We start from the raw sequence: 49,338 nt of genomic DNA on the forward strand, positions 1-49,338 counted from the left end.
CTTTACCAGTTTAAAAAGCCAAAGGCAAAAATTTGCCAATCACGCAAATCTTCTATATCAGGGGAATGGACCAATATCTTGTGGCGTAGTACTAGAAGACACTTTCGGTATCGCCGAAGAGCTTAACTCGCAACGGGTATCAGAGCTACATATTTTTTGCAGTGAGGCACCAAAACAAGACAAACCATTATCACCTTTTGATGGTGACGAAGCCAAAGTCTATCAACAGCGTGGTGAACAGATGTATAACCGTATTAATCCTCGTTTAAAACGTCTGTTTAATTATTATCAACCTGATATGTTTAAAAAGCGCACGATTTTACAGTTTATAGAAAATTATCGAACTTCAATTGAAGATGCTTACGACACCGAAATTGCACGGTTACAAGAACACTATGACTACCTAAAAGATATTGATGCTGCCTATGACTCTGGTGAAGAATTTTTAAGAAAAGTAGAATATGAGATTAAAGAAGCAGAATCAGAAAAGGCAAAAAAAATTGAAAAAATAAACCAGCATATTAATCATGGTGAAGTTAAGAAATTTAAAGGTGAATTAGAAACCGAATTTGAAGAAATAACTCGATATTATAAAGAGTGGTCACAAGACTATTTTACTTATGTTCGTTGGTTATTTGGTGAGGCAAAATTTATCTCGCAATACAGCAAAATAAAACCGACTTCTTTTAATCAAAATCATTTTTGGCAGAAAGAGTTTGATTTTTCAAACGATACAAGCGCGCTCATTCATATAAAAGAAATTACCCAAATCCTGATTGATTCAACCCATGCAGAAGTGCGCCTTGACGAAGATAGCGCCCTATGGGACGAGTTATTAAGTAATCCTGCCAGTATTTTTTATGTAATAGAGCATAAAAATAACCAAGGGATTGATCTTGATGCACCAGCATTTATCGATTTAGACACCGATACACCAGTAAAATGGCGTGATATTATCAACAAATCAATGGGTTTTGCTTCTGCTTATAATACGCATCAAGCGCAAAAGACCCAAAACACGCCAACCGATAAAGAAAAAGAACTGCAAAAGGCAAAAGAGCGTGTTGAGCTAGATATTGAAAAAAAACAGCAAGAGATTAATGCCAAACAAGAGGAGTTAAACAAAAATCGACAATATAACCCACAAGAGCATAGCAGGCTACAAAAAATAAGAGACCAAAAAATTAAAGAGCTCAAGCAATTAAAAGCGTTTTTGGCATCGATTGACCGCAAACTTGCTGAAATGGCAAATGCCCCCAGTGCTGTGACCCATGTCGACAAAAATCGATACTTGCATCAACTTGCACTCAAAAAATACACCGTATTAAAAACCAATAAACAACACCAACCGATTAAACCACGTTTAAAACTGCTTGATACGCTCGCTTATTTGGGGGATTTGGGTGGGCATCCTGTTGAGTTTTCGATGCAAGTTAGGCAAGATAAAATCCGACAGGTTTATGCACTATTAACCCAATTACAAGGAAGTTTTTTCCGTGAAAATAGTTTAACCAGCCAAGAAGTGGCGTTTTTAGAAAAATTTGATGTCACCGATCCAAAATATGAAGTTGGGTCAAAAAAACCAACAACCAAAAAGCTTAAATTTACGCTTTGCTTTCCCGACGAGGCCAGTAAAGCGCTGGTTGTCAATTTTCTAAAAAATAAAGAGATACTTAACCCTTATGATTTTAAAAACTTTTTAACGGAAAAAATGGCGGATTATGTCACGTTAGTCAACCGTACTACCGTATTACAAGACAAAATTGACAAAGTCAATCAACAAAAATCTAGCAATGACGAAGCGATTAACGAATCGAACGAAAAGAAAAGAGAAGATAAAATCAAAGAGCGCGAGATAAACCGCGAAACCGAAGCGATGAATCAAAGCGAAATGGAAAAAGCAAAAATTGAGGAAAAGTTATCAACGCATAACCAAGTAAAAACAACCCGTCAAAGTGCAAAAGCTGCTAAGCTTAGCTATGGTGCCAATGCAATATCGGGCGTTATCACCCTGTTGAGTATTTACGATAACCTAAAAGAGTGGAACACCGTTAAAGAAGGCGAAAGCCAAGATAAAAAAATGCGCCAACTGGCGATTGACTTAGGCTCGTTAGCATTATTAAGTGTTGATAGCGTTGCCCTATACCGTGACATAAAATTAAAAATGCAGTTAGTTAAAGCTATGCGATCGCGGGTTGCAACGACATTAGTACCCGAAATCGAAGCGAAACTGACATTAAATACCTTGATTTCTAAAACCGTAGCCAAAGCTTTTGCTGCCATAACTATTTTTGAAGCCTTAGGCGAGTTAAAAAGTGCCTTGGGGATGTGGAATATGGAGGATAAAAGTTATTTGTTTTATAGAGTTGCAGGATCATTTGCTTTAGGTTTTGGTGCTATATTTTTATTAGCTAGTTCAGGCATTGTGATAGGATTGGGTGTTGTATTATCATTAGTGGGATTATACCTAATTGCTTTGAGTAAAAAATACGATAATTTTACCCCTATCGATCACTGGTTAAACCGTTGTTATTTTGGGGTGCAAAAAGAGTTTGCCTATTTGGGATACGGCGCTTATCACGAAGAGCAAAAGACATTTGTTGGTTTTGGGCATTCGGTGAATGATTATTTGGTTGCCTTGTCGGGCATTGAAACTTTTATCATCTTTAAAAAACCAAGTTCATTTAGTGGGATGAAGCTATATCACCGCCACCTCTATTTTTATTTAACATATCCAAACTGCGCTACTATTGCCCAAAAGCCGTTACAGGCTTCAGTTAAATTAGTTGGCAAAAATGGGCAAAGCGATGAGGATTTGATTGAATCTCGCTTTAATATCAGTTCAACAGGGGTAAATAAAGGCTCAGTAGAGGCGCATCCCCCAATCCACCTAAACGAAGATAAAGCCAAAGAAACCCTAAAAATCACAGAGTATGTGACCCTCGACAAAGGTTATTTTATGGATCATTATGAAGCAAAAACCTTTAAAAACCTCACTCAGGGCAAAGCGGTATGGAAATCTAATTTTAACGATATTGAAAAAATCGAAGTGAAAAAAACCGATCCTAATCAGTCAGATAGCCACCTAACGGCCATAACATGGGTAGCGGGCACCTTTGCTTATGATCTAGTAAATAGCTATCAAATCAATATCAGCCCTAATGCACAAGATGATGACGAAATCCCACTCATCATAAATCGCAGCAGCAACCAATTTCACGATGAATAAATAAAAGGAGAGTAATCATGCCATCAAAATACCGTCCACAAATCTTTGGTTGGTTTGGCGATCTAGATAAAGGCCCTTATAGTGTGCCTCTGCATGATCGTCGCTTAAGCTATGCCAATAATAACTATTGTGCCTTTATTCGTCAGGATTATAATGATCAGATTTTTTATGCTTGTTTGTATATTATCGGTTTTATCTTTGGAACTGGCTCTACTTTTAGTTTTCTTTGGTTAATAACGGAATATGATAATCCTACAATTAAGCCGTTTACTTTAATGATAATTATAGTTGGATTTATTGCAAGTTGTTTAGGCATGTATGTTCTAATTCCTGAACTCTATTTAAATTTGTTCTCGCGCCGTGGCAGTCCCATTATATTTAACCGTAAAACGGGTAAAGTTTATGTTAACGAAAGTTATTTTTTTAATTTTAAAGTATTACGGCACCCTGCGGTATTTTTGCAACCGAAAAAACGCCGTATAAAAGAGTATGATTGGGATGATTTGCATGGTGTTGTTATCCATAATATGTCACGTAATGCCCTAACCTCGACCGTACTAATGGTGTGCCAACCGGGAACGCATCAAGTGATTGATCATATCATGCTAGATCCTATTCGAGCTGGCGCAGGGAGCACATTTGTTTGGGGTTGGATCAATAGTTTTATGGTGTATTATAAATCTGCCAATATCGATGATGGCGAATATAAATCAGATCAAGAAGCGGCATTTAAAGCCCATAGGATTGACGGTCAAGGCTGGCCCGAATGGATGGTTGAAGCATTTAATGCCACATCGCAAGCAGAGTTAGCTGAAATTAAACAACGGTACAATATAAGCTAATAATATAAATATAATCAAAATAATGGACACCGTTAAAGAAGGCGAAAGCCAAGATAAAAAAATGCGCCAACTGGCGATTGACTTAGGCTCGTTAGCATTATTAAGTGTTGATAGCGTTGCCCTATACCGTGATATAAAATTAAAAATGCAGTTAGTCAAAGCTATGCGATCGCGTGTTGCAACGACATTAGTACCTGAAATTAAAGCCAAATTGAAATTAAATACCTTGATTTCTAAAACCGTAGCCAAAGCCTTTGCTGCCATAACTATTTTTGAAGCCTTAGGTGAGTTAAAAAGTGCCTTGGGGATGTGGAATATGGAGGATAAAAAATACTTTGTTTATAGAGTTGTAGGATCTCTATTCCTAGGTTTTGGTGCTGTCCTATTATTAGTTGGAAGTGGAATGGCTATAGGCTTTGGTGTTGTATTATCATTAGTGGGATTATACCTAATTGCATATAGCAAAAAATACGATAATTTTACCCCTATCGATCACTGGTTAAACCGTTGTTATTTTGGGGTGCAAAAAGAGTTTGCCTATTTGGGATACGGCGCTTATCACGAAGAGCAGCACTCATTTGTCGGTTTTGGGCATTCGGTGAATGATTATTTGGTTGCCTTGTCGGGCATTGAAACTTTTATCATCTTTAAAAAACCAAGTTCATTTAGTGGGATGAAGCTATATCACCGCCACCTCTATTTTTATTTAACATACCCAAACTGCGCTACTATTGCCCAAAAGCCGTTACAGGCTTCGGTTAAATTAGTTGGCAAAAATGGGCAAAGCGATGAGGATTTGATTGAATCTCGCTTTAGTATTAGTTCAACAGGGGTAAATAATGGCTCAGTAGAGGCGCATCCCCCAATCCACCTAAACGAAGATAAAGCCAAAGAAACTCTAAAAATCACAGAGTATGTGACCCTCGACAAAGGTTATTTTATGGATCATTATGAAGTGAAAACCTTTAAAAACCTCACTCATGGCAAAGCGGTATGGAAATCTAATTTTACCGATATTGAAAAAATCGAAGTGAAAGAAAGCGATCCTAACCAGTCAGATAGCCACCTAACGGCGATAACATGGATAGCGGGCACCTTTGCTTATGATCTAGTAAATAGCTATCAAATCAATATCAGCCCTAATGCACAAGATGATGACGAAATCCCACTCATCATAAATCGCAGCAGTAACCAATTTCACGATGAATAAATAAAAGGAGAGTAATCATGCCATCAAAATACCGTCCACAAATCTTTGGTTGGTTCGGCGATCTAGATAAAGGTCCACGTTTAGTGCCCCTGCATGACGATCGTTTAAGCTATGCCAATAATAACTACTGTGCCTTTATTCGTCAGGATCTCAATGATCAGATTTTTTATGCTTGCCTTTATTTTGTTGCTATTATTTGTGGGAGTGGAGCTATCATTGGATGTCTTTGGTTGTTGGTACACCATGATAGCTCTAAAATAGAATTTATTGATATAGTAGTAATTTTGGGTTTTATTATCTGTTGTCTCGCTATGTATTATGTTATTCCCCAAGTGTATCATTATCTATTTTCCCGTCGTGGCAGTCCCATTATATTTAACCGTAAAACGGGTAAAGTCTATATTAACGAAAGTTACTTTTTTAACTTTAAGTTTTTACGGCATCCGGCGGTATTTTTACAACCGAAAAAACGCCGTATAAAAGAGTATGATTGGGATGATTTGCATGGTGTTGTTATTCATAATATGTCGCGTAATGCCCTAACCTCGACCGTGTTAATGGTGTGCCAACCCGGTACCCATCAAGTGATTGATCATATCATGCTAGATCCTATTCGAGCCGGCGCTGGTAGTACATTTGTTTGGGGTTGGATCAATAGTTTTATGTTTTTTTGTGATGTTGCCAATATCGATGACGGCGAATATAAATCAGATCAAGAGGCGGCATTTAAAGCCCATAGGATTGACGGTTAAGGCTGGCCCGAATGGATGGTTGAAGCGTTTAATGCCACATCATTAGCAGAGTTAGCTGAAATTAAACAACGGTATCATGAAAAATAATAAATTAAAATAAAATAATAAAAGGCGTTTGATATCTGAAGTTTTTATACCAGCATAATTTTTCCGTTGTTATAAAAAGTTGAATGAGTCATACCATATTTACGGCAGAGCTATTTAATTGGAATGCATACTCTGTATCCTTTTAAAATAGATATGATTTGAGAGGATTTTCTATTTTGGGTTCAGTTCATTTTAGAGGGGGATTTATATTTTCAATAAATAATAAAACAAGTTAAGCATAGATGATTTCAGGTAATTGAACATCCCATGGTTTGTTATCTAGCTGTTGTACTTTTTGGCAAGCAAATGCAAGCCCAATAGGTAAAATTTGTTGAGTTTGATAATCTGCTAGTAATCGATCATAAAATCCGCCACCCATGCCCATACGATAACCTCGTTGATCAAAAGCAACCAATGGCGTAAAAATAATATCAAGTTGGCAAGAAGGAAGTACATTTAATACGTTTAATTCTGGTTCTAATATACCAAATTTATTTTTTATAAGTTGAATTTGGCTAGTATATTTTAAGAAGAGTAAATGTTTGGAGGAAAAAGGGTGAATAATAGGTAAATAGACAGATTTATTTTGTTGCCATAAATAATTAATTATAGGTTGGGTTTCGACTTCGCCATCGAATGATAAAAATATAGCGATATTTTTTGCAGCATTAATCGCTTGGTGACAGGCAATTTTTTGATATATAGCTTGTTGTGCAAGCTCACGTTCATCGGGAGATAATTGTTGTCTTTTTTGACGGATAATTTGCCTAATATTCATTAGTTTTCGCTGTGGCTGCAAGTTCGGAAGAACACTCCAAGATGTCGTTAGGGTCGTAACCCTTGAACCCAAGGTTCAAGGTGAACATCGTGTTTTAATTTTTAGGTTTCCTTACAAGTAAGGCATACACACCAACTAAAAGTCACTCCGTTCTTAAGTTAAGAATATCGGCTCAGGGGACTAACCCGCATCGCGATCATCTCAGAGATGAATACCATAATACAAAATTTAACGGATGATACAATACCATTTGTATTAAATTTACAATTTAAATAGTTAATTGTTGGGATTTAAGGCAGAATCAAGTAATTGCTGCAGCATTTTAAGCCGATTACCAAACTCATTGCTTTTTTCTTTTTCTTTGGTTAATTCATAAGAAATGTTTAGCGCGGCAGTCATAATAAGTTGATCGCTACCAACTTGTGGAGACTTTTCTCGTAAATTTGTTAAGCGCGCATCTAGATCCTTTGCAGCACAATTAAGTGCGTCGACTTCATCAACCGGACAATTAAATTTTAATGTTCGTCCAAAAATTTGAATAGTGACAGCTTGAGTTTCCATATTTAACCTATTGATTCATAAAATTATTAATTTTATCGATAATGTGCTTTTGGTCTAATCCCATCTCTTGTCTAATTTCGCTTTGCGCTCCTTGAGAAATAAACTTATCAGGGAGTCCAATATTTAAAATATCACATTTTATTTTTTTCGATAATAAATATTCACCGACACCGCTACCAGCGCCGCCTTTAATACTATTTTCTTCAATGGTGACAAGTATATTATGAGTTTGACTAATGTGCAAAAGGACTTTTTCATCTAATGGTTTAACAAAACGCATATCAATGACTGTAGCATTGATTTGCTCCGCTGCTTGTAATACTTCGGTAAGTAAAGTGCCAAAATTGAGTAAAGCGATATTCTCACCTTGTCGACATAATTTAGATTGCCCTAAAGGAATTGGGGTTAACGATGTTAATTGTGTACCAATACCTTCACCACGAGGATAGCGCACTGCCGCAGGACCATTATGTAAATAGCCTGTGTAGAGCATTTGCCGGCATTCATTTTCATCACTCGGTGTCATAATGACCATATTAGGTACGCAGCGTAGATAACTTAAGTCAAATGCACCTTGGTGAGTTTCGCCGTCGGCGCCAACGATGCCAGCACGATCGATGGCAAATAATACAGGTAGGTTTTGAATGGCAACATCATGAATAACTTGATCGTAAGCGCGTTGCAAAAAAGTTGAGTAAATGGCGACAACGGGCTTTAAGTCACTAATTGCAAACCCAGCGGCTAGGGTAACAGCATGTTGTTCGGCTATTGCAACATCAAAAAATTGGTCTGGATAACAATTGGCAAATTTTGTCATGCCCGAACCTTCACTCATTGCTGGTGTTATTGCCATTAAACGTTTATCATTTTGCGCCATTTCGCATAGCCAATCGCCAAAAACTTGCGAATATGTTGGGATTGCTTTTGTGGCGATAGGTAAGATGCCTTCATTAGGATTAAATTTTGGTACGCCGTGCCATAAAGTCGGATCTTTTTCAGCTGGCGCATAACCTTTGCCTTTTTGTGTAATCACATGGAGCAGTTGTGGGCCTTTTAGTTGGCGAACTTTTTGTAAAGTTGTCACTAGACCATCAACATCATGCCCGTCAACAGGACCTATATAATTAAAACCTAGTTCTTCAAATAAGACGGCTGGTGTGATTAATCCTTTTAAGTGTTCTTCCGTCTTTTTAATCAGTTCTTTTAATGGCGGAATATTCGCTAATACACGTTTGCCACTTTCCCGAAAAGAGGTATAGGCTCTACTTGATAAGATTTGAGTAAGATGTTGGTTTAGTGCGCCGGTATTTGCTGAAATCGACATGTCATTGTCGTTAACAATCACTAGCATATCAGGCTTAACATGACCAGCATGATTCATCGCTTCAAATGCCATACCTGCTGTTAAAGCGCCATCGCCAATGATGGCAGCCACTTTTTTACCCGATTGTTTTTTTTGTTCGCTAATTGCAATTCCAAGCGCCGCACTAATCGAGGTCGAAGAATGTCCTGTGGTTAGTACATCATATTCGCTCTCATTACGATGAGGAAATGGATGAAGTCCACCTTTTTGGCGTATAGTGAGCATTTGGTCTCGGCGACCAGTCAAAATTTTGTGAGGATAAGCTTGATGACCAACATCCCAAATAATTTTATCAAAAGGTGTTTGATAGACGTAATGTAAGGCTGTGGTTAATTCAACCACACCTAGCCCCGATGCTAAATGACCACTCGATTGACTAACACATGCTAGTAAATATTGCCTAAGCTCGCGACAAATCGCCGATAACTGTGACTGAGGAAAATGTCTTAGATCCTTGGGCGAGTTTATTTGTTTTAACAATGGGTAATTATCTAAATTCATTATGTAATGCTATATTTTAGTTAGTTGTTAACTATTGCGATTAATAATAAAACCAGCAAGATTCTGTAGTGGTTGGGTATTATAAGGTATTTGCTTTAGACTATCGATAGCTTGCTGATAAAGTTGCTCAGTGAGTTTTATTGCGTTATCTAGTCCAATTAATGCTGGGTATGTGCTTTTTTCATGGGCAAGATCTGAACCTTGTGGTTTTCCCATAATAGATTGTTCGCCAATAACATCTAAAATATCATCTTGAATTTGAAACGCCAGTCCAATTGCCTCGGCATAGTGATCGAGCATTAGGTAGTATGGTTTAGCGATTTCACTGCAAGCAAAAGCACCTAAACGAATAGACGCTTTGATTAAAGCACCAGTTTTATAACAATGGATTTTTTGCAAATGTTCAAGGTTAATTGACTGATGTGTGGCTTGTAAATCGAGCGATTGACCAAGGCACATACCAGTTACACCACTGGCATGGGCAAGCTCAGCTATCATCTTAATTTTAGCCTCGGCATCAATTAACTCACTGTTTGCCAATAATGAAAAGGCTAAACTTTGCAAAGCATCGCCGGCAAGTATGGCTTGGGCTTCACCAAATTGGATATGGCAAGTTGGTTTGCCTCGGCGTAAATCGTCATTATCCATGGCAGGTAGGTCATCATGAATCAATGAATAAGTATGAATTAATTCAATGGCGGCAGCGGCTTCATCTAATTTAGAAAGTGGGCAGTTGAACATTTGACCCGTTAAATAAACTAAAATAGGTCGAATCCGTTTGCCTCCAGCCAACAAGCTGTAACGCATTGCTTGTTGAAGTTTAGACGGCTCAATTTGCGAAATACAGGTAGTTAAAAACGAGTCAATTCGTTCTTGTAATGGTTTTAAACTATTCATTATCATCATTTGAAAATTCTGACAGTTCGGCATCACTATTTTCAGATAATAAAATCTGAATACGTTGCTCGGCTTGCTGTAACTGTTTTTGTCCTGCTTTTGCTAATTTAATTCCTTTTTCGAACTCATTAAGCGCTTCATCCAATGGTAGATCACCGTTTTCTAGTTGAGATACAATCGTTTCGAGTTGCTTAAGTGTTTCTTCGAAACTCGGTTCTTTGTTTTGTTTTTTTGCCATATTCAGTTCCTCTTTACGGTTGATGAGTATACACTTATTTCAAACAATCGTGAATCAAGGCTTTTGCTTATTTATAACACCATAAGCGATGTTAATGTGTGTTACCCTTTGATTTAGCGATTAGTTAATTTGTGGATTGACTCTCATCTGCGTTATTCGATTCTTCCATCGCTAATAAAGTAATATCTGGGTTAATCGGTTTTTTAACTTCAATACCCATTTCACGAAATCGTTCAATTTGTCCAATTACATTGCCACGACCTTTAGATAATTTATTCATGGAATTTTGATAGGTTTGTTGAGCTTTGTCTAAACAACTACCTAGGTTTTCCATATCTTCAATAAAGCCGCGCATTTTGTCATACAGTTTACTTGCTCTATCCGCAATCAACTCGGCATTACGATTCTGATATTCAAATCGCCATAAATTATGAATTGTCCGTAACGCAACTAGCAATGTGGTTGGGCTGACTATCATAATATTACTTTTCAAGGCATCATTGATTAATGCGGGGTCATTATCAATTGCGCTTAAAAATGCAGGTTCGACAGGAATAAACATTAAAATATAATCTAATGAGTTAATACCAATGAGTTTATGATAATCTTTTTGGCTAAGTTGTTTTAAATGGTTACGGACAGCCGCTAAATGTTCGGCCATCGCTTTGGCTTTAATCGTTTCATCATCACTATTAAAATGGCGCTCATAGGCAACTAAAGTTACTTTTGAATCAATAACGACATCCCCCCCTTGCGGTAAGTGAACAATGACATCGGGTTGTAATCGCTGATGACTTTCGTTTGTTAAATTGACCTGGGTTTCGTATTCATAACCTGAACGTAATCCTGAATTTTCTAGTATTTGGCTTAGAATAAATTCACCCCAGTTCCCTTGGGTTTTGTTATTGCCTTTTAGCGCATTTGTTAGGTTGGTTGCTTCTTTGCTCATTTGCTCATTGAGCTGTTGCAAGTTACGAATTTCATGCGTGAGTGTGTGGCGTTCTTTGGCTTCTTGACCAAAACTATCCTGTACTTGTTTTTTGAAACCTTCTAGCTGCTCTTTGAGCGGCGAAAGTAAAAAATCAAGACTTTGTTTATTTTGTTGCTCAATTTTTTTGCCACTTTGTTCAAAAATACGATTGGCTAGGTTTTCAAATTGGGTTGTGAGCCGTTGTTCACTTTGTTCTAGTATGTTTTGTTTTTCTTGTGTTGCACTTAATGTTTCTTCTAAACGTGTTTTGAGTTCACTAATTTTAACGTTTTGCGCTAGATTCTGCTGACGATACTGGTCTAATTCATGTTCTAACTGTTTTACTTGGATTATTAAAGTTTGATTTTCTTCCTTTTTTTGAATTAATTGCAGATCAAACAGTTGCTGTAAATTATTAATTGTCAGTTGAGATTTTATCGCTAACACCAATAAAATGACAGCGATGATACCCATCATAATGGCAATCCATGCCGTTGATCCTAAAGCATTGAACATAATTAAGCCCTTTCAAAAGTAAATGACATCACGTCATCTAAACTATCGCAGCTTAAGGCAAGCATAATTAAACGATCTAACCCTATAGCAACCCCGGCACAGTCTGGAAGACCAGCTTCCATGGCGGCGAGTAACTCAATGTCAATATTTTGTGCAGGTAAGTTTTGATTTGTGCGATCTAAATTATTTTGCTCAAAACGCATTCGTTGTTCATGTGGATTAGTCAGTTCTTTAAAACCATTCGCAAGCTCAACGCCTTTGTAATAGAACTCAAAACGGCTCGCTACCCGATGATCTTCTGGACTAATAGCTGCTAATGCGGCTTGTGATGCCGGAAAGTTAAATACGGCAATGGGCTTATCTTGACCAATATACGGTTCAATTCCAAAAGTGAACAAGCATTGTAGCAATCCGTCTTTATCATAATTGTCTGTGTTAAGCCCAATATCAAGTTGGTTTGCGGCATTGACTAAGGTTGCGCGATCGGCTTGTAAAGGGTCAATATTAAGATGGCGTTGGAATGCTTTTTGATAAGAAATCCGTTCAGCTGGTTCACAGTCTAAAACAGTTTGTAATAAGTCATCGACTTCGTTGATCATTTGCATCATATCAAATTGGATGCGATACCATTCGAGCATGGTGAATTCAGGGTTATGATAACGACTAACTTCTTCATGATTACGAAAACATTTACATATTTGATAAATAGGACCACTGCCAGCGGCTAGTAAGCGCTTCATATGATATTCAGGGCTGGTAATTAATGACATTTGTTGCCCTTGTTGTTCTTCGTGCTCCCCTGGTTTTAAGAATTTAGTGTGAAAAGAACTTAAATGCACGTCTGTTACTGCATATTGGCTTAAGGTTGGTGTTTCAACCTCTAAAATACAGCGATCAGCAAAAAATTGACGTACTTGAGAAATAATTTTTGCGCGCTTAAGTAAATTATTGATAGATGCAGAAGGTTGCCAAGTCATAAAAATATCCGTGGGTTTTGATCAGTTACTAAAAAGAAGAGAAGTAGGGCAAAAGCCCTATTCCTTATTGTTGGCGTTCATTTTGCCATAATGAGAATAAATTGTCGTATTTTTCTTGGTGCTGCCAAATATGACGATGTAAAGCAGAAAGAATAATCGGATCTTCTAAAATCGCTAACTGCTTTTCTTTACTCATTTTTTCTAAATCTATGTGTTGATACTGTGCGATAAGTTCATCACGTTTTTGTTGGTTTTTATTATTCACTTGATGGCGTGACGTCGATAATGCACAAGCGAGCGCATTATAGATAGGATCGACTAACGCCATAACAAAGCCATGTTCAATAAATGCAGCTTCTGTTTTAGCTAAATATTCACCCGTAAGCGTAACTGCTTTCGCTGGGTGAGTTTCTTCTGGGGTTAGAAATAGTCCTGCTTTTTGGGCTTTCATACCAATGCTCGAAAGTCCCGAAACTCTAATGACTAAAGGCGAAATAGTTAAAGGTATTAATATAGCTATATACCAATAAGTAAATTGTGGGTTTAGCCAGATAATTACGCCTAACCACACAATTCCTAATAACGATAGTGGCCAACAAAAATAAAAGGATTCTCCCCATGTTAACGCATCGTCACTTCGTGACGGAGACTTCCATTGAATTTTGCTACCCATCCATGCTTTAAGTACAAATTTACTATGAAAGATCATACGTATTGGAGCTAAGATCATTGACCAAATCATTTCAATAAAGATTGATAGGGTTAATTTAAATATACCGCCAACATCTTTTGCACCTGTTCTAGCTATAATAATGCCATAGCTGAAGAATTTAGGTGCAAATAGTAAAACCATCGTAGTTGAGAGTAGCTGTATGGCCAATTGCTCATCCCACCTTGGCCAAGTTGGATAAAATTGGTTAGGTTGGAAGAAATATTGAGGTTCAGAAATATTAAACACCAATAATAATAGTGTTGAGAATATTAAAAACACTAGCCACAATAATGACGAAATATAAGCCATGCCACTGGTTGCAAACATGATGCGATGGGTCAATTTAATTCCGCTTTTGAAGATCAATCTTAAATTAATTAAGTTGCCCATACACCAGCGATTATCGCGTTTTAGATCTTCAATCATATTACCGGGTAGCTCTTCATAACTCCCGTTCATATTATAGGCAATCCAAACGCCATAGCCAGCACGACGCATAAGTGTCGCTTCGACGAGGTCATGCGATAAGATATGAATTGGCCCTTTACGTTTTTGAAGTGGCGATAATATGCAATGCTCAATAAATGGTTTTAAGCGAATCATGGCATTGTGTCCCCAATATTGTGCTTCGCTTAATTGCCAAAAATGGGTGCCCGAGCAAAAGATATCACTGTAAATTTGATTAGCAAATTGTTGAATACGTCCGTAGAGCGTAGTCATTCTGACTGATTTTGGGGGAGATTGTAGAATTCCCGCTTTTGGGGTCATTTCCATCATGGCGATCATTTTTAAAATACAGTCACCAGTCATAATGCTGTCGGCATCAAGGATCATCATGTATTCGTATTGATTGCCCCAACGACGGCAAAAATCGTCAATGTTACCGCTTTTACGTTTTACTCGACGTTTGCGGTGGCGATAAAAAATATTGCAGCCATTATTTTGTTTTACTGCATTAAATTCAGCCCAAGCTTTAAGTTCGTTAACATATAGATCGGGATCGTTAGTATCACTTAAGATAAAAAAATCACAGCAAGCTGCATGACCTGTTTCAACTAAGGATTGATAAGTTGCTTGTAACCCAGCAAATACACGAGCGACATCTTCATTACAAATTGGCATAACAAGTGCAGTTCGATGTTTAACGTCAATATGCGATGCTGAATCATTAGGAATAGCAATAGTGTAACGGTCTTTACCCATCACTGCTAATATTAGCCCCATGATGCTGGTCCAAAAACCAATTGAGATCCAACAAAACAAAATGGCGAACAAAGTAATAATCGCACCTTGAACAATATAAGGTATTATACTGTAAATGGCTAATTCGGGGTTGATATCCCAATTAGCCATAAAATTAATTTTTTGCCAACTTTGATAAGGCAGTAAAGACGATAGGTAAGTCGTTCCGTAATATGTTTGCACAGCAATGAGCGCAAACATAATAAAGCGACGAATAATGGCAAGGATATTAATGCCATGTTTTGACTTGGCAGTAAAGCGTTGATTCCATATTTGAGGTTGAATTGAAACGCGATCAACTTTAGGATAACTCGGCTGTTGCCTTCGGTCATCAATAAAATAAGATGTATCACCAACTTGATTTAAACGATATTTTAAAAACTCTACATCGTCAGGTGGCATTGCATTGTTTTCACGTTTCTGACGCCAAACTTCAGCGTCAGAAAGATGGGCAAAGTAATCTTTTTTCATATTTTTATCATAATAATATAACAATTATTGTGCGGGATATTGCCCACTCCAAGTTTCGGAAATCACTTCATTAGTTGCTTGCGAAGCGAGTTGTATGCGAATATCAGTTGCTCTTTTACTGTCTTCAACATTGAATCGGACAATTACTCGCCAACCTTTAATTACTGGATTGTATTGCGTGTCACAACTTACGATAGAACCATTAGTAATACTTGAAATCACATTGACGGGCTCATTTTCTGATAATCCTGAACCAGCAAAGTCAATCACATATGCATTAGAACCATCAAGTTTACGAATTAAATTAGCTTGTTTTATATCACCTAATGATAAGCGTGTGCTAACTGCTCTTGCAACATTATTAGGATAACGTTGCTTTTCGTTTAACGAATAATGTAATCGATATTTGATATCAAGTGCATCTCCCGCTTTGTATTGTTTTTCGGGTACCCAAAATGTGACGATATTATCGTTAGTTTCATCTGCTGTTGGAATTTCAACTAATTCAACTCGACCTTTTTGCCACTCATTTAGCACTTCGACCCAAACACTTGGGCGTTTTTCATAGTGATCGTCAAGATCTTGATAATCATCAAAACCTTTATCACGCTGAATTAAACCGAACGCTTTTGGGTTTTCTAAGCTATAAGATGAAAACGATAAACGCTTAGGGTTATTTAATGGGCGCCAGATCCACTCGTTATTATTCGCTAAAATCGACAGACCATTAGAATCATGCATTGCGGGTCGGTAATTTAGCAATGGTGATGGTTGATTAGGTCCAAATAAAAACATACTGGTTAATGGCGCTATGCCTAATTTTTTTACAGAATTGCGGAAAAAGATTTTCGCTTGTACTGTGATGGTGGTATCAACACTTGGTACTAGTGTAATTTTATAAGCACCAGTTACACTTGGAGAATCGAGTAATGCATAGATAACTAAATGCTTTTGGTTTGGTTCAGGCCTTTCAATCCAATACTCTTTAAAACGTGGAAACTCTTCACCCGACATTTCTCCAGTATCAATAGCAAGCCCTCTAGCTGAAAGACCATATCGCTGATCTTTACCTACTGCGCGAAAATAACTTCCACCAAGTGCTGAAAATATTTCGTCGTCGGTTTTTGTTGGCGTATTAATTGGATAATGGACTTTAAAGCCAGCAAAACCTAAAGCTTTAGTGTCTAGTTTATCAAGATTAATTTGGCTTAAATCAAAATAACTAGGATCATATTGGATTGGGTTAACTTGATTATCAGCAATTTCATTGATTTTTATTGGAACGTCAAAGTACATTCCTTCATGATAAAACTCAAGTTTGAAACGGCTTTTTCGATCACCCCAATAGGCCTTTTGATGATTAAAGAGAATTTTTTGATAATCAGCAAATTGTAAAGACGCTAATTCATTTGGTATATTTTTAGATGGCTGAACATAAGCTTTTTTGGATGATTTTTCGGCTTTTGCAACCACATCATCAAACGAAAAAGCCCACGAAGAAAAGCTAATGCAAGAAACGCAAGCCATGCAAAGCACCTTGCTAATTAGTGTTTGACTAAAAGGATTATTGGGTAAAAAATTGTACATAAAGGCTCGCATTATTATCTAAAAATATTGAAGTAGTTGATAATATTATCTTTTGGGGCACTTAAGCATTTTTCGACATAATCTACTTTCATTTCTTGAAGGATGCTCGGATTTTCATCGATCAGGAAGTGAGAATAGTTATCTTTAGCAATCTTTGCTTTTAAGGATAATATATCTTGTTCAGACATTCTAAATTGTGGTTGAAAATATTGGGTTATTTTAGTGGTATCTTTTGTATAAATTGCAGCAACAAAATCGGCTGAATCCTGACAATAATTTTTAATATTGGTGTCAGTTGCTTTTATTTTGCTTAATTCAATATCATGTTCAGCTTGGCTCTCTTCAACTACTTTTTTGAGTTGCATACTATACTTTAATTTATAATTTTCGTTCAGATAAAAATTCAACACACATGATGACTGGTTACTATCACCTCTGCAATTTAAAATGCCATGTTTGGTAACATAGTTGTCGAAGTTTTTATCACCAACAATCTGAATTAATTGATTTTTAGCATCAACGACATAAGGATCGTTGGTTTCAGTTTGTTGTTTTAATAGAGATAGCTGATCAGCTTGTGAAATCGTTTCTTTATTTTTTGTTGGTGAAACTTTTTGGGCACAACTTGCGACAAGAATAGAGACAATGGCGCATATAAGGATGTTACTTACTTTCATTTATCAAATTCCATGAATATATTCTTGAGTATAATTTCAAAGTGAGCAAATTTGCTACTCATTTAATCCTGTTATTAGTAACAACCGTTACTGATAACGATTATTATTGTAGCGCAAAATTATATACTCTTATTGTTTTAAAAACACTAGCAGATTAAATTAAATTTAGAAAAAACGTGCTATATGGCGATATGGCCGTTTTTTCTAATGTTTGCATATTTTTTTATTATCGACTGTAAACTCAGATTCATGAACAACAGAAGGTTTAAATTTACCTTTTGATTTGAAAAAAGCGATAAGTTGCTCGGCATTCATATCAAATTGAGAACAAGTATGAAACTTTGCATTTGTGCCAAACTTGTCTTTGATGGCATTAAGTAAGGAAGATTCAGTGTAGTTATTCCCATCCATCATATGCAAAACTTTATGTCCGTGAATTGACATTATAGCCCCCCAAGTTGTTGTTCATTTAAGTCATGAAACTCAACGTTTCGAGCAGTGAAAGATAGCAGATATTACTAGTAAAAAAAAGAGGTTAAATATTAAAAATATCATAAATTTCTTTCGCTGATTTCCCCTGATGTATATCAGGGGAAAAGCAAGAGCGACGGCGGCAAAACATTGAATAAAGTGTAACGTTATTTTTATTCTTTATTCATGGATAATTTGGCAATGATTGCTTGATTTTCGCTTTTAACTTGATGAATAACAACCGAGATAGTGTCAGCCAGTTTATAGCAAGTTTCATCTTTAATTTTGATGATGCCTTCATCGGGTAATGGAATAATTTCTTCCTTGACAGGGTGAATCATAGAAAGGGGTACAAAAGCAAACGCACCGATATCGCATAAACGAATTCGAGCGCCACCACGATTAATATCAATAATTTCAGCTGAGTAATTTTCGCCGATTTTATCTGACAAATATTGAGCATAAAGGTTTTCAGCCATATCGCGTTCAGCAAAGCGTAATATTTTGCGTCTTTCATTCATACTTTTTAATTGCTCTTTATCTGGCGGGGTTAATTCTTGTGAACGGATATACGCTTTGATTAATCGATGATTGACCATATCGCCGTATTTACGTATTGGTGAAGTCCATGTTGCATAGGCTTCAAATCCTAAACCAAAATGCGGTTGTGGCTCAGTTGAAAAATCTGCAGGACTTTGGAACTTGCGGAGCTTTGTGGTCAAAAATGGATTATTGTCGATTATACGCCGTAACTTTACATATCCATCAAAAGATAAGAGTGATTCTTTATCAAACTCTGTAATCCCGTTATCATTTAAAAAATTTACCACTTGTTCAATATATTTATTATCAAAGCCCGAATGAATATTAAAAATCCCAAAGCCAATTTTATGTTGTAATTGTAATGTTAAAGCTTGGTTGGCAAGAACCATGACTTCTTCAACAATATGATTAGCAATCCGACGAGTTTCTTTAATTATGGATTGAACTTGGCGGTTTTCATTAAGTTCAAAACGATAATCACCCTTATCTTTAAATACTAGTGCATGAGTTTGTCGCCAGATTATGCGGATTTTAGCTAAGTCAGCTAACCAATTAAGTTGCTGTTTTATACTAAAATGATTAGTTGCTAATTCGTCATTATTTTCTAAAAAATTAGAGACATTGTTATAAGCTAGTTTAGCCTTTGATTCAATCCAAGCTGGAATAAAAGTAATATCATCGGTAATAATATTGCCCGCTTCATCAATATTCATTTTACAGATCATTGCAGGGCGTTTTTGATTCGCTTTTAATGAGCATAGCTCATTGGCAAGATCTTTGGGAAGCATAGGGATATTAAAATCTGGTAGATAAGTTGTGAAATTTCTAATTTTAGCAATATTATCTAGTTCGCTATTTTGTAATACATAAGCGGTGGGGTCAGCAATGGCAACCATCAGTTGATAATGCCCCAGTTCATTTTTAGAAACCGCAATGGCATCATCCATATCTTCAGTATCTTCACTATCGATGGTAAAAAAGTGAACATTAGTTAAATCTTGACGGTTATCAAGTTCAGTCTCGCTAATTGTCAATATTTCGGTTTGTGGGGCGTGCGTTTCTAAATCGTAACGGGCTAACGTTTTTAGCCAAAGTTGATAAGGGGAACCGCTTTCTGCAACAAAACGAATAACTTCAGCAAGGAAATGGTTATTTTCTTCTTGCAAAGGATGAGAAATAAGTGTTGCAACCACCCAATCTCCTTCTTTTAGTTTTTCGTTAACTTGATTGTTTATTTTACAGCGAATGGCAAAATTAGTCGGCATATTTTCAGGGTATATCACCATCGCACGATCTTGAAAACCAATTTTGCCGATAAATTGTTGCAATGCACCTTCAATTAATGATTCGGGTTCGAAAGACTCTTTATCGTTATGACTTATTACTGTTCCTGAAACTTTATCGCCATTACAGACTGTTTTCATCTTAGCGACAGGGATGAAATAACTTTTTTTATTATCTACATCTAAAAAACCAAATCCTTTTTCATGAGCTCTAACAATACCTTCAACGCGAGGCGTTTGTTCATGGAGTGCTTGTTTTAATTGTGCAAGTAGAGGGTTATTTTGAAACATATGGCTTAACACTAGTTAAAAAGTTAGTGTTAAATTCTATCATATTTATGTCAATTGTGGTTATTGAATTAATCGGTGATGACGTTGAAAATAGACGTATAATAATGCCACTTAAAATTATTGGTCGAATTAAAGTATGAAATTAAATTATAAATTGCAGGGTGACGGACAGCCGATTGTATTTTTGCATGGCGTATTTGGTAGTTTAGATAATTTAAATATGCTTGCAAAAGATTTTGCAAAGCATTATCAAACGGTTCAAGTTGATTTGCGTAACCATGGGCATTCACCATGGTCTGATAAGATGAACTATCAAGTCATGGCCGAAGATGTGGCTGAACTTTGTTATGATTTACAACTAAAAAATATCATATTAATTGGTCACTCAATGGGAGGGAAGGTTGCTTTACAATTGTCACAGATGCTATCAGATACTATCCAAAAAATGGTTGCTATTGATATTGCTCCCATAAAATATCACCGCTCAGGCAATGCCACTATTTTGAGAGTATTAATGTATTGCCTGACTAATCAAATTACCGATAAAAAACAGATCACCAATTTAATGGAACAAGCCGGTATTAATGCACCAACCATTCTTTTTTTATTAAAATCGTTTAAAAACGAAAAGTGGTTATTTAATGTTCAAGCGATTAATTCGCAGTATGGTCATATTTGTGATTGGGAAAATATTTCACCTTGCTTAAAACCAACATTATTTATTCGTGGTGGCAACTCGTCTTATATTACTAATGACGCATATGATGCTATTTTTGCGCAATTTCCGAATGCAAAAATCGAAGTGGTTGAAGGAGCAGGGCACAATGTTCATGCTGAAAAAACGCAGCAAGTTTTGCAATTATTACATCACTGGTTAGATAGCTAAATAATATTTAATCAGTAAATATTAAAATTAATTACAAAAAAGGCGTTGCTGCTTAGCGACTTGGTTGTTGGAGGCATTAACTGTTATAACTACCATTTTACACTGGGCATTATATGTTTTATTAGTGATCTTATAGTGCCAACCAGAAGGGATAATTTCATTGGGGGTATAAGGATAGCTATCAAGTAGTTGAAAAGCAATTTTATTGGCGCGCAAATAGTTTGCAAAGTAATGGTGTTTATTGAACAACGCTTGTTGGTAGTTAATCAAACCCAGCATAATAATTGAAAATAGTAGCGTTGCTATTATAACTTCAATCAAACTAAAGCCAGCTATATCTTTATTATTCACAATAAATAGCCTTTTTTTCTGGGCAATAATCGAGCCAATGACCTTTTTCAACGATTAATCTGTTATTATCAAAATGTGCAAGTGTATATAAATAAATATCTTCATCTTTGGATTCGCCACGGACTAATACATATTCATCGATTTTTAATAAAGACTGTTTTATGCAGGCTTTTAGTTGATAAGTTGGCTCGGTCATACAATGCCAATGGGTCTTAGGTGCTTGCCAATTTTGGCTAATTGCCCACGTTAACGATGAGCTTGCCTGATTAAATCGCTGATAGTATTGGCATTCCATTAATATCGCTTTCTGCCATGAGGCAATAAGCAAATTAAAGCTGATTAATATAACCAAACCCACACCCATTAAAATAATCACCATTAAAATAGTGCTAAAACCATGCGACACATAATGTTGTTTAAAATCGGTTCTCATTTTTGATGATTTCAGTTATATGATATTTAATCTGTTTGTTTTTTCTTAATTCAGCAGTGACTGATAGACTTATGGCATTGGGGAGCTGTTTTATTGTAAAGTCGGTTACTTTAATTTCGTTTGAATCGAACAAGTTTTCCCATTTGTTGCCAATACAATATATTGATCCTGTTCTATAGGCTATGTTGTTTTCTTTATAGCGATAAGTAAAAATATCAGACGCCATGGGGTTAAATCTGTCCCAGACCCAAGAATTGCGAATTTCACTATCATACCGAACAATAATGCATTGGGACTGTTTATCAATTTCAATTGCTTTAGCGGTCATTTTGCTTGGATTATTAGCAATAAAACCTGCTCGTTTGATGTCTTTCTTCATGCCGGCTAATCCAACTTCGATTGCTTGTTGCAAACGTGTTTTTTGATAATATTGTATGATGCTTGCTTGTAATTGAATGTAAAAAGAGGTCATTCCCAGCACAATTAGGCTTGATAATATCATGCCAATAAGCATTTCAAACAGGGAATATCCAGACGCTTTTAACATGGTGGTAAACCTGTTATATAACTGTTTTCTGCACAGAAACGGATGCGTCCAATTAAAGAAACTAAAACTCTGCTAGTACCTATCTTATTTTTTAATTGAAAAGACATTGTTTGCGCCATATTGCGACGTCCTAAGATAAAAGCACTTTTATTGTTTGATAATTCACTAATTTCAACGGAATTATCAGGTTTCATAAAATACAGCACGCCTTCACTGCACGAGCAGGGTTTTTCATCGTGAGTAATGGTAATGCACCAAGGTGATGTAAATTGGTGAATAATGTAATTCTCATTTTTACTGGACGCTTTTATTTGAACTTCATATAAAAAATAAGCCAGCTGCTTAGTTGTATAAGCTAATTCATCTCGCAACTGTTGCTCATGCCAATGCCTAATGCCTATGATAGCAAAAATGGCACTAATGCAGATGGCTATTAACAATTCGAGTAATGAAAATCCCCGATCTTGCATAATATTGTCTTTTTTAATATTGTGATAGATCTAGTGTAGCTTTGAATAAAATAACGGGTTACTTAGTGATCTTAATTTGTGACTTACTCTCCAAATAAATTGTATTTTTTTATTTTCAATTAAAAATTTGATAAAAAGTTAATCCAAAATCATTCAGTTAGAAAATTGTTTTTATTTGATTTCTTATTTGGTGTTTTTTGTTTTTTCGTAAGCGCTAATCATCATAATAATAAAGAACAGTGGGGAATGTGTAGATTTAGATGATCTTATTAAACCACTTAAAAAGCAAAGCGGATTATATTATACTGTTTATCCATTTATTATTTGCTAACGGATTTATAAGTTAAAGGAAACTTGAGATGCAACAATTACAAACTATTATTGAAGCAGCATTTGAACGTCGTGCTGAAATTACACCATCAAATGTGGATACGGTTACACGTGATGCGATTAACCAATGCATTGCCTTATTAGATAGCGGTAAAATGCGTGTCGCTGAAAAAATCAATGGGGACTGGGTGACTCATCAATGGTTAAAAAAGGCTGTTCTGCTCTCTTTCCGTATTAACGAAAACCAACTGATCAATGGGGGGCCGACTAATTATTATGACAAAGTGCCATTAAAATTTGCTGAATATGATGAAGCAAGATTCCAACAAGAAGGTTTCCGTGTTGTTCCGTCTGCTATTGCGCGTAAAGGTGCTTATGTTGCTCGTAATACCGTATTAATGCCATCTTATGTCAATATTGGTGCTTATGTTGATGAGGGGACTATGGTTGATACATGGGTAACTGTTGGTTCTTGTGCGCAAATTGGTAAAAATGTCCATCTATCAGGGGGGGTTGGTATTGGTGGTGTTTTAGAGCCATTACAAGCTAATCCAACTATCATTGAAGATAACTGTTTTATCGGTGCTCGCAGTGAAATTGTTGAGGGTGTGATTGTTGAAGAAGGCAGCGTCATTTCAATGGGCGTATTTATTGGTCAAAGCACTAAAATTTACGATAGAGCGACAGGCGAAGTGCATTATGGTCGTGTGCCTGCTGGTTCAGTTGTCGTTTCTGGTAATTTACCAACTAAATATGGTAAATATAGTTTGTATTGTGCAGTCATTGTTAAAAAAGTTGATGCCAAAACTTTAGGTAAAGTGGGTATTAACGAATTACTTCGAACGATTGATTAATTGCAATCCATAAGTATAAAGTTAAATGCTGCCTAAATTATTAGGCAGCAAATGCATCTCACTTGTTTTAGTAAATTTATTTATGTTTTATAACCGTTAGAAGAGGAAAATTTATGCCTTCTTTTGATATCGTGTCAGAAATCCAAATGCCTGAAGTTAAAAATGGTGTTGAAAATGCAACTCGAGAGCTAACAACCCGTTGGGATTTTAAAAATGTTGAAGCATCGTTTGAATTAAATGAAAAAAATGAAACGATTAAAGCAACCAGCCAATCTGATTTCCAAGTGCAACAATTACTTGATATCCTACGCGACAAGTTAGCCAAACGAGGTATTGATGGTGGTGCACTTGAGATCCCTGAAGAAATGGAGCATAGCGGTAAACTTTATAGTGTTACGGTTAAACTCAAGCAGGGTATTGATAAAGAGTTAGCTAAAAAAATTGTAAAGAGCATCAAAGACAGCAAAATTAAAGTGCAAGCTCAAGTGCAAGGCGAACAAGTTCGAGTTACTGGTAAATCACGCGATGATTTACAAGCGACTATGGCGTTAGTTAAAAATGGCGAATTCGGTCAACCGTTTCAGTTTACTAATTTTAGAGACTAATTTGTTATGTTAATATTGCCGATAAATGTCGGCAATATTATCCTTTAACAATTATCATTTATCTTTTGGGTATGGGTGTTTATCCAACAACTGCTATGCTGCCTTAAACGTAAATGTAAGTAGCGTAAAGAATGAGATTTTTTTTTATGAATACGTTATGCTATTTACTTGTCTATCCTCTTAATTATAACAATATTTATTATGATAAAAAAATTAGCGCTATTTTTATTTTTTCTTGTTTTTTCTGGATACTTATTTGCACAAAATCCTAATATCGAAATAAAAAAAGAAAAGGAAGTTCAAAACGTTCACGACATTAAGGATGTCAAAGATGCTAAAAACGTAAAGGATGAAAAGAAAACCTTTATTGATAATCTATTATCAAAAATGACGCTCCAAGAAAAAGCGGGACAATTACGTTTGATTAGCGTTGGTGGTGATCTAACATTAGATAAAGTGCTTGATCAAATCGAAGCTGGTGAAATTGGTGGTATTTTTAATACTGTTGTCGAACCTGACCTTTTTCGAATGCAAGAACGTGCTTTAAAATCTCCCAATAAAATCCCACTGTTTTTTGGCTTTGATATCATTCATGGTCATCGAACTGTGTTTCCGATTAATTTAGGTATTGCATCAACTTGGGATCGTGGCGCGATAGCAAAAGCGGCTGAAGTGTCAGCCGAGGAAGCGACATCGGACGGATTAAATATTACTTGGGCTCCTATGGTTGATATTACACGTGATCCAAGATGGGGGCGAGTGTCAGAAGGATTTGGTGAAGATCCTTATTTAACATCAGAAGCTGGGCGCATTTTTGTTCAAAAGATGCAAAAGCAATCGCTTGCCGATAAAAAATCACTGGTTACTGCTGTAAAACATTTTGCGCTTTATGGAGCAGTTGAAGGTGGGCGTGAATATAACAGCACCGATATGAGTGAACGTAAAATGTTTCAAGAATATCTAGTGCCTTATAAAGCGGCAATTGATGCTGGAAGTCGTGCAGTCATGGTTTCACTTGTGAGCGTTAATGGTATTCCTGCAACTGCTAATCATTGGTTATTAACCGAAGTGTTACGCAATCAGTGGCATTTTGATGGCGTTGTAGTCAGTGATCATGGTGCTATTCGTGAGCTGATTAATCATGGAGTGGCAAGTGATCCAAAAGATGCTGTTCGAGTTGCCATTAAAGCTGGCATTGATATGAGTATGAATGATGAATATTTCTTACAATTTTTGCCTGAATTGGTTAAAGAAGGTGCTATTACAGAAGATGAAGTCAATCAAGCATGTCGCCGTATTCTGGAGCTTAAATATGATATGGGGTTATTTAGTGATCCTAATCGTAATTTAGACCCAAAATTAGATATTGATACAATGTTTGCTGATAATCGATTGCATCGTGAAGAAGCCCGTGATGTGGCGCGTCGTAGTATTGTGTTATTAAAAAATGAAAATGAGATTTTACCTCTAGCTAAAAATAAGAAAATTGCGGTGGTTGGTCCATTGGCTGATTCCAAACGTGATATTTTGGGCAGTTGGGCGGGTGCTGGACGCGCTAATTTGGCGGTAACGCCATTAGAAGGTATTAAAAGCGCAGTTAAGAATTCAAAATCAGTTAATTACGCCTTTGGTGCCAACCTTTCTGATGATGCAAATTTATATCGATTTTTAAATTTATATGGCGAAACAGCTAAGTTTGATAATAGACCGGCGGATAAAATGATTGCTGAAGCGGTTAAAATAGCCCAAAAATCTGATGTTGTCATTGCCTTTGTTGGCGAGGCCGAAGGTATGGCGCATGAATCATCAAGCCGAACGGATCTTTCTTTACCTGCAAGTCAAAAACGCTTGCTTAAAGCGCTCAAAGCAACAGGTAAGCCTTTAGTTATTGCATTAATGAATGGTCGTCCATTAACGTTATCTGAAGAATATGCTCAAGCCGATGCTATGCTTGAAACTTGGTTTTTAGGCACTGAAGGTGGTAATGCTATTGCCGATGTGTTATTTGGTGATTATAACCCCTCTGGGAAGTTGCCAATGTCTTTTCCTGATAATGTCGGTCAAATCCCTGTTTATTACAGCCATTTAAATACGGGGCGTCCACGCGGTACTGAAAATATGGGTAAATATACGACCTCGTATTTTGATAGTCCAAACGAACCATTATTCCCATTCGGTTTTGGTTTAAGTTATACCAACTTTGCGATGGACTTTTCTTTATCTAGTACTGAAATGAACAAAGAGGGTGAAATTGTTGTTACAGTTAATGTCGAAAATATTGGTAAGAAAGAAGGCATGCAAACTGTTCAGCTCTATTTGCAAGATGTTACAGCGTCAGTTAGTCGTCCTGTTAAAGAATTGATTGGTTTTGAAAATATTACCTTAAAACCGCAATCAAAAGGCGAAGTAAAATTTGTTATTAAATATGATATGTTAAAATTCTGGAATGACAAAATGCAATATGTTGCAGAACCTGGCAAATTTAATGTGTTTATAGGTTCCGATTCAACAACACAAGATAAGAAAACTTTCACTTTGCTTGATAAATAAATTTTTAATTTTCCGTCGGCATTGGTCGACGGTTTTATTGTGTGATCAGTATTATGTTTGAATTTGATCTTGTCCTACAGCTTCTTCAACAAATGTGTGTTTATTTAGTGATTGCTTAGGAACTTTCGTGCTACTCGTTCTGTTTTTGGTGATGAAGACGGGACTACATGTAATATGGCAATAAAATATATAATCAAAGTAAAAAAGAAAAGTTGCTGATTACTTATGCAGGATAATTATTATGCAAAATGATATTACTTTTTATCAACGTTTTAAGTCCGATATTTTAGCTGGTTTAAAAGTTATTACTATCCGTGATAATAAAGAGTCACATTTTAAAGCTGGCGATAAGCTTCGTGTTGGTACTTTTGAAACTGACGAGTATTTTTGCACTATAAAAATAATCAGTGTTACACCAGTTACTCTTGACCAGTTAACGGAAGAACACGCAAAACAAGAAAACATGACGTTAAGCGATTTGAAAAAGGTGATTTCTGATATTTATCCATATGAAGATCATTTTTTTGTGATTCGTTTTTTGCTTTTGTAGTCATAAAAAATACGTGTTTTGAACACGTATTTTTATTCTTGATAAGAGCACAATAACATTAATTCAATGTCATTAGCTATTCAAGGGCTGTACGTTTAAGATTAAACCGTCAACAGAGATAACTTCAACACGTTGACCGACGTTAAGATCTTGATCGCATCTTGCTGACCATGTTCCGTCTTTGATTTTTACACGGCCAGAACCATTAACAATAGCATCAGTGACAACCGTTTTAATACCAATCAAATCTTGTTGTGGTTGATTAATTTCGCCTTTAGGTGATTTATCTTTTCCTTGTTTTTTAAGCCAGAGCCACCAAAGGTAAGCAGATGCAAGGGTTAGTATTGCAAATAAAATCCATAAAATTGGCCAAGAAAGCGATAAAACACAAGCAATTAAACCTACAATAATGGCTGCAATTCCACTCCAAAGTCCGTATCCGCCAGTGCCTAGTAGTTCAGCAATTAGCAAAATTCCACCTAAAGCGATAAACACCCAATGAGGAAAACTATAAAAAGTCATAAAAAAATCAGTCATCATCAATTACCTTTAAAATCCATTCAGTAAAAATCTTAAACATAGCGTTTATAGATTTTGTCAAAAAGTTTCAGGAAACACTATGTTTAAGTATAAAATTTGATTTTTTATTTCGTGTTTTTAATTAATTCAGCAATACCGCCAATGCTACCCATTAAACTTGACGCATCAAGTGGCATCATAATCACTTTACTATTATCAGATGAGCCAATTTGTTGTAGCGCTTCAGTATATTTTTGCGCAACAAAGTAGTTAATCGCATTGATATTACCCGCAGCAATAGCATCAGATACCATTTGAGTTGCTCTTGCTTCTGCTTCGGCAGCACGTTCGCGCGCTTCTGCTTGTAAAAATGCAGCTTGTTTTTCACCTTCAGCTTTTAATATTTCAGATTGTTTTTCACCTTCTGAACGTAAAATTGCAGCTTGGCGAACACCTTCCGCCTCAAGAATTTCAGCACGTTTATTACGTTCAGCTTTCATTTGCGCGTTCATTGCAGCAATTAATTCTGCTGGTGGGCGAACGTCTCGAATTTCAATGCGGGTAATTTTGATTCCCCATGGGCTTGTTGCGTCATCGACAATATTTAGCAACTTTGAGTTAATATGATCACGTTGTGATAACATTTCATCCAATTCCATGCTACCTAAAACCGTACGGATATTAGTCATCATTAAATTAATCACAGCACGTTCTAGTTGATTTACTTGATATGCCGCTCTTGCTGCTTCTTGTACTTGAATAAAACACACCGCATCAATTTGCACGTTGGCATTATCTTTTGAAATAACTTCTTGTGATGGAATATCAAGTACCTGTTCCATCATATTAATCTTACGACCAACACCATCCATAAATGGAATAATAATATTTAAACCAGGTTCAAGCGTATGCGTATATTTACCAAAACGCTCAATGGTATATTGGTAACCTTGAGGAACAATCGTAATGCCTTTTAAGACAGTAATTAAAGCAAGTAAAACAATAACACCAATGACGATATAAAATACAGGCATAGTTCAAAAATCCTTATAATTTTTTATAATAAAAATGTTTAGTTATTCTAAGCATAATTTCAATATTTGACTAGTTATAACTGATTTTTATAATAAAATTTATTATTTATCTATTCTCTTGGTTTTTTGTACCATAATGCTAATACTCTTTTATAAGTTCTTACACATACAACAGGATATGTTTTGTAATTATATAAATTTATGTTGTATATAATTATAAAATTATTAGAATTATCATGCTCTAATTTTGTTCATTAATTATCAGATCATTTACTGAAAAAATTAGATTCTTCGCCTAATATCTACTAATAATGACTAGAATATTATTTAACTTTATGGAAAATTTTAATTTTATTTAAATAGGAGAGAAAATGAAAGCTTTAAAGGCTGTTGTATTCGTATTAACAACTACCTTAATTTTAGTTGGTTGTGATAAAAAAAATGAAGAGTACTTTTTAAAAAACATAGATGCAGCTAATAAAAAAATGGAACAATGTAATAAGGATTTTAAAAAAGCATTTATGGCAAATGATGAAAAAGGTATCAAAAAAGTAGAAGAAGATACAGAATGCCGTGCTGCGGAGACTGCAATTAAAAAAGATAAAAAATTAAAATACGAATTAGAAAAGAAACGAAAAGAAGAAGAAAAAAACAAGCAATAGAATCAGAGATGTCCACTATTAATAAACAACTTATGGGTTTGTCATGGAATGATTCTGTTAATGAATATTTAAAGGTTGAAGAATGTCAGAATAGATTAACATTCACGCAAAGAGAAAACCCCAAATGTGAAGCGTGGAAAACGATTTATAATGAAAAAGTAGATGAGGGTATAAAAGAGTTAAAACAACTATCTTTTGATGAGCTAAAGCTAAAAATGCAGTCTCTTTGTAAATTAGATAAAAGAACAAATTCTAATTGTAGTATTGCTCAAAAAGCATTAGAAGAAAAAGCCGCTGATGAATTAACTAATGCTGATATTCAGACAATTGAAGCAAAAAAATCTCTATATTGTGCAGACGATATAGCGCAATTATCCGTTTGTAGAAGTAGTTGGGAAAAGGCTTGGAAAAATGAAAGCGACAAATTTGTAAAGTTATATATAGAAAATAATGCAGAATTTATTAATACTTATAATTCATGTGTTAATAAGCTACAAGAAATTAAATCTCAAGAGTTGGATTGGCAGGAAAAAAATAAATTAGAACTTTCAATTAAAGATGGCTATCCTTGCAGTCAAGTTAAAGAGGCTTACTTGAAAAGAGGAATGGGATATTCTAGGTTCGATAAAAAAATTGAAGAATAGCTGATTCTATATTCTTTTTCCGTTTAATTTTTAAGAGAATCACGAATTATTGCTTTTTAAATGCGTGAATGCAAATTTGATAATTATTTATACAATATTTCCTTGACAATAAATCAATGAACTAGTTTAATAGTACATAATTTGTGTTAAGCATATAAAAAATAATGAAACGACAATACTTTCTAACTTACATTCGTCAAACCACTGTTTTTGGTTGGTGGCACATTACTTTTGGCGGGTGATGTGATGACGTATTGTCTTTTCTTATAAAACCCGCTTAGTGCGGGTTTTTTGTTTCTAGCAGGTCAAAGAATCGGTATGAATAAAAATTAAATATAGATAGAGAGCCAACAATGAACAAGCCAACATTAACACAGCTAACCAAAACCATCGGGTATTATCAAGATCCGACTCAGGTGTTTTATCAATTATGTGATAGCAAACCGGCAACTTTGTTGCTTGAATCAGCCGAAATTGATAATAAGCAAGGAATTAAAAGTGTCATGATTGTCGATAGTGCATTACGTATTTCGGCAATAAATAATGAAGTGACTTTTAAGGCATTGACCACAAATGGTGAAAAGCTATTGCCTTTATTACAACAGGCTTTTACAGACAAGTTAGATATTGTACAAGTGGATGAACAAACACTTAAATTGGTTTTTCCGACTATTGATAGTCTGCAAGATGAAGATTCGCGATTAAAGTCACTCTCAGTCTTTGATGCATTACGTACATTGTTAACTATTGTGAATATTTCTAAGCAATGCGGTCAAGATGCAGTTTTTGTTGGTGGGCTATTTTGTTATGACCTTGTCGCTAGCTTTGAAAATCTACCTATTTTATCTTCCGATCAGCGGTGCCAAGAATTCTGTTTTTATTTGGCTGAAACTTTATTAGAGATAAATCATAAAGATCATGTATCCATTTTAAAAGCAACAGCGTTTACATCAGACGAGCTAGAAATAGAACGCTTAGCATTAACATTAGCCGAGTTAGAAGCAACTTTAAATCAACCAATAAAAGCCATCCAAACGCAGTCGCTAGTAAATATCAAGGTCACTTGTGATAGAAGTGATGATGATTTCAATACGATTGTCAAAAAAATGCAAGATGCGATTCAACAGGGGGAAATTTTCCAAGCGGTACCGTCAAGGCGTTTTTCGTTACCTTGTCCTAATCCATTATCGGCTTATCAGGTATTAAAAAACAATAATCCAAGTCCTTATATGTTTTATATGCAAGATAGTGATTTTGTGTTATTTGGCGCATCGCCTGAAAGCGCACTTAAATACACTAAAGCAACTAATCAAGTTGAAATCTACCCTATTGCGGGCACCCGTCCAAGAGGATTAACCGCCAAGGGTGAAATTGATTATGACTTAGATAGCCGATTAGAGCTTGAAATGCGTACTGACAAAAAAGAGTTGGCTGAACACTTAATGTTAGTGGATTTAGCCCGTAACGATTTAGCTCGTATTTGTAAATCAGGTACTCGTTACACCAAAGAGTTATTAAAAGTCGATCGTTACTCGTTTGTGATGCATTTGGTTTCGCGTGTGGTGGGGCAGTTGCGTAGTGATTTAGATGCGCTGCATGCTTATCAAGCTACCATGAATATGGGCACATTAACTGGTGCACCCAAAGTTCGCGCTATGCAATTAATTGCCGAATCGGAAAAAGTTAAACGGGGTAGTTATGGTGGCGCTGTTGGTTATTTTACCGCGAATGGTGATTTGGATACTTGTATTGTAATTCGTAGTGCGTACGTAGAAGAGGGGGTTGCAACAGTACAAGCTGGTGCTGGTGTGGTTTTCGATTCAGAACCACAATCTGAATCTGATGAATCGCGTAATAAAGCGCGAGCTGTTATCCACGCGATTATGGCGGCACATCATGTAGAAGGTGAATTCTAATGGCTAATATCTTATTTATCGATAATATTGATTCCTTTACTTACAATTTGGTTGATCAATTACGTAATAGAAAGCATTGTGTGACTATTTATCGAAATACCATTCCTGCCGATGTGATTATTGAAAAACTGTCACAAATGCAAAATCCTATTTTAATGTTATCACCTGGTCCTGGCGCACCAAGCGAAGCTGGCTGCATGCCTGAATTGCTCAAACGCTTAAAAGGTAAATTACCTATTATTGGTATTTGCCTTGGTCATCAAGCAATTGTTGAATCCTATGGTGGAACAATTGTACCAGCCGGCGATATTTTGCATGGTAAAGCCTCGCTAATTGAACATGATGAACAAGCGATGTTTAAAGGATTACCTAATCCGCTACCGGTTGCGCGTTATCACTCTTTAAAAGGCGAAAACATCCCGAAAACACTCACTATCAATGCGCTTTGCAATAATATTGTCATGGCAGTGCGTAATGATGAAGATCGCGTTTGTGGGTTTCAGTTTCACCCTGAATCAATTCTAACCATTCAAGGGGTAAAACTGTTAGAGCAAACAATTGCGTGGGCACTTAATCCACCAGACAAAAAAGAACAAACAAAACAAGATGCTATTGTTGACAAGCAAGAATACAATATTCAGCCGATTCTTAATAAATTATATTTAGGGCAAGTGCTCACACAAGCAGAAAGTAACATACTGTTTAATTTAATTATTCAAGGTAAAATTGAACCAACAGTATTAGCAACCGCGATTATTAGTATGAAAGTTCGAGGTGAAAAACCAGATGAAATTGCTGGTGCTGCTCAAGCTTTACTTGAAAATGCTGACGTTTTTGATATCCCCGATTATGATTTTACCGATATTGTCGGAACAGGCGGGGATGGCACCAATAGTATTAATATCTCAACTGCCAGCGCCTTTGTGGCTGCTGCATTGGGTTATAAAGTGGCCAAACATGGTAATCGTGGTGTATCAAGTAAATCAGGTTCTTCGGATGTACTTTCTGCGTTAGGCATTAAATTAAATATGCCGGCACAAGCTTCCCGCCAAGCATTAGATGAACTTGGCGTGTGTTTTTTGTTTGCTCAGCAATATCATTCAGGTTTTCGCCATGCGGCGTCAGTTCGTCAGCAGTTAAAAACACGCACTATCTTTAATGTTCTTGGACCGTTGATCAATCCATCTCGACCTAAACGTATTTTACTTGGTGTGTATCATCCAGATTTAATCAAGCCGATCGCAGAAACATTACAAATGCTTAACTATCAACATGCTTATGTGGTGCATGGTGCCGGTATGGACGAAGTTGCCATTCATGGCGAAACCTGCGTTGCGGAAGTGAAAAATGGCGAAATCCGTTACTTTACTCTTACACCGGACGATTTTGGCTTACCAACATATAGCTTAAAAGATATTGAAGGTGGTACGCCTGAGCAGAATCGTGATATGTTAATTGCCATTTTACAAGGTCATGGTAAACCGGCTCACGAGGCAGCCATTGCTGTTAATGTCGCGATGCTAATGAGTTTGTTTGGTGAAGAAGACTTAAAACAAAATGCGCAGCGTGCAATAGAAATGATGCACAGCGGAAAAGCTTATGCGCTATTACAACAATTAGCAGCAAGATAACAAATGGAGAACAACATGGCAATTGCAGCCTTAGCAAAAAATGTTGAAATGGCAACAGTATTAAAAAAGATCATTGAAGATAAACAAATTTGGTTAACTGAGCAGCAGACAGCAAAGCCACTTGCAATGTTCAAATCAGCAGTAATACCCAGTGATCGCAATTTTTATCAAGCACTAACTCAACCCCAAAAAGTATTTATTTTAGAGTGTAAAAAAGCATCACCATCAAAGGGATTGATTCGAGATGATTTTGATCCAGCGCGTATTGCTAGCGTTTATAAAGATTATGCTTCGGCAATTTCGGTGCTGACTGACGAAAAATATTTCCAAGGTAGCTTTGAATTTTTACCAATAGTTCGCAATGAAGTGACACAACCAGTGCTTTGTAAGGATTTTATTATCGATGAATATCAGATCTATTTAGCGCGCTATTATCAAGCCGATGCGATACTATTAATGTTATCTGTATTGAACGATGATGAATATTGTCATTTAAGTAACATTGCTCATCAACTTAATATGGGCATACTGACTGAAGCTAGCACCGAAAACGAGGTTGACAGAGCTATCCAACTCGGAGCAAAAGTAATCGGTATTAATAATCGTAATTTAAGGGATCTGACGGTTGATCTAAATCGGGTAAAAGTTTTATCTAAGTCAATTCCAAGCGATCGCATTATTATTAGTGAGTCGGGTATTTATACCCATAGTCAGGTTAAAGATCTCAGCCATTACGCTAACGGATTTTTAATTGGCAGTGCGTTAATGTCAGAACCCAATTTGACGTTGGCGATTCGCAAAGTGATGTTAGGTGAAAATAAAGTCTGTGGCTTAACACGTACTGAAGATGCAGTAAATGCTTATCAAGCGGGTGCTGTTTATGGTGGTTTGATTTTTGTGACAAATTCAGCGCGTTATATACAGCCAATTAAGGCACGAACAGTTATTGCCTCGGCACCACTGAATTGGGTTGGTGTTTTTCGAAATGAAGAGATTGAAACCGTATACCAAATAGCAAAACAGTTATCCTTATATGCTGTCCAACTGCATGGCGATGAAGATGAAAACTATATCGAAACATTGCGACAAGGATTACCTAAAACTTGTCAAATTTGGAAAGCACTAAGTATTGGAAGCACCATCCCTAAACATGACAATCCATTAGTTTCACGCTATCTATTCGACAACGGGGCTGGTGGCACCGGCGAATGTTTTGATTGGACAATGCTTGCTGATCACAATTTAAATAATGTCATTTTAGCTGGTGGTATTAATCCACAGAATATAAAGGCAGCTTTAGCGACGGGTGTGATAGGAGTTGATCTTAATTCAGGGGTTGAAGTGTCACCAGGTATTAAAGATAAACAGAAAATCCAAGCTGCATTTGAACAAATTTAATTTTTAATTTTAAAAAAAGGAATGGTTATGTCTAAATTAAATCCTTACTTTGGCGAATTTGGTGGGCAATATGTTCCCCAAATATTAATGCCTGTACTTGAGCAACTTGAGGACGCCTTTATTTCGGCAATCAATGATCCTAACTTTCAAAAAGAGTTTAATGATTTATTAGTGAACTATGCAGGCAGACCAACTGCATTAACTTTATGTAAAAATCTAACCGCTGGCACGAAAACCAAGCTTTATTTAAAACGGGAAGATTTGGTACATGGCGGTGCGCACAAAACGAACCAAGTTTTAGGACAAGCGTTGCTTGCTAAAAGAATGGGCAAAACCGAAATTATTGCTGAAACGGGGGCGGGGCAACATGGAGTTGCATCAGCTTTAGCGTGTGCATTACTGGGTTTAAAATGCCGAATTTATATGGGTGCGAAAGATGTTAAACGCCAAGCACCGAATGTGTTTAGAATGCGACTCATGGGGGCAACGGTGATCCCCGTTGAAACAGGATCTGCAACCTTAAAAGATGCCTGTAACGAAGCATTGCGCGATTGGTCTGGAAGTTATGAAAAAGCTCATTATATGCTTGGTACGGCAGCGGGTCCGCATCCTTTTCCAACCATTGTGCGTGAATTTCAGCAAATGATCAGCCGTGAAGCAAAACAACAAATTCTTGAAAAAGAAGGGCGTTTGCCAGATGCGGTGATTGCTTGTGTTGGCGGTGGCTCAAATGCTATTGGTATGTTTGCTAATTTCATTGATGATAAATCGGTCAGATTAATAGGTGTTGAGCCCGGTGGTCATGGTATCGAATCTGGTGAACATGGAGCTTCGCTTAAACATGGTAAATTGGGGATTTATTTTGGTATGAAATCGCCAATGATGCAAACAGATGAAGGGCAAATTGAAGAATCATATTCGATATCAGCAGGACTTGACTTCCCATCGGTTGGACCACAGCATGCGTATTTAGATAGTATTGGTCGCGCTGATTATGTGTCCATTACCGATGATGAAGCGCTTGATGCCTTTAAGGCCTTATCGCGACATGAGGGCATTATCCCGGCGCTAGAATCATCACATGCACTCGCCTATGCTATGAAAATGATTAAAGAAAACCCCACTAAAGAACAGCTATTAATCGTTAATCTATCAGGCCGTGGCGATAAAGATATCTTCACCGTTTATGATATTTTAAAAGCAAAAGGAGAAGTCGAATGAACCGTTATCAAAAACTGTTTGCCACATTAACAGCCGAAAAACGTGGCGCTTTTGTTCCTTTTGTACCGGTTGGCGATCCAACGCCAGAACAGTCGTTTAAAATCATCCAAACTTTGATTGAGTCTGGCGCCGATGCGTTAGAATTAGGTATTCCATTTTCAGACCCGATGGCCGATGGTCCAACCATTCAAAATGCTAATATTCGTGCATTCAAAGGTGGAATAACCGTTGAAAAGTGTTTTGAGATTCTAACTAATGTGAGAGCGCAATATGCTAATATCCCAATAGGGTTACTTATTTATGCTAATTTAGTTTTCAAAAAAGGTATCGACAATTTTTATGCCAAGTGCGCCAAAGCGGGAGTTGATTCGGTGTTGATTGCCGATTTACCTGTTGAATATGCAAAAGAATTTACAGGGGCAGCAGAAAAATACAATATAGCGCCAATTTTTATTTGTCCACCTAATGCTGATGATGAAGTCATTAAGAATATTGCTAAGCATGGTAAAGGTTATACCTATTTGGTCTCACGTGCAGGTGTTACTGGTGCTGAAAATCGCGCGAATAAACCACTTACTCATTTGTTAAAAAAATTAATTGAGTTTGGTGCGCCTCCGGCTTTACAAGGATTTGGTATTTCCGAGCCAACTCAAGTTAGCGAAGCGATTAAATCAGGTGCGGCTGGGGCAATTAGTGGATCAGCAACGGTTAAAATTATTGAGAAAAATCTTGTTAATCCACAGCAAATGCTTAGTGAATTGGCAAATTTTGTCCAAACAATGAAAAAGGCAACTGGTAAGTAATTTATAGCACAATGTAATAGGCGCAATAATCGACTTGAAAAACGAATTATTGTGCCAATATTAGTTAATCAGTTATGCTTAATTTATTTGGTGTGCACATTAAAATCAACGCGTGATATTTTTTAATAACTTTAAGCTTAATGATAAAACAAGCGTGATTTGCAGTTGCATTTTATTGAAAATGCCGTATAATTCTCATTCATCTATCGCGGGGTGGAGCAGCTTGGTAGCTCGTCGGGCTCATAACCCGAAGGTCGTTGGTTCAAATCCAGCCCCCGCAACCACTTAAATTTTCATTCATAAATCAATCTATCCTGTTATTGTTTGAAAGTTCGAATGAAGTGGCTTCATTATAGTTAGTTTTTTGAATGTAAGCCTCGCATGTCGAGGTTTTTTTTCGTGTTATTATTTAAGCGTAAGTTTAAAAGAAATGTTGGGCTATATGCCCTTTTTTATTTTCTGCAGTGGAGGTTTGTTTGGCTAATATAGAACAGCAATTGACCGATATCATTCAAGAGCCAGTGAATGCACTTGGTTTTGAGTTAGTTGGCGTTGAATACATTCGTGGCCGTTATCCTGTGTTACGAGTTTATATTGATAGTGAAAATGGTATAACTGTTGATGATTGTGCTGATGTTAGTCGACAAATTAGCTCGGTGCTTGATGTTGAAGACCCTATCAAAGATGCATACAATCTTGAAGTTTCATCGCCCGGCATGGATAGGCCTTTGTTTACGCTTGAACACTATCAACGTTTTATTGGTGAAGAAGTCGCAATTAGTTTACGTATTCCTGTTGCTAACCGACGCAAGTGGAAAGGGCGAATTAAGTCTATCGATAGTGAGATGATTACATTAACTGTGGATGATAGTGATGAAGTGTTTGCTTTTAGTAATATCCAAAAAGCGAACATAGTACCTAATTTTAACCTTAAATAGAGTACGGGTGTAAAGGATGAATAAAGAAATTTTAGCTGTTGTTGAAGCGGTATCAAACGAAAAAGCGCTTACGCGCGACAAAATTTTCGAAGCATTAGAAACCGCATTAGCAACGGCCACTAAAAAGAAGCATGCTGTTGATATTGATGTTATAGTAAAAATCGACCATAAAACAGGCGATTATGACACTTTCCGCCGTTGGCAAGTAGTTAATGAAGTGACCCAACCAACGAAAGAAATAACGTTAGATGCAGCACAATATGAAGACTCATCAGTACAACTTGGCGATTATATTGAAGAACAAATTGAATCTGTTGCTTTTGACCGTATTACTACGCAAACGGCCAAACAAGTAATTGTGCAAAAAGTGCGCGAAGCTGAACGTGCCATGGTGATTGACATGTTTAGAAATCGTATTGGTGATATTGTGACAGGTATTGTCAAAAAAACCAATCGTGACAGCGTGATTCTTGACTTAGGTAACAATGCTGATGCCATGATGTCTCGTCATGATATGTTACCGCGCGAAAACTTCCGAATTGGCGATCGCGTTCGTGGTATTTTATATTTAGTTGAACAAAACAATAAACCTGCACAACTTTGCATTAGCCGTTCAAATCCTGAAATGATGGAAGAACTATTCCGCATTGAAGTTCCGGAAATTGGCGAAGAGATGATCGACATCAAAGGTGTGGCTCGTGATCCTGGTTCGCGCGCTAAAATTGCAGTTAGCAGTAATGATCGTCGTATTGATCCTGTTGGTGCATGTGTTGGCATGCGAGGTGCGCGTGTACAAGCTGTATCTAATGAATTTGGTGGTGAGCGTATTGATATTGTTTTATGGGATGATAATCCTGCTCAATATGTGATTAATGCCATGGCGCCAGCCGATGTTGTTTCCATCGTTGTTGATGAAGATAAACATACCATGGATGTGGCAGTCAATGCTGACACATTGCCACAGGCAATAGGTCGTAATGGTCAAAATATTCGTTTAGCATCACAACTTACTGGTTGGACATTAAATGTGATGAGTACCGAAGATTTGCAAGAAAAACACCATGCAGAATCTTTTGCGGCAATCAATAATCTAATTAAACATCTTGATATTGATGAAGGACTTGCACAGTTGTTAGTTGAAGAAGGCTTTACCTCACTTGAGGAACTTGCCTATGTGCCAGTTGACGAATTACTTGAAATTGAAGAACTGGATGAAGATTTAGTTCAAGCTTTAAGAAGTCGAGCAAAAGACGCATTAACTACAATGGCACTAGCAAATAGTGGCGATAAACAACCTGCTCAAGATTTACTTAATCTGCCAGGTATGACACAAGAGTTAGCCTATCAATTTGTGCAACATGACATCATTACTTTGGAAGATTTAGCTGAACAAGGTACCGAGGATCTAAACGATATTGAAGGTTTAACAAGCGAACAAGCTGGCGATTTTATTATGGCTGCACGTAATATTTGTTGGTTTGCAGATGAATAATTGAGGAAAAGTAATACATGACCAAAGTATCAATCGAAACACTGGCTCAAGAGATAAACACTCCAGTGCAAACACTTTTGCAACAGTTTGCCGATGCAGGTATGAAGAAAACCGCATCTGATACTGTTACACAAAAGGAAAAAGAAGCTTTGCTTGCTCACTTAAAACCTCAGCAAGGCCCAACAAAGCTAACATTGCAACGTAAAACGCACTCAACCTTGAATGTGTCAAGCGGTGGTGGCAAAAGCAAAGAAATTAAAGTAGAAGTTCGTAAAAAACGAACTTTTGTTAAACGTGATCCAGCCGAAATTGCCGCTGAACAAGAAAAGGCACGCCTTGAAGCAGAGCAAAAAGCGAAAGAAGAAGCCGAATTAAAAGCGCGCAAAGAAGCTGAAGAACAAGAAAAGAAAGAGGCGCAAGAAGCCAAAAAACGTGCTCAAGAAGAAAAAGCGAAAGCAGCGCAAGAACATTCAGCAGATCCTAAAGTGAAAAAAGCTCAAGAGGAAAAAGCACGGTTAGAAGCTGAAGCGAACGAAATTAAACGTAAAGCTGAAGAAGAAAGTCGCCGAAAATTAGAGGAAGATGCTAAACGTATGGCTGAGGAAGCGCGTAAACTCGCTGAACAATATAATGAGGCTGATGATAGTGATCATACCGAAGATGAAGATTATCATGTGACAACCTCGAAATATGCGAGAGCCGCAGAAGACGATACCGATCGTGAAGTTGAAAGTGCTCGAGGGCGAGGTCGTAGTGGTAAACAGACTAAGCAGAAAAAAGGCAGCAAACTATCGGAAGGCAAAGCAGAACGAGAAGAAGCTCGGGCTGCGACACGTAGTGGTCATAAAAAGAAAGGTAAAAGTACCTTACAGCAGGGCTTTAATAAACCTGTACAAGCAGTTAACCGCGATGTGGTTATTGGCGAGACTATTACTGTTGCCGAATTGGCTAATAAAATGGCCGTAAAAGGCTCTGAAGTCATCAAAACCATGATGAAAATGGGCGCAATGGCAACTATTAATCAGGTTATCGATCAAGAAACGGCGCAACTTGTTGCTGAAGAAATGGGGCATAAAGTGGTGCTTCGCCGTGAAAATGAGCTAGAAGAATCGCTCATGAGCGACCGTGATACCGGTGCAGAAAAAGTTGCACGCGCGCCAGTTGTCACCATTATGGGGCACGTTGACCATGGTAAAACCTCATTACTTGACTATATCCGTAAAGCGAAAGTGGCATCAGGTGAAGCGGGTGGTATTACTCAGCACATTGGTGCTTACCATGTGAAAACAGCAAATGGTGAAATTACATTCTTAGATACTCCGGGTCATGCGGCATTTACTTCAATGCGTGCGCGTGGTGCTAAAGCAACGGATATTGTGGTACTTGTTGTTGCTGCTGATGATGGCGTGATGCCACAAACCATTGAAGCGATTCAGCATGCTAAAGCGGCAAACGTGCCAATTGTGGTTGCGGTGAACAAAATTGATAAACCGGAAGCCGATCCTGAGCGCGTAAAAGGTGAACTTGCGCAATATGGTGTAATGTCAGAAGATTGGGGTGGTGATACCCAGTTTGTTCATGTTTCAGCAAAAGCAGGAACCGGTATTGATCAACTACTTGAAGCTATTTTATTACAAGCAGAAGTCCTTGAATTAACCGCATACGAAACTGGTATGGCAAGTGGTGTGGTTATTGAATCATTCCTTGATAAAGGTCGCGGTTCGGTTGCGACAGTGCTAGTGCAATCAGGTACATTACGTAAAGGCGATATCGTTCTTTGTGGATTTGAATATGGACGAATTCGAGCAATGCGTAATGAACTAGGCAAAGAAGTGACAGAAGCGGGTCCTTCTATACCAGTTGAGATCCTTGGTTTATCGGGTGTGCCATCGGCAGGTGATGAAGCAACTGTTGTACGTGATGAAAAGAAAGCGCGTGAGGTTGCTCTTTATCGACAAGGTAAATTCCGTGATGTGAAACTTGCTCGCCAGCAAAAAGCGAAACTTGAAAACATGTTTACTAATATGACAGAAGGCGATGTTTCTGAGCTTAATATCGTATTAAAAGCGGATGTTCAAGGTTCGGCTGAAGCGATCTCAGATTCATTACTTAAACTGTCAACAGACGAAGTTAAAGTTAAAATTATTGGATCAGGCGTGGGTGGTATCACTGAAACTGACGCATCACTGGCAGCTGCATCAAATGCGATTATTTTAGGCTTTAATGTTCGTGCCGATGCCTCTGCACGTAAAGTAATTGAATCAGAAAACTTAGATCTTCGTTACTATTCAGTAATTTATGATCTGATTGACGAAGTTAAACAAGCCATGAGCGGTATGCTTGCACCAGAGTACAAACAAGAGATTATTGGTCTTGCTGAAGTGCGTGATGTATTTAAATCGCCTAAATTTGGTGCAATTGCCGGTTGTATGGTAACCGAAGGTGTGGTTAAACGTCACAATCCAATTCGTGTTCTACGTGATAACGTGGTTATCTATGAAGGTGAACTTGAATCATTACGTCGCTTTAAAGATGATGTTAACGAAGTGCGTAATGGAACCGAATGTGGTATAGGTGTGCGCAACTACAACGATGTTCGTGTTGGCGATACGATTGAAGTCTTTGAAACTATTGAAATCAAACGTACGATCTAATGACAACGTATTAATGTTATAAGCAAGGTTTAGCCTTGCTTATTCATTTTTTAAGGAAAATAGATATGGCAAAAGCATTTAATCGTTCATCTCGAGTTGGGCATGAATTACAAAAAGAAATTGCAATTATCTTACAGCGAGAAATCAAAGATCCTCGTCTTGGCATGGTCACTGTTTCGGGTGTTGATATCTCGCGCGATCTTGCCTATGCTAAAGTGTTTGTCACTTTTTTAAATGATGATGATCCGCAAGTGATTGAACAAGGTTTAGCGGTACTTAATGACGCTAAAGGCTATATTCGCACGTTAATTGGCAAAGCGATGCGTTTGCGGATCATTCCTGAGATCAAATTCTTTTACGATGAGTCGCTTGTTAAAGGTATGCAAATGTCGAGTTTGGTGGCGGATGTTATCAAGCATGATAACGAGCGTCATAAAGATTAATATTAAAAAAATAGTCCTGAATTTTGTCAAAAAGTTTCAGGTAACTATACGTTTCAGTATAAAATAAATGATGAATATAAAAAGAACTCGCCGTGATCTTCACGGCGTTTTGTTACTAGACAAACCACAAGGCATGACATCCAACGATGCTCTGCAAAAAGTGAAATGGCTATTTAATGCTAAAAAAGCGGGGCACACAGGGGCACTTGATCCATTAGCGACAGGTATGCTACCTATCTGTTTTGGTGAAGCGACCAAATTTTCACAGTATTTATTAGATTCAGACAAACGTTATAGAGTGATCGCCAAACTTGGTGAACGTACAGATACCTCAGATGCGGATGGCCAAATTATTTGTACCAAACTTGTTAAAGTGAACGAATCGCAAATTAACCAAGCTTTAATGCATTTTCGAGGTGATATTTTACAAGTACCGACCATGTTTTCGGCTTTAAAATATCAAGGTAAACCACTTTACGAATATGCCCGCCAAGGTATTGTCATTGAACGTGAAGCTAGACCTATTACCGTTTACGAAAATCAATTTATCCAATTTGATGCTATAAAAAACGAATTAACGCTAGAAATACACTGCTCTAAAGGCACCTATATTCGAACTATTATTGATGATTTGGGCGAATTACTGGGTTGTGGGGCACATGTTATTTATTTAAGGCGTTTGCAAGTATCTAATTATCCGATTGATAAAATGATCAGTTTAGATGCATTACAAAATAGGACAGAAAAGGATGAACTGTTAATGCCTGTTGATAGCCCGTTACAAGATCGTCCAAAAATAACGCTGACTGATGCACAAGGTAAAGATATATTGTTAGGGCGAACCATTGAATTTGAAAGCGCTACACAAGTTGAAACCTTGGTGCGAATTTATCAAGGCAAGCAATTTATTGGCGCCGGCGTGATGCAAAGTAACAAATTATCGCCAAAGCGATTAATATCAACCTTGTAATGAATTGGTTATTTTTATTTAAATGCTAAATTTAATTTTCAACAGTAATTAAAAAGCTAACGATAAATTAAGTTTAGCGACAGAAAAACACCGAGTTGCTTAGAATTCAAGATTAAAATGATCTTCTAAAAACGTATAAGGTATTTTCAATACAATTATGTCATGCGGTTTGACCTAATTATAAAAGTGAACAAACCGCTTAAGCTTTTACTTTTTATCTTTTGAATCCTCGAATATTTAATTTATTGGAATTACTCGCCTTATTTAAAATAATTTAAAAAACTACAGTAATAAATATACATAAAAAACAAAACTAACGATTGATCACCAGTTAGCGATATGGCACTTATATCATAAAGAAAAATAGCCGTCACCGATTTGGAAAAACGTTTTATGACCGATTGTCGTCCCTTTATAACGAGTTAAAGAAAACCCGATTAAAGCTTTTATCCCTTTAACTAGTAAGAAAGAACGTTATTAAACTATCAGTGATGGTATTAAACGACGGTTTTATGTTGAAAAGCCCATTGAAGATAAGTTAAGACGCAAGCTAAACGCGATAACAGAACCTATCTGGACGAAATGCTGCATGTTGACAACGAGTGTTTACCTAGAATATTTCCATTTATAACACCGAAAGACCCTATCAGGCATTAAATATGAGTAGAAAACACGAAAACAGGTAGCATAATTTTCTACGTCAGTTTTGTTCTCATCATGGGGTATTTACACAACTGTTCCCTTTATCAAGTATAGATAACGTTTCTTTTATCTGCATAAAATCAAACCAATCCCAACAACATGCCCGCCTAGCACCTTCACCATTACTAACACCCAACCACTTTTTTTTCGGTTTTTATCATCAAGTACATCGACTTTTAACCACACGTTATCTTGTGCATCTATTGCTTGATTGTTGTTTGTCGATAACTTTGTATCATTTATCTCGACCCGTAATGCCGTGCCCACAATCAGTGTGCTACTGGGTATATTACTCGCTTGTAAAAGGTGCTTAGTCCATGCAGCCGTGTTTTCGACTAAAGATAACTCCCCATTGGGTTTGGTTACTTTGGCAATAGCAGCCTCATTTTTTATCCATAATGTCTTTATCTCAGTTTCTGATGACTGAATTTCAATTTGTAACCAGACAACCTTAATGTCTTGACTTAGTAAGTTTAGGGATAATCATAAATTACTTCGTTCTGGTAGCAAATCCGCTTCGCGTAACCGAACATCAAGGCGATTCATTGTTTTCACATCCTCAATATTTTTAAAAAATGGAAAGTGATCGAGCGATACAATGACAGTGCCAACCTGTTTATCATTTTGATTAATAGGAATAATTTTATGCGCTTCTGGATAATCCTTTGCATTTAGTGGTGCTGGAATGTAAACAATTAGTGAGGTACCAATTCGTTTAGGAAATATAGCTTCAACTCTTTCCATCAAATCAATTTCAATATAGCTATCTATAAAAACATTAGCCAATTTAGTCACAAAGGTTGTGATTTGCTTTAACAGCTGTAAATCTTCAGATTTAGTGAAAAAAAAGTCAATATCAGAACTAATCAGAGCGTCATCAAAAAATGATTTATCAACATTATAAGTAATAACCTGCCCGACACTTGTCGGTTCACCATCAATAAAAAAAATCTGCGTATCATTGTTCTTTTCAATTTTTTGGTAGGCTAAAGCAAGCTTTTTCATCCCAAAATCAGTAAAACCCTCAGGGCAGTAGACTAACTCTTCTGGTTTCGCTCTTATGGTGTTTTTAGATAGGTACCAACGCATGTTTGAATCAAAACTATCTTGATAAGCCTTTAAGGCATTTTCTAAACGTTGATAAAAATCAGTAAAAGTGAGTGTTGTTGTCTTTGGTAAATAAAGTATGATACTAAACTGAATATCGTCTGATTCAATGTATTTAGTCATATTAATCTCTTTATGTTAATTACAGTAATGGAACCCAAATTGCACTGATTGAAGGGTAGGAAGCCTTGTTTAACATCTTCAAAAAAGCATTATAGGCAAGGGGGGTCATAAAAACCCAACAGCAGTGAGCATATGGATGAGCAGAACAAATTTTGTCATGTTTTTCGGCTTGTCTTTTGAATCCCTTTATTTTTTGCTTACCCAATCGTTTTAATTTTGGCTGACCTGTTTGGGTATTAAATTTTGTTCGGCTAAACATCAAGGAGTCATAATTGGCTTTCATTTCAAGCAACAAACAAAATTGTTCCAGCCAACCATCGAAATCAGCTTTTCCTGCAGGGCCTTCATAAAGCCATTCTTTGATTTCTAGCGACATTTTACCCGTTTTCGGATTTTCTGTACGCGCCCAAGATTCGCCAGTAAACGCACACTGGTAATCAGCTGACAGATCGCTCATATTACGGCGAAACATTTTTTTCGTAATAAATGATGAAATAGAGCAGTTACACCGTTGGCTTTTTTCAAGCTGATCTTCTTTTATTCTAACCATTTTTTCAGCGATTGTAGCTTTAATCAATTCTTTTTCATGATCAGTTAAGACTCTTATATTATAATATTTAGCCATCTCAATATCATGTTGTATCTCTTTAATTTCTTTTTCACAATTATCAATAAGGGTTAATAACTGTGTTTCTGTTAACGCTGGACTAATTGGTTCGCCTCGTCTTAACCTCTCAAGTTTTTTCTTATAAGAATTAATATGATATGTTTGTATTAGTTCGATCTCTTTTTCTAATTCTGCTATTGCCTCTGGTGTATCGGGCTCTATATCATCTTCTCCAGTCATATCAATTATTTCATTATCTTCTAAAGCCTTATTTGTTACTGATTCTATCGCTTTAAATATAGCCATATAAATCATAGGGTCTTGATATACAGGGTAGATATGATGATGTGTTTTTTTGGGTTCCAAAATAGGCGTAGAGCTTATTTCATAACCTGGAGGATAATCCGATGTTTCTTTGCTAGTCTGATAAGCGATTATAGAAGCTCCCATTATCGCTAGTATTTCTTCAATCAGAATAAGTATCGGCATGATTGTTTTTCCTTAAAGTAATCCTTTTTGCTTTTTCTCTGCAATAATAAGCAAATCTTCATATTGTTTTTCTGGAATATGATCCTTTTTTTCAATCCAATCTTTAATTATTGGATTATTCTTATAACCCGGCGTTACGGCTTCCCCGTATAAAAATGCCTCGATAAGTGCTTCTTTCGTAAAACCGAGGGCAATAAGGTAGTTATAAGTTTCTTTTAATCGCCGAAATAACTTATTAATATCTTCGTCTGGTAAAGTTAAACGTTTATCATTTTTGATCTTATGCGTTACTTGCCAAAGGTACTCTTCATCTTCTTGATGAGATACAGCATTCATTTGTTCTTTACAAAATTGCATTATAATTTACCTTTTATTAGGGAATAGTAATGATTATTATGAAAATAGATCCAGTCAACGATATTTAATGTAAATAGTTTAAATTGTTTAGGTGTGAGCACATTTTGTAGCTTGTTTAAGACACGTGGATCATAATAACGTAATAATGCATTACGTTTATTAGGTAATTGTAAATGTAATTGGTTTTCTAGTTGGTTAAATAAATAATCTAAGCTAAGAATTGAAATTAACCACATAACAGATGGATACGTTTTTTCAAGCTGCAATAGTGAATTTTGTACATTTTTATCAACTTGCATAATATCGATAAGCCAAGGCCCTGCAAAAGCGACCTCTTTATTGTTTGGACGGATAAAAAGTGGTAATGTATTTTTATCTTGAATAATTTCATTTTGAAATAAGCGTTCATATTCTAGCCCATCGACTAATACATAAAGCGAGAGTTTATATCTGGATTGCTTTTGTTGTTCCAAAAATGTTTGATAAGAAATATGTTGATTTAACATTATTCATCTCCTAATATCACTAGCATTTGCGCTTTTTCTGCAGCTCGTATCAAACATGGTAAACAAATTTTTTCATTAGCCTCTGAAGTAACTTTGGGTAATGTCAAAGAAGTAATTGATTTTGTTGCTACCCCCATCTTCTGCATCACATTGCATTTAAGATAGATATTATCCTGTGTACCCAGTTCGATGCCTTCACTGCTGATTTTGATATAAGAGCCACCGCAAATGAGCGTTAGTTCATCGCTCGCTGTGATAGTTACCTCACCATCGACACTATCCACTTTAATATCTTGCTTGGCAGCCATATTGAGGTTGGCATTTTGGGCTTGCACCTCGATATCGCCTTGGTTGGCAAACAGTTTCATGCCTGATTTTTGGGCAAATAAGCCAATCGCCTCGCCCGCTGAAAGGGTGACGTTGTTTAAAGCGTTAATATCGGTTTGATGTTCGCTGGTTAAGGTCAGGCTGTTAGCTGTCGATAGTTGGATATTTTCAGGGCTGGTTAGAGCCATGCCTTCTTGCGCATAGGCCAGTAAGCCACTTTGGGTTAGCTGAGTTAAGTTGGCTTTAAGTTGGTCTTGGCTGTCGGTATCGGCGCTGTGCGCTTCGGACTGGGTAGCGGCATTTTGTAGGGCTTTGGCAATGGATAAGGCATTTTCAATTTGGGCAATGGCCGCTTGCATATCGAGCTGTTTGCCTTGCGCTTTTGGCTGGGTTTGGGTGGTTAAGTATAAGCCTTTATTAGCGGCAATCGCCCCCCATTCGTCGGTGCGCAGTTCAAAGCCCTCACCACGTTGTCCTTTTTTATTATCGACCAAATGCCCCAAATTAAGTTGGCTTTTGCCGTATTCGGTGGCGATTTTAATATGCTCTTGCCCGCGTTTATCATCCATGCGCAGTTTGTTATTAGCCGGCGTGCGAATCACATTGCGGTGTTTGTTAATGGTGGTAATAGGGTCAGGGTGAGCACTGTCATGCATCGCATGGGCGATATATGGCCTATCAGGATTGCCTTGCATAAAGGCAATGGCTACTTCAGTACCGTCAATTAACGGAAAGTGAAAACCATAGGTGTTACCCGCATAAGGTTTGGCTAAACGTACCCATAAGCTTTCCGTGCCACTTTTCCATTGTTTCAGGTCAACATTAAATTTAACCCGATAGCGCCCTTGCGGGTCGATATAACCATAGGTGTCATGATTAGGACTGGTGACACGGGCAGGTAAAGTGCCACTGACTTGCGGCCAACGTATGGGCGCGGGACGATAGGGTTTTAAGGCTTGATAAGGAATGGCGGTAAAGGTGAGTTCATAAGCATCAGTGCGGTTACCCTGCCCCTGTACAC

General features: G+C 36.9%; 45 protein-coding genes, 1 tRNA gene, 1 other RNA gene and 1 other annotated feature. Of the genes, 22 read left to right on the forward strand and 25 right to left on the reverse strand.

Annotated elements, in window-relative coordinates; all coding sequences use genetic code 11:
• The 4 genes from ACYIAM_RS10675 to ACYIAM_RS10690 form a co-directional block, all read left to right on the forward strand.
• Positions 1-3,229 (forward strand): hypothetical protein (locus ACYIAM_RS10675; protein WP_483748241.1); only part of this gene is annotated, 3,229 nt, incomplete at its 5' end.
• A 17-nt stretch (positions 3,230-3,246) separates the two neighbouring features.
• Complete coding sequence (locus ACYIAM_RS10680; protein WP_483748242.1) at positions 3,247-4,071, forward strand: DUF6708 domain-containing protein; 825 nt, start codon at positions 3,247-3,249, stop codon at positions 4,069-4,071.
• A gap of 22 nt (positions 4,072-4,093) precedes the next feature.
• A complete protein-coding gene (locus ACYIAM_RS10685) occupies positions 4,094-5,281 on the forward strand; it encodes a hypothetical protein (protein ID WP_483748243.1) in 1,188 nt (395 codons plus the stop codon).
• Positions 5,282-5,298: 17 nt separating this feature from the next.
• Positions 5,299-6,033, forward strand: coding sequence for a DUF6708 domain-containing protein (locus ACYIAM_RS10690; protein WP_483748244.1), 735 nt, complete (start codon positions 5,299-5,301; stop codon positions 6,031-6,033).
• 319 nt (positions 6,034-6,352) lie between these two features.
• On the opposite strand, the gene ACYIAM_RS10695 is transcribed toward ACYIAM_RS10690, so the two are convergent.
• The 13 genes from ACYIAM_RS10695 to ACYIAM_RS10755 form a co-directional block, all read right to left on the reverse strand.
• Positions 6,353-6,898 carry a 5-formyltetrahydrofolate cyclo-ligase gene (locus ACYIAM_RS10695; RefSeq protein ID WP_483748245.1) on the reverse strand — a complete coding sequence of 182 codons (546 nt, stop codon included), beginning with the start codon at positions 6,896-6,898 and terminating at the stop codon, positions 6,353-6,355.
• A gap of 30 nt (positions 6,899-6,928) precedes the next feature.
• Positions 6,929-7,109, reverse strand: a non-coding RNA gene (ssrS, locus tag ACYIAM_RS10700) — 6S RNA.
• 65 nt (positions 7,110-7,174) lie between these two features.
• Positions 7,175-7,459, reverse strand: a complete 285-nt coding sequence (gene zapA / locus ACYIAM_RS10705) for a cell division protein ZapA (RefSeq protein WP_065638104.1) — start codon at positions 7,457-7,459, stop codon at positions 7,175-7,177.
• 7 nt (positions 7,460-7,466) lie between these two features.
• Positions 7,467-9,323 carry a 1-deoxy-D-xylulose-5-phosphate synthase gene (gene dxs / locus ACYIAM_RS10710; RefSeq protein WP_483748246.1) on the reverse strand — a complete coding sequence of 619 codons (1,857 nt, stop codon included), beginning with the start codon at positions 9,321-9,323 and terminating at the stop codon, positions 7,467-7,469.
• A 27-nt stretch (positions 9,324-9,350) separates the two neighbouring features.
• Entirely contained in the window at positions 9,351-10,229 is an 879-nt protein-coding gene (gene ispA, locus ACYIAM_RS10715) for a (2E,6E)-farnesyl diphosphate synthase (RefSeq protein WP_174796164.1), read from the reverse strand.
• Positions 10,213-10,458, reverse strand: coding sequence for an exodeoxyribonuclease VII small subunit (xseB, locus tag ACYIAM_RS10720; protein WP_174796165.1), 246 nt, complete (start codon positions 10,456-10,458; stop codon positions 10,213-10,215). The genes ispA and xseB overlap by 17 nt, the downstream gene beginning before the upstream one ends.
• A 124-nt stretch (positions 10,459-10,582) precedes the next feature.
• Complete coding sequence (gene rmuC, locus ACYIAM_RS10725; RefSeq protein WP_483748274.1) at positions 10,583-11,905, reverse strand: DNA recombination protein RmuC; 1,323 nt, start codon at positions 11,903-11,905, stop codon at positions 10,583-10,585.
• A gap of 41 nt (positions 11,906-11,946) precedes the next feature.
• Positions 11,947-12,921 carry an elongation factor P--(R)-beta-lysine ligase gene (gene epmA, locus ACYIAM_RS10730; RefSeq protein ID WP_483748247.1) on the reverse strand — a complete coding sequence of 325 codons (975 nt, stop codon included), beginning with the start codon at positions 12,919-12,921 and terminating at the stop codon, positions 11,947-11,949.
• A 64-nt stretch (positions 12,922-12,985) separates the two neighbouring features.
• Positions 12,986-15,346 (reverse strand): glucans biosynthesis glucosyltransferase MdoH, encoded by a 2,361-nt coding sequence (mdoH, locus tag ACYIAM_RS10735; protein ID WP_483748248.1) that lies wholly within the window; start codon positions 15,344-15,346, stop codon positions 12,986-12,988.
• A gap of 24 nt (positions 15,347-15,370) precedes the next feature.
• Positions 15,371-16,873, reverse strand: a complete 1,503-nt coding sequence (locus tag ACYIAM_RS10740; RefSeq protein WP_483748249.1) for a glucan biosynthesis protein G — start codon at positions 16,871-16,873, stop codon at positions 15,371-15,373.
• A 74-nt stretch (positions 16,874-16,947) separates the two neighbouring features.
• The gene (locus ACYIAM_RS10745) at positions 16,948-17,610 is read right to left on the reverse strand and encodes a hypothetical protein (protein WP_483748250.1); all 663 of its coding nucleotides are present in this window, start codon (positions 17,608-17,610) and stop codon (positions 16,948-16,950) included.
• Positions 17,611-17,814: 204 nt separating this feature from the next.
• Positions 17,815-18,054, reverse strand: coding sequence for a YecH family metal-binding protein (locus ACYIAM_RS10750; RefSeq protein WP_483748251.1), 240 nt, complete (start codon positions 18,052-18,054; stop codon positions 17,815-17,817).
• 200 nt (positions 18,055-18,254) lie between these two features.
• The gene (locus ACYIAM_RS10755) at positions 18,255-20,198 is read right to left on the reverse strand and encodes an exoribonuclease II (protein ID WP_483748252.1); all 1,944 of its coding nucleotides are present in this window, start codon (positions 20,196-20,198) and stop codon (positions 18,255-18,257) included.
• A gap of 136 nt (positions 20,199-20,334) precedes the next feature.
• On the opposite strand from ACYIAM_RS10755, the gene ACYIAM_RS10760 reads away from it, so the two are divergent.
• Positions 20,335-21,084 carry an alpha/beta fold hydrolase gene (locus ACYIAM_RS10760; RefSeq protein WP_483748253.1) on the forward strand — a complete coding sequence of 250 codons (750 nt, stop codon included), beginning with the start codon at positions 20,335-20,337 and terminating at the stop codon, positions 21,082-21,084.
• Positions 21,085-21,111: 27 nt separating this feature from the next.
• On the opposite strand, the gene ACYIAM_RS10765 is transcribed toward ACYIAM_RS10760, so the two are convergent.
• From ACYIAM_RS10765 to ACYIAM_RS10780, 4 genes are read right to left on the reverse strand one after another with little or no spacing between them, the layout of a single operon-like run.
• Complete coding sequence (locus ACYIAM_RS10765; protein WP_483748254.1) at positions 21,112-21,435, reverse strand: prepilin-type N-terminal cleavage/methylation domain-containing protein; 324 nt, start codon at positions 21,433-21,435, stop codon at positions 21,112-21,114.
• Positions 21,428-21,868: a DUF2509 family protein gene (locus ACYIAM_RS10770; RefSeq protein WP_174796174.1), complete on the reverse strand. Its 441-nt coding sequence runs from the start codon at positions 21,866-21,868 to the stop codon at positions 21,428-21,430. Before ACYIAM_RS10770 ends, ACYIAM_RS10765 begins: the two co-directional genes overlap by 8 nt.
• A complete protein-coding gene (locus tag ACYIAM_RS10775) occupies positions 21,852-22,415 on the reverse strand; it encodes a prepilin peptidase-dependent protein (protein WP_483748255.1) in 564 nt (187 codons plus the stop codon). The genes ACYIAM_RS10770 and ACYIAM_RS10775 overlap by 17 nt, the downstream gene beginning before the upstream one ends.
• Positions 22,409-22,885 (reverse strand): prepilin-type N-terminal cleavage/methylation domain-containing protein, encoded by a 477-nt coding sequence (locus tag ACYIAM_RS10780; RefSeq protein ID WP_174796176.1) that lies wholly within the window; start codon positions 22,883-22,885, stop codon positions 22,409-22,411. The genes ACYIAM_RS10775 and ACYIAM_RS10780 overlap by 7 nt, the downstream gene beginning before the upstream one ends.
• 359 nt (positions 22,886-23,244) lie before the next feature.
• Between ACYIAM_RS10780 and dapD the strand changes: the two genes are divergently transcribed.
• The 4 genes from dapD to yqfB all read left to right on the forward strand — a co-directional run bounded on the left by dapD (position 23,245) and on the right by yqfB (position 27,774).
• On the forward strand, positions 23,245-24,069 hold the full coding sequence (gene dapD, locus ACYIAM_RS10785) for a 2,3,4,5-tetrahydropyridine-2,6-dicarboxylate N-succinyltransferase (protein WP_483748256.1): 825 nt from the start codon (positions 23,245-23,247) through the stop codon (positions 24,067-24,069).
• A gap of 113 nt (positions 24,070-24,182) precedes the next feature.
• On the forward strand, positions 24,183-24,674 hold the full coding sequence (locus tag ACYIAM_RS10790) for a YajQ family cyclic di-GMP-binding protein (RefSeq protein WP_483748257.1): 492 nt from the start codon (positions 24,183-24,185) through the stop codon (positions 24,672-24,674).
• A 201-nt stretch (positions 24,675-24,875) separates the two neighbouring features.
• Positions 24,876-27,224, forward strand: coding sequence for a beta-glucosidase BglX (gene bglX, locus ACYIAM_RS10795; RefSeq protein ID WP_483748258.1), 2,349 nt, complete (start codon positions 24,876-24,878; stop codon positions 27,222-27,224).
• A gap of 238 nt (positions 27,225-27,462) precedes the next feature.
• Positions 27,463-27,774, forward strand: a complete 312-nt coding sequence (gene yqfB / locus ACYIAM_RS10800) for a N(4)-acetylcytidine aminohydrolase (protein ID WP_483748275.1) — start codon at positions 27,463-27,465, stop codon at positions 27,772-27,774.
• Between the two features lie 72 nt (positions 27,775-27,846).
• On the opposite strand, the gene ACYIAM_RS10805 is transcribed toward yqfB, so the two are convergent.
• Positions 27,847-28,311, reverse strand: coding sequence for an NfeD family protein (locus tag ACYIAM_RS10805; RefSeq protein ID WP_483748259.1), 465 nt, complete (start codon positions 28,309-28,311; stop codon positions 27,847-27,849).
• A gap of 107 nt (positions 28,312-28,418) precedes the next feature.
• Positions 28,419-29,327: an SPFH domain-containing protein gene (locus ACYIAM_RS10810; protein ID WP_065638123.1), complete on the reverse strand. Its 909-nt coding sequence runs from the start codon at positions 29,325-29,327 to the stop codon at positions 28,419-28,421.
• 371 nt (positions 29,328-29,698) lie between these two features.
• Here ACYIAM_RS10810 and ACYIAM_RS10815 point away from each other — a divergent pair, with 371 nt between their 5' ends.
• The 13 genes from ACYIAM_RS10815 (at position 29,699) to truB (ending at position 44,099) form a co-directional block, all read left to right on the forward strand.
• On the forward strand, positions 29,699-29,989 hold the full coding sequence (locus ACYIAM_RS10815) for a hypothetical protein (RefSeq protein WP_483748260.1): 291 nt from the start codon (positions 29,699-29,701) through the stop codon (positions 29,987-29,989).
• A gap of 8 nt (positions 29,990-29,997) precedes the next feature.
• Positions 29,998-30,633, forward strand: coding sequence for a hypothetical protein (locus ACYIAM_RS10820; protein ID WP_483748261.1), 636 nt, complete (start codon positions 29,998-30,000; stop codon positions 30,631-30,633).
• A gap of 209 nt (positions 30,634-30,842) precedes the next feature.
• Positions 30,843-30,929: a sequence feature (Trp leader region), on the forward strand.
• 57 nt (positions 30,930-30,986) lie between these two features.
• Positions 30,987-32,549, forward strand: coding sequence for an anthranilate synthase component 1 (locus tag ACYIAM_RS10825; protein ID WP_483748262.1), 1,563 nt, complete (start codon positions 30,987-30,989; stop codon positions 32,547-32,549).
• Positions 32,549-34,180, forward strand: a complete 1,632-nt coding sequence (gene trpD / locus ACYIAM_RS10830) for a bifunctional anthranilate synthase glutamate amidotransferase component TrpG/anthranilate phosphoribosyltransferase TrpD (RefSeq protein ID WP_483748263.1) — start codon at positions 32,549-32,551, stop codon at positions 34,178-34,180. Before ACYIAM_RS10825 ends, trpD begins: the two co-directional genes overlap by 1 nt.
• A 15-nt stretch (positions 34,181-34,195) precedes the next feature.
• A complete protein-coding gene (gene trpCF, locus ACYIAM_RS10835) occupies positions 34,196-35,578 on the forward strand; it encodes a bifunctional indole-3-glycerol-phosphate synthase TrpC/phosphoribosylanthranilate isomerase TrpF (RefSeq protein WP_483748264.1) in 1,383 nt (460 codons plus the stop codon).
• 27 nt (positions 35,579-35,605) lie between these two features.
• Positions 35,606-36,799: a tryptophan synthase subunit beta gene (trpB, locus tag ACYIAM_RS10840; RefSeq protein WP_085247493.1), complete on the forward strand. Its 1,194-nt coding sequence runs from the start codon at positions 35,606-35,608 to the stop codon at positions 36,797-36,799.
• Positions 36,796-37,602 carry a tryptophan synthase subunit alpha gene (gene trpA, locus ACYIAM_RS10845; protein ID WP_483748265.1) on the forward strand — a complete coding sequence of 269 codons (807 nt, stop codon included), beginning with the start codon at positions 36,796-36,798 and terminating at the stop codon, positions 37,600-37,602. Before trpB ends, trpA begins: the two co-directional genes overlap by 4 nt.
• A 207-nt stretch (positions 37,603-37,809) precedes the next feature.
• Positions 37,810-37,886: transfer RNA gene (locus ACYIAM_RS10850), tRNA-Met, on the forward strand.
• A gap of 192 nt (positions 37,887-38,078) precedes the next feature.
• Positions 38,079-38,540 carry a ribosome maturation factor RimP gene (gene rimP / locus ACYIAM_RS10855; protein ID WP_174796190.1) on the forward strand — a complete coding sequence of 154 codons (462 nt, stop codon included), beginning with the start codon at positions 38,079-38,081 and terminating at the stop codon, positions 38,538-38,540.
• A gap of 16 nt (positions 38,541-38,556) precedes the next feature.
• Positions 38,557-40,032, forward strand: a complete 1,476-nt coding sequence (gene nusA / locus ACYIAM_RS10860) for a transcription termination factor NusA (RefSeq protein ID WP_174796191.1) — start codon at positions 38,557-38,559, stop codon at positions 40,030-40,032.
• A gap of 17 nt (positions 40,033-40,049) precedes the next feature.
• On the forward strand, positions 40,050-42,686 hold the full coding sequence (gene infB / locus ACYIAM_RS10865) for a translation initiation factor IF-2 (protein WP_483748266.1): 2,637 nt from the start codon (positions 40,050-40,052) through the stop codon (positions 42,684-42,686).
• 65 nt (positions 42,687-42,751) lie between these two features.
• Positions 42,752-43,129 (forward strand): 30S ribosome-binding factor RbfA, encoded by a 378-nt coding sequence (rbfA, locus tag ACYIAM_RS10870; RefSeq protein ID WP_065586528.1) that lies wholly within the window; start codon positions 42,752-42,754, stop codon positions 43,127-43,129.
• 67 nt (positions 43,130-43,196) lie between these two features.
• A complete protein-coding gene (truB, locus tag ACYIAM_RS10875; RefSeq protein WP_483748267.1) occupies positions 43,197-44,099 on the forward strand; it encodes a tRNA pseudouridine(55) synthase TruB in 903 nt (300 codons plus the stop codon).
• A 768-nt stretch (positions 44,100-44,867) separates the two neighbouring features.
• Here truB and ACYIAM_RS10880 read toward each other — a convergent pair.
• From ACYIAM_RS10880 to ACYIAM_RS10905, 6 genes are all read right to left on the reverse strand, one after another.
• The gene (locus tag ACYIAM_RS10880; protein ID WP_483748268.1) at positions 44,868-45,068 is read right to left on the reverse strand and encodes a hypothetical protein; all 201 of its coding nucleotides are present in this window, start codon (positions 45,066-45,068) and stop codon (positions 44,868-44,870) included.
• A gap of 216 nt (positions 45,069-45,284) precedes the next feature.
• The gene (locus tag ACYIAM_RS10885; protein WP_483748269.1) at positions 45,285-46,031 is read right to left on the reverse strand and encodes a hypothetical protein; all 747 of its coding nucleotides are present in this window, start codon (positions 46,029-46,031) and stop codon (positions 45,285-45,287) included.
• 19 nt (positions 46,032-46,050) lie between these two features.
• Positions 46,051-47,127: a Tox-REase-5 domain-containing protein gene (locus tag ACYIAM_RS10890; protein ID WP_483748270.1), complete on the reverse strand. Its 1,077-nt coding sequence runs from the start codon at positions 47,125-47,127 to the stop codon at positions 46,051-46,053.
• Positions 47,128-47,139: 12 nt separating this feature from the next.
• On the reverse strand, positions 47,140-47,484 hold the full coding sequence (locus ACYIAM_RS10895) for a hypothetical protein (RefSeq protein ID WP_483748271.1): 345 nt from the start codon (positions 47,482-47,484) through the stop codon (positions 47,140-47,142).
• The gene (locus tag ACYIAM_RS10900) at positions 47,484-47,990 is read right to left on the reverse strand and encodes a DUF4123 domain-containing protein (protein ID WP_483748272.1); all 507 of its coding nucleotides are present in this window, start codon (positions 47,988-47,990) and stop codon (positions 47,484-47,486) included. The genes ACYIAM_RS10895 and ACYIAM_RS10900 overlap by 1 nt, the downstream gene beginning before the upstream one ends.
• The coding region (locus ACYIAM_RS10905; RefSeq protein WP_483748273.1) for a DUF2345 domain-containing protein at positions 47,990-49,338 on the reverse strand (1,349 nt) is incomplete at its 5' end. The genes ACYIAM_RS10900 and ACYIAM_RS10905, both read right to left, overlap by 1 nt.

Source organism: Gilliamella sp. X-60 (genome assembly GCF_057063585.1).

Excerpts from the sequence above, each read along its gene's own strand:
- ACYIAM_RS10815 (WP_483748260.1), top strand. The coding sequence starts at position 29,699 with ATGAAAGCTTTAAAGGCTGTTGTATTCGTATTAACAACTACCTTAATT.
- ACYIAM_RS10780 (WP_174796176.1), bottom strand. The coding sequence starts at position 22,885 with ATGCAAGATCGGGGATTTTCATTACTCGAATTGTTAATAGCCATCTGC.
- rmuC (WP_483748274.1), bottom strand. The coding sequence starts at position 11,905 with ATGATGGGTATCATCGCTGTCATTTTATTGGTGTTAGCGATAAAATCT.
- ACYIAM_RS10685 (WP_483748243.1), top strand. The coding sequence starts at position 4,094 with ATGGACACCGTTAAAGAAGGCGAAAGCCAAGATAAAAAAATGCGCCAA.
- ACYIAM_RS10775 (WP_483748255.1), bottom strand. The coding sequence starts at position 22,415 with ATGTTAAAAGCGTCTGGATATTCCCTGTTTGAAATGCTTATTGGCATG.
- ACYIAM_RS10825 (WP_483748262.1), top strand. The coding sequence starts at position 30,987 with ATGAACAAGCCAACATTAACACAGCTAACCAAAACCATCGGGTATTAT.
- ACYIAM_RS10885 (WP_483748269.1), bottom strand. The coding sequence starts at position 46,031 with ATGACTAAATACATTGAATCAGACGATATTCAGTTTAGTATCATACTT.
- trpA (WP_483748265.1), top strand. The coding sequence starts at position 36,796 with ATGAACCGTTATCAAAAACTGTTTGCCACATTAACAGCCGAAAAACGT.
- dapD (WP_483748256.1), top strand. The coding sequence starts at position 23,245 with ATGCAACAATTACAAACTATTATTGAAGCAGCATTTGAACGTCGTGCT.
- ACYIAM_RS10695 (WP_483748245.1), bottom strand. The coding sequence starts at position 6,898 with ATGAATATTAGGCAAATTATCCGTCAAAAAAGACAACAATTATCTCCC.
- epmA (WP_483748247.1), bottom strand. The coding sequence starts at position 12,921 with ATGACTTGGCAACCTTCTGCATCTATCAATAATTTACTTAAGCGCGCA.
- rbfA (WP_065586528.1), top strand. The coding sequence starts at position 42,752 with ATGGCAAAAGCATTTAATCGTTCATCTCGAGTTGGGCATGAATTACAA.
- dxs (WP_483748246.1), bottom strand. The coding sequence starts at position 9,323 with ATGAATTTAGATAATTACCCATTGTTAAAACAAATAAACTCGCCCAAG.
- ACYIAM_RS10890 (WP_483748270.1), bottom strand. The coding sequence starts at position 47,127 with ATGCCGATACTTATTCTGATTGAAGAAATACTAGCGATAATGGGAGCT.
- truB (WP_483748267.1), top strand. The coding sequence starts at position 43,197 with ATGATGAATATAAAAAGAACTCGCCGTGATCTTCACGGCGTTTTGTTA.
- ACYIAM_RS10760 (WP_483748253.1), top strand. The coding sequence starts at position 20,335 with ATGAAATTAAATTATAAATTGCAGGGTGACGGACAGCCGATTGTATTT.
- xseB (WP_174796165.1), bottom strand. The coding sequence starts at position 10,458 with ATGGCAAAAAAACAAAACAAAGAACCGAGTTTCGAAGAAACACTTAAG.
- zapA (WP_065638104.1), bottom strand. The coding sequence starts at position 7,459 with ATGGAAACTCAAGCTGTCACTATTCAAATTTTTGGACGAACATTAAAA.
- trpD (WP_483748263.1), top strand. The coding sequence starts at position 32,549 with ATGGCTAATATCTTATTTATCGATAATATTGATTCCTTTACTTACAAT.
- infB (WP_483748266.1), top strand. The coding sequence starts at position 40,050 with ATGACCAAAGTATCAATCGAAACACTGGCTCAAGAGATAAACACTCCA.
- ACYIAM_RS10755 (WP_483748252.1), bottom strand. The coding sequence starts at position 20,198 with ATGTTTCAAAATAACCCTCTACTTGCACAATTAAAACAAGCACTCCAT.
- ACYIAM_RS10745 (WP_483748250.1), bottom strand. The coding sequence starts at position 17,610 with ATGAAAGTAAGTAACATCCTTATATGCGCCATTGTCTCTATTCTTGTC.
- ACYIAM_RS10895 (WP_483748271.1), bottom strand. The coding sequence starts at position 47,484 with ATGCAATTTTGTAAAGAACAAATGAATGCTGTATCTCATCAAGAAGAT.
- ispA (WP_174796164.1), bottom strand. The coding sequence starts at position 10,229 with ATGATGATAATGAATAGTTTAAAACCATTACAAGAACGAATTGACTCG.
- nusA (WP_174796191.1), top strand. The coding sequence starts at position 38,557 with ATGAATAAAGAAATTTTAGCTGTTGTTGAAGCGGTATCAAACGAAAAA.
- ACYIAM_RS10820 (WP_483748261.1), top strand. The coding sequence starts at position 29,998 with ATGTCCACTATTAATAAACAACTTATGGGTTTGTCATGGAATGATTCT.
- ACYIAM_RS10805 (WP_483748259.1), bottom strand. The coding sequence starts at position 28,311 with ATGACTGATTTTTTTATGACTTTTTATAGTTTTCCTCATTGGGTGTTT.
- ACYIAM_RS10740 (WP_483748249.1), bottom strand. The coding sequence starts at position 16,873 with ATGGCTTGCGTTTCTTGCATTAGCTTTTCTTCGTGGGCTTTTTCGTTT.
- mdoH (WP_483748248.1), bottom strand. The coding sequence starts at position 15,346 with ATGAAAAAAGATTACTTTGCCCATCTTTCTGACGCTGAAGTTTGGCGT.
- ACYIAM_RS10770 (WP_174796174.1), bottom strand. The coding sequence starts at position 21,868 with ATGAGAACCGATTTTAAACAACATTATGTGTCGCATGGTTTTAGCACT.
- ACYIAM_RS10810 (WP_065638123.1), bottom strand. The coding sequence starts at position 29,327 with ATGCCTGTATTTTATATCGTCATTGGTGTTATTGTTTTACTTGCTTTA.
- ACYIAM_RS10900 (WP_483748272.1), bottom strand. The coding sequence starts at position 47,990 with ATGTTAAATCAACATATTTCTTATCAAACATTTTTGGAACAACAAAAG.
- trpB (WP_085247493.1), top strand. The coding sequence starts at position 35,606 with ATGTCTAAATTAAATCCTTACTTTGGCGAATTTGGTGGGCAATATGTT.
- ACYIAM_RS10790 (WP_483748257.1), top strand. The coding sequence starts at position 24,183 with ATGCCTTCTTTTGATATCGTGTCAGAAATCCAAATGCCTGAAGTTAAA.
- ACYIAM_RS10690 (WP_483748244.1), top strand. The coding sequence starts at position 5,299 with ATGCCATCAAAATACCGTCCACAAATCTTTGGTTGGTTCGGCGATCTA.
- ACYIAM_RS10680 (WP_483748242.1), top strand. The coding sequence starts at position 3,247 with ATGCCATCAAAATACCGTCCACAAATCTTTGGTTGGTTTGGCGATCTA.
- bglX (WP_483748258.1), top strand. The coding sequence starts at position 24,876 with ATGATAAAAAAATTAGCGCTATTTTTATTTTTTCTTGTTTTTTCTGGA.
- trpCF (WP_483748264.1), top strand. The coding sequence starts at position 34,196 with ATGGCAATTGCAGCCTTAGCAAAAAATGTTGAAATGGCAACAGTATTA.
- ACYIAM_RS10750 (WP_483748251.1), bottom strand. The coding sequence starts at position 18,054 with ATGTCAATTCACGGACATAAAGTTTTGCATATGATGGATGGGAATAAC.